Raw genomic sequence first — 42,128 nt, 5'->3', positions numbered from 1 at the left:
GAGGTCGGTGGTTCGATTCCACTCGTGCCCATATTGGAGAATTACTCAAGAGGCTGAAGAGGACGGTTTGCTAAATCGTTAGGTCGGGTAACTGGCGCGGGGGTTCGAATCCCCCATTCTCCGTAGTATTATGACGAATTATCTTATAGATAATTCGTTTTCTTTTTTTCGAGGTGACAAAATGAAAAATAGTTTTTATCGTTTTCTTCTTTATGGGTTTATTATTCTTCTATTTTTTGTAATGCTTTTTTCTTTTGTCTTTACTAATAAAAAATTAACCAAGGGTATCTCGTCTAATGTTTCGGGTTTCGTTACCAAAGTAGACTCAGTGGTTTCAGTTCCATTTACTGCTTTATCAAAATCTCATAATGTTATTTCTGATCTCTTATCAACTTATAATGAGAATCGAGATTTAAAAAAATCTTTATCGAATTTAGAAAATCAATCATCTATTATTTCTAACTTGCAAGAAGAGAATGATTCTTTAAGAGCTTCGCTTAATCTTTCGGACAAGCTAAGTCGTGATAATGTTCTCACTGCTGAAGTTTCTATGCGACCTTCTGTTACTTGGTTAAGAGAGTTAACGATTAATGTCGGTAAGTCTAAGAATGTTAGTAAGTCCATGCTAGCAACTTCTAATGGTGGAGTAATCGGTTTTGTAACTAAGGTATATGATGATACTACTACTATTTCTTTACTTTCTAGTAGTTCTAGTGATAGCTACCTTGCTTCTAGCGTCAAATCAGACGATGATAACCAGATTTTCGGGATTATATCTCGTTATGATAATAAAAAGAAGCTGTTAGAGATGACACAACTCAATTCATCTTCTAACGTTAAGGTTGGTACTGAAGTAGTTACAAGTGGTCTTGATGATGTATCAGTAAAGGATGTTCCAATTGGTACTGTAGACTCTGTGAGTGATTATGAAGGAAATCGTACGATTTGGGTAAAACCTTATGCTGATTTTGATAAAATTTCTTATGTTACTTTAGTTGGAGATGGTAAATAATATGAAATTATCCAAGTATTCTATTATTCCTTTCTTACTGAGTATTGTTCCTTTTCTATGGGATGGTCATATTTCGATGATACTTAATCATTATTTATCTCCTGAATTTTTTCTATCATCTCATCTTTTCATTATTTATATTTTTATCTTAACCCTTGATTTTCCAAATAAGTATTCCTTTCTTTACCTTGTTTGTTTTGGATTTCTTTATGATACCTATTATTTCAAAACAGTTGGTATAGTAATTCTAACTCTGCCGCTGTTATGTTATCTGTTAACTCAGCTAGGTCGAATTGTTAAGAGAAATACCTATGTTGATTTTTTGTTAATGTTTTTATTCCTCTTTCTCTTTGATACTATAAATTTTGGCTTTGCCTTATTTTATGGTTTCTCCAATGAGTCTGTGACGGATTTTATTATTTATCAACTAAGTCCTAGTATAGTGTTTAATCTTTTGACCTTTATCTTTATTAAACCTATTCTTGAAAAATTATTTTTGTATCTGTCAGTTGATAGATTTAAATAGAACTGTAATATTGGCGTAACAAAGTTTGCGCCATTTTTTGATACAATTAAAAGGTCTTATCGAAAAGGAGTAGTATTTTATATTATGAAAAAACGTATTCTTTCAGCAGTGTTGGTAAGTGGTGTAACCTTATCAGCAGCTGCATCAGTACATGCAGAGGATTATGATTCGCAAATCGCTGCTGCAGATAACGCAATTAGTAACCTTGCTTCTCAACAAGAGACTGCACAAGCGCAAGTTGCTACAATCCAATCTCAAGTATCTACACTTAGAACACAAAAATCAGAATTGGAAACTAAAAATGCTGAACTTGAAAAAGTATCAGCAGATTTGGAATCTGAAATTCAAGAATTATCAAGTAAAATTGTAGCTCGTCAAGATTCTTTGGCGAAACAAGCTCGTAGTGCTCAACAAAATAATACTGCGACTAGCTACATCAACTCTATCTTGAACTCTAAGTCAATCTCTGAAGCTATTACTCGTATCACAGCTATTTCAAAAGTTGTTACAGCTAATAATGACATGTTGACAAAACAAGAGTCTGATCAAAAAGAGCTTGCTGCAAAACAAGAACAAAACCAAGCTGCTATCAATGAGATTGCAACTAATAAAGCAGAACTTGAAACAACAGAAGCTGGTTTGACAACTCAACAAGCAGAACTAGAAGCAGCACAAGTTACTTTGGCTGCAGAATTGGCTACAGCTCAAGATGAAAAAACATCACTTGTTTCTGCTAAATCAACTGCAGAAGCAGTGGCAGCTTCAACTGCAGCATCAGTTGCTCAGTCTCAAGCAATTGCAGAATCAGAGGCAGCAGCACAAGCAGTAGCATCTTCAGAAGCGGCAGCATTTGTAGCTCAATCAGAGGCGGCAGCAACTTCAGAAGCAGTAGCTCAACCTTCAGAAGCTACTGTTTCAGAAACAGCAACAGCCTCAGAAGCAGCACAAGAACCTGTTTCATCAGAAACTTCAGAAACTACTCAAGAGCCAACTGTTGCAACTTCAGAAGCAACACAAGAGCCTGAAGCACAGCCAGAATCAGCTGCCTCAGAGGCACAACAAGAGCCTGCTGCTCCAGCAACATCTGAAGCACAACCAGAATCAGCTGCTCCTGCAGCTTCAGAAGCACCAGCTCCTGCTAGCGAAGCACCTGCAGCAACTTCAGAAGCACCAGCAAGTCAAGCACCTACAGCTTCAGAAGCACCAGCTCCAGCAGCTGAAACACCTAAGGTATCAGCTGCCTCAACTCCTAATACATATCCTGTTGGTCAATGTACTTGGGGTGCTAAATCATTAGCTTCATGGGTTGGTAACTACTGGGGTAATGCTAAAAACTGGATTGCTAGCGCACAAGCAGCTGGCCACTCAGTTGGTACAACTCCTGTAGCCGGAGCAATTGCGGTTTGGCCAAATGATGGTGGTGGTTATGGTCACGTAGCTTACGTAACATCAGCATCAGGTGCAAATTCAATTCAAGTTATGGAATCAAACTATGCTGGTAACATGTCAATCGGTAACTACCGTGGTACATTTGATCCAACATCTTCAGCTCATGGTGGTTCTGTATACTATATTTACCCATAATGACTACAAGAAGGCGATTCGAATTTTCTCGAATCGTTTTTATTTTATAGCAAAATGTCTTTACTTTCTGGAATTACTTTTAGCCGGGAAAATGTCGAGGTTAAGGTTAAATCTTTTTAGTCTTATTAAGTTACTGTGACACCATTTATTTTGCATTGAAAATCAATCTAAAAAAAGGTAGAATGGTTTAGTAGATATTTTGGAGGAAATCATGTCTTATACGAATTTGAAGTTGTTTGCTTTATCGTCTAACCAGGAATTAGCAGCAAAAGTTGCTGATAAAATGGGTATTGAACTCGGAAAATCAAGTGTTCGTGAATTTTCAGATGGTGAGATTCAAGTTAATATTGAAGAATCTATCCGTGGTCATCACGTTTTTATTCTTCAATCTACAAGCTCTCCTGTAAATGATAATTTGATGGAAATCTTGATTATGGTTGATGCGCTAAAACGTGCAAGTGCAGAAACAATCAGTGTTGTTATGCCTTATTATGGTTATGCACGTCAAGACCGTAAGGCACGTTCACGTGAGCCAATCACATCTAAATTGGTTGCTAATATGCTTGAGGTTGCAGGTGTTGATCGACTTTTGACAGTTGACCTCCATGCTTCTCAAATTCAAGGATTCTTTGATATTCCTGTAGATCATTTGATGGGTGCACCACTTATTGCAGATTACTTTGATCGTGCTGGTCTTACTGGAGATGATGTTGTTGTTGTTTCTCCAGACCATGGTGGTGTGACTCGTGCACGAAAACTTGCTCAATGTTTGAAAACACCAATCGCAATCATTGATAAACGTCGTAGTGTTGATAAAATGAACACTTCTGAGGTTATGAATATCATTGGTAACGTTGAAGGTAAAACATGTATCTTGATTGATGATATGATTGATACTGCAGGTACAATCTGTCATGCGGCGGATGCGCTTGCTGAAGCTGGTGCAACTCATGTCTATGCCTCATGTACTCACCCTGTATTGTCAGGTCCAGCACTTGATAATATTCAAAAATCTGCTATTGAGAAGCTTGTTGTATTGGACACGATTTATCTTCCAGAAGAACGTTTGATTGATAAGATTGAACAAATTTCAATTGCTGATTTGATTTCAGAGGCAATTATTCGTATTCATGAAAAACGTCCATTGTCACCTTTGTTTGAAATGGGCCATAAATAGACTAAAGCTAGCTTGGGCTAGCTTTTTTTGGTGTTTAAATGCGTTTGAGTTTTTGATATAATGTAAGGCATAATTGCAAAGAGGTGACAGTGATGGATTTAACACAACGTTTTAATAAAAATTTAGATAAGATTGAAGTTTCGATGATTCGTCAGTTTGACCAATCAATTTCAGATGTACCAGGTATCAAAAAGTTGACACTTGGTGAACCTGATTTTACGACTCCAGATCATGTGAAAGAAGCAGCTAAAGCTGCTATCGATGCTAACCAGTCTCACTATACAGGTATGGCAGGACTTCCTGCTTTGCGTCAAGCTGCGGCAGATTTTGTTAAGGAAAAATATAATCTTACTTATAACCCAGATAATGAAATCTTGGTGACTATTGGAGCTACAGAAGCCCTTTCTGCAACATTGACTGCTATTTTGGAGCCAGGAGATACGATTCTTTTACCTGCACCAGCCTATCCTGGATATGAGCCGATTGCAAATCTAGTTGGTGCTGAAATTGTTGAAATTGATACAACAGCTAATGATTTTGTTTTGACTCCGGAGATGTTAGAAAAGGCAATTTTGGAGCAGGGAGATAAGCTTAAAGCTGTTTTGCTTAACTACCCAACTAACCCAACAGGTGTGACTTACTCACGTCAACAGATTAAAGATTTGGCTGAAGTTCTGAAAAAATACGATATTTTTGTTGTTAGCGATGAAGTTTACTCTGAGCTAACTTATGTGGACCAACATGTATCTATTGCTGAGTATTTGCCAGAACAAACGATTTTGATTAATGGTTTGTCTAAATCTCATGCGATGACGGGCTGGCGTATTGGTTTGATTTTTGCACCTGCAGTCTTGACGGCTCAGTTGATTAAGAGTCACCAGTATTTGGTAACAGCTGCAGCTACTATGGCACAATTTGCAGCTATTGAAGCCTTATCTGCTGGTAAAGATGATGCCCAACCAATGAAAGTTGAGTATTTGAAGCGTCGTGATTATATTCTTGAAAAAATGACTGAACTTGGTTTCAAAATTATTAAACCTGATGGTGCTTTCTATATCTTTGCTAAGATTCCAGAAGGCTATACTCAAGATTCCTTTAAGTTCTGTCAAGACTTTGCTCGTGAAAAAGCTATTGCGATTATCCCAGGGGTTGCTTTTGGGAAGTATGGCGAAGGCTATGTTCGTTTGTCGTATGCAGCTAGCATGGATACTATTGAAACAGCTATGGCTCGTTTGAAAGTGTTTATGGAAGAACATGCAGAAGCTTGAGAGTAGAGGACTTGTCCTCTTCAATCGTAATTATCGTGAGAATGATAAGCTAGTTAAGATTTTTACCGAGCAAGCTGGGAAACGGATGTTTTTTGTTAGAGGTGGTGGGTCAGGTAAATTAAGTGCTGTGATTCAACCTTTAACCATCGCTGAATTCATGATGACTGTAAATGATGAGGGCTTATCTTTCATAGAGGATTATAGCCAAGCAGAATCCTTTAAGGAAATTACAAGCGATATTTTCAAGCTGTCTTATGCGACTTATTTAGCTGCTCTGACGGATGCTGCTATTGCTGACGGTGTGGTAGATGCACAATTATTTGCATTCTTAGAGAAGACGCTTGAATTAATGGAAGAAGGCTTGGATTATGAAATCTTGACTAATATCTTTGAGATTCAGGTTTTAGACCGTTTCGGGGTAAGATTGAATTTTCACGAGTGTGTCTTTTGTCATCGTGTTGGCCTTCCTTTTGATTTTTCATATAGATTTTCGGGGTTACTTTGTCCCAACCACTATTCAGAGGATGAAAGGCGTAGTCATCTGGATCCTAATGTACCCTATCTTTTAGATCGCTTCCAGGGGCTTTCCTTTGAAGAATTGAGAAGTATATCTGTTAAGGATGATATGAAACGAAAGCTACGACAATTTATCGATGAACTCTATGATAATTATGTCGGAATACATCTAAAGAGTAAGAAATTTATTGATAATCTAAATTCTTGGGGCCATATTATGAATAAAGAAGATAGTGCTGACTAGACATTATCTTCTTTTTGTTTCACGTGAAACAGGAAAGTAATGGTTTTCAGTCTCAGGGGTTAAAATGCAGGTCAGTTCGTGCTATAATAGGAAGATAATAAGCTGAAAGACTCTGCTAGGAATAGTGAACTAGTCTATTTTAGTTACTTAATATTTATTGATAGAAATCTAATCCTATTTTTTAAAGCAGAGGACGAGAGGGAGAAAGCTATGCATGTAATTGCAGTGGATGCTATGGGTGGCGATAATGCGCCACAAGCAATTGTAGAGGGAGTCAACCAAGCTATAGCAGATTTCAAAGATATTGAAATCCAGCTTTATGGTGATGAAGCTAAAATTAAGACTTATTTGACAGCGTCTGAACGTGTGAGTATTGTGCATACCGACGAAAAGATTAACTCAGATGATGAGCCCGCTAAAGCTATTCGCAAGAAGAAAAAAGCTTCAATGGTCTTGGGTGCACAGGCTGTTAAGGAGAAAAAAGCAGATGCTGTGATTTCTGCGGGAAATACAGGTGCTCTTTTGGCTGCAGGTCTCTTCGTAGTCGGACGTATTAAGGGAGTTGAGCGTCCAGGTCTTATGTCCACAATGCCAAGTTTTACTGGTCAACCTTTTGACATGCTTGATCTAGGGGCTAATGCTGAAAATACAGCTAATCATCTACATCAATATGCTATTTTAGGTTCTTTCTATGCTAAAAATGTGCGTGGAATTGCCAATCCTCGTGTAGGTCTCCTTAATAATGGGACTGAGGAAACAAAGGGTGATAGTCTCCGGAAAGAGGCTTTTGAGCTTTTATCTAAAGAGCCAAGTATTAACTTTGTTGGTAATGTTGAGGCGCGTGAACTCATGTCTGGTGCTGCTGACGTGGTAGTTGCTGATGGTTTCACAGGAAATGCGGTTCTTAAGGCAATTGAAGGAACGGGACTTGGTGCCATGAAGACTCTTAAGTCAGCTATCATGAATGGTGGTCTTAAAGCTAAGCTAGGTGCTTTCCTATTGAAAGACAGCTTAAAAGGTATGAAAGAGACTATGGATTACTCTAGTGCTGGAGGTGCTGTTCTCTTTGGTCTTAAAGCTCCTGTAGTAAAATGTCACGGATCTAGTGATGCTAAGGCGGTTTACTACACCATTAAGCAGGTTCGTACGATGCTTGATACTAAGGTTGTTGAGCAGCTAGTTGAAGCCTTTAGTCCAAAAGAGGAGGCTAACTGATGAGTAGAGTAGAAATTCTTCAGAAAATGCAGCTCGTAATTCAAGAGCAGATGGGTAAAGAGGAGATTGTTTTAACCGAAGACACCAAATTAGATGACTTGGGTGTGGATTCAATAGAGCTTATGGAATTCATTATTAATTTGGAGGATGAGTTCGACCTTGAGATTTCCGATGATACTATTGACCATATGGTTAAGGTAGCTGATTTGTTGGACTATTTGTCTGAGGAATTGAATAAAGGATAAGAAATCTAGCAGGAAGGAGCTAGATTCTAAATGAATATCATAATATGGTGACTGAGTATTATAGGGTTACCATTTTATTGGAGTGAGGCAAGAAACTAAATATTATATGGATTTAGTTCTGTCACACTCCTTTTTTCTATACATTATTTATTAAGAAACTCTAAAAAAGAACTAAAACACGAACGTTGTTTTTTTACCCAAGTAATAAAGTTTGCTATATGTTGGTTTTTGGATTCTGGTGTGGTATAATTAAGACGAATAAACTTGAAAGGCGAACAATTCCATGTCAAACCAACTGATTTATACTGGGAAAGCTAAAGATATTTATAGTACAGAAGACGAAAATGTGATTAAGTCGGTCTATAAGGACCAGGCAACCATGCTTAATGGTGCTCGTAAGGAGACTATTAAGGGAAAAGGTGTGCTAAATAATCAGATTTCGTCTCTTATTTTTGAAAAATTGAATGCTGCGGGTGTAGCTACTCACTTTATCGAACGTATTTCTGATACCGAACAACTTAACAAGAAAGTTACTATCATTCCTTTGGAGGTTGTTCTTCGTAATGTGACTGCGGGTTCTTTCTCTAAACGTTTTGGCGTTGAAGAAGGTTTGGACTTGAAAACTCCAATCGTTGAATTTTACTACAAGAACGATGATTTGGATGACCCATTCATCAATGATGAGCATGTAAAGTTCTTGGATATTGCTAATGATGAACAAATTGCTTATATCAAGGAAGAAACGCGTCGTATCAATGAATTACTAAAAGATTGGTTTGCACAAATTGGTCTTCGCTTGATTGACTTCAAATTGGAATTTGGTTTTGATAAGGATGGCAAGATTATCTTGGCAGATGAATTCTCACCAGATAACTGCCGCCTTTGGGATGCTGAAGGGCACCATATGGACAAGGATGTCTTCCGTCGTGATCTTGGTAGCTTGACAGATGTTTATGAAGTTGTATTGGAAAAATTGCAAGGATTGAAGTAGCCTTTTACAAATAGAATACTTGGTCTTCACTACAATCTTTAAGTAGAAATAGATAAAGGAAATAAAATGGATAAACGTATTTTCGTTGAGAAAAAAGCTGATTTTCGCGTGAAATCTCACTCTTTAGTAAAAGAATTAAAGCATAATCTTCAGTTGAAAACTTTGAATGATCTTCGTATTGTTCAAGTTTACGATGTCTTTAATTTGGCAGAGGACTTGTTTGCGCGTGCGGAAAAACACATCTTCTCTGAGCAAGTGACCGATACTGTTTTGGATGAAGCTGCGGTTAAGGCTGATCTTGAGAAGTATGCTTTCTTTGCTATCGAAAGTTTGCCTGGTCAATTTGACCAACGTGCGGCATCTTCACAGGAAGCTTTGCTTTTGCTTGGTAGTTCAAATGATGTAACGGTGAACACAGCGCAACTTTACTTGGTCAATAAGGATATTGATGCGAATGAGTTGGAAGCTGTCAAAAACTACCTTTTGAATCCAGTGGATTCTCGTTTCAAAGATATCACTGTTGGTATTGCTAAACAGGATTTCTCTGAGTCTGACAAGACCATTCCAAGCTTGGATTTCTTTGAAACTTATACGGCAGAAGATTTTGCTAAGTATAAAGCTGAGCAAGGATTGGCCATGGAAGTGGATGACCTTCTCTTCATTCAAGATTACTTCAAATCTATTGGACGTGTGCCAACTGAGACTGAGTTGAAGGTTTTGGATACTTACTGGTCTGACCACTGCCGTCACACAACTTTCGAGACTGAGTTGAAAAACATTGACTTCTCAGCTTCTAAATTTGAAAAACAATTGCAAGCGACTTATGACAAGTATATTGCCATGCGTGATGAGTTGGGACGTACAGAAAAACCTCAAACCTTGATGGATATGGCGACTATTTTTGGTCGCTATGAGCGTGCTAATGGTCGTTTGGATGACATGGAAGTGTCTGATGAAATCAATGCTTGCTCAGTTGAAATTGAAGTGGATGTCAATGGCGTGAAAGAACCATGGCTTCTCATGTTCAAGAACGAAACTCACAACCACCCAACTGAGATTGAACCATTTGGTGGAGCGGCTACTTGTATCGGTGGTGCCATTCGTGATCCATTGTCAGGTCGTTCATACGTTTACCAAGCCATGCGTATCTCAGGTGCTGGTGATATTACAACACCAATTGCTGAAACTCGTGCTGGTAAATTGCCACAACAAGTGATTTCTAAAACAGCGGCACACGGTTATTCTTCATACGGTAACCAAATTGGTCTTGCAACAACTTACGTTCGTGAATACTTCCACCCAGGTTTCGTTGCTAAGCGTATGGAGCTAGGTGCAGTTGTCGGTGCGGCTCCTAAGGAAAATGTGGTCCGTGAAAAACCTGAAGCAGGTGATGTGATTATCTTGCTCGGTGGTAAGACTGGACGTGACGGTGTCGGTGGTGCGACAGGTTCTTCTAAAGTTCAAACGGTCGAATCTGTTGAAACAGCTGGTGCTGAGGTTCAAAAAGGGAATGCCATCGAAGAACGTAAGATTCAACGTCTTTTCCGTAATGGGGATGTGACACGTCTAATCAAGAAATCAAATGACTTTGGTGCTGGTGGTGTCTGTGTGGCTATCGGTGAATTGGCAGATGGTCTTGAAATTGATCTAGACAAAGTACCATTGAAATACCAAGGTTTGAACGGTACAGAAATTGCCATCTCTGAATCTCAAGAACGTATGGCCGTAGTGGTTCGTCCAGAAGATGTAGGTGCCTTCGTTGCTGAATGTAACAAAGAAAATATTGATGCTGTTGTCGTTGCGACAGTGACTGAAAAACCAAATCTTGTTATGCACTGGAATGGTGAAACCATCGTTGATTTGGAACGTCGTTTCCTTGATACAAATGGTGTGCGTGTAGTTGTAGATGCTAAGGTAGTTGACAAGGATGTCAAGCTTCCAGAAGAACGTCAAACATCTGCTGAAACCCTTGAAGCTGATACTCTTGAAGTCTTGGCTGACCTTAACCATGCCAGTCAAAAAGGTTTACAAACCATCTTCGATAGCTCAGTTGGTCGTTCAACAGTCAATCACCCACTTGGTGGTCGCTACCAAATCACACCAACTGAAGCTTCTGTACAGAAATTGCCAGTCCAACATGGTGTGACAACAACTGCTTCTGTCATGGCGCAAGGGTTCAACCCTTATGTAGCAGAATGGTCTCCATATCATGGTGCGGCTTATGCGGTCATCGAAGCAACCGCTCGCTTGGTTGCTGCTGGTGCAAACTGGTCTAAGGCTCGTTTCTCTTATCAAGAATATTTCGAGCGTATGGATAAACAAGCAGAGCGCTTTGGTCAACCAGTATCAGCTCTCCTTGGATCAATCGAAGCTCAGATTCAACTTGGTTTGCCATCTATCGGTGGTAAAGACTCTATGTCTGGTACCTTTGAAGAATTGACAGTACCACCAACCTTGGTTGCTTTTGGGGTAACAACTGCAGATAGCCGTAAGGTTCTTTCTCCAGAATTCAAAGCTGCGGGTGAAAATATTTACTACATTCCTGGTCAAGCTTTGGCACAAGAAATTAACTTCGATCTCATCAAGTCTAACTTTGCTAAGTTTGAAGCCATCCAAGCTGACCATAAAGTGACATCTGCATCAGCTGTCAAATATGGTGGTGTCGTTGAAGCACTTGCCCTTGCAACATTTGGTAACCATATTGGTGCCACTGTAACCCTTGAAAATCTTGAGACTGCCTTGACAGCTCAATTGGGTGGATTCGTCTTCACATCTCCGGAAGAGATTTCAGGTGTTGCCAAGATTGGACAAACAGCAGCTGACTTTACACTTACTGTCAATGGTGTAACGCTTGATGGACACAAACTTGACAGTGCTTTCCAAGGTAAATTGGAAGAAGTTTACCCAACGGAATTTGCACAAGCAACTGAGTTGGAAGAAGTACCTGCAGTGGCATCAGACGCTGTTATCAAAGCTAAAGAAACAGTTGAGACACCAGTGGTTTACATCCCAGTATTCCCAGGTACTAACTCTGAGTACGATTCAGCTAAGGCCTTTGAAAAAGAAGGTGCAAAAGTCAACTTGGTACCATTTGTAACACTTAATGAAGAAGCTATTGTCAAGTCTGTTGACACTATGGTTGACAATATCGAAAAAGCTAATATTATCTTCTTTGCAGGTGGCTTCTCAGCAGCGGATGAACCAGATGGATCAGCTAAATTTATCGTTAACATCTTGCTCAATGAAAAAGTACGTGCAGCCATTGATAGCTTCATCGAACGTGGTGGTTTGATTATTGGTATCTGTAACGGATTCCAAGCTCTTGTCAAATCAGGTCTTCTTCCATACGGTAACTTTGAAGATGCAAGCAGCACGAGTCCAACACTCTTCTACAATGATGCCAACCAACACGTGGCTAAGATGGTTGAAACACGTATTGCCAACACTAACTCACCATGGCTTGCTGGAGTAGAAGTTGGTGACATCCATGCCATCCCAGTATCACACGGTGAAGGTAAATTTGTCGTGACAGCTGAGGAATTTGCAGAGCTTCGTGACAATGGTCAAATCTTTACCCAATATGTTGACTTCGAAGGTAAACCAAGCATGGATTCTAAATACAATCCTAACGGATCTGTGAATGCTATCGAAGGTATCACAAGTAAGAACGGTCAAATTATTGGTAAGATGGGTCACTCAGAACGTTTCGAAGACGGTCTCTTCCAAAATATTCCAGGAAATAAAGACCAACACCTCTTTGCGTCAGCGGTTAAATACTTTACTGGAAAATAATAGAGTGCCAAGTGCACTCAGTAATGATATTTTTCAATGTAGCAGTAGTTCTAAAGAGCTTGAAAACTTGAGTTCACATTAGTGAAATGAGAGGCTAGGAACAGTTTTTCGTTTGCATAACATTAGGAAAATATCAAAAATAAAAGGTATAAAAAATGACATACGAAGTTAAATCTCTTAATGAAGAATGTGGTGTTTTTGGTATCTGGGGTCACCCGGATGCTGCCAAATTAACTTATTTCGGACTTCACAGTCTCCAACACCGTGGTCAAGAGGGAGCAGGAATTCTCTCAAATGATGCGGGTCAATTGAAGCGTCATCGTGATATGGGGCTTCTCTCAGAAGTTTTCCGTGATCCAGCCAACTTGGATAAGCTAACTGGAACGGCTGCTATCGGTCATGTTCGTTATGCGACTGCTGGTGAAGCTTCTGTAGATAATATTCAACCTTTCTTGTTTAAGTTTTATGATAATCAGTTTGGACTTGCCCACAACGGGAACTTGACCAATGCAGAGTCACTTAGACGTGAATTGGAAAAAAATGGGGCAATCTTTAGCTCAACTTCTGACTCAGAAATTTTGGCTCACTTGATTCGTCGTAGCCACAACCCATCCTTTATGGGGAAGGTGAAAGAAGCCTTGGACACTGTTAAAGGTGGATTTGCTTACCTCCTCATGCTTGAGGACAAGCTAATTGCAGCTTTGGATCCAAATGGTTTCCGTCCCCTTTCTATTGGTAAGATGGCCAATGGAGCTATTGTGGTTTCATCTGAAACCTGTGCCTTTGAAGTGGTTGGAGCAGAGTGGATTCGCGATGTAAATCCAGGTGAAGTTGTTATCATCGATGATAACGGCATCACTTACGATAACTATACAACGGACACACAATTAGCTGTTTGTTCAATGGAGTATATCTACTTTGCCCGTCCTGATTCAAATATCCAAGGGGTCAATGTCCATACAGCTCGTAAACGTATGGGTGCTCAATTGGCACGTGAATTCAAACATGAAGCAGATATTGTCGTTGGTGTGCCTAATTCATCACTTAGTGCAGCCATGGGATTTGCGGAAGAATCAGGCTTGCCAAATGAAATGGGCTTGATTAAAAACCAATATACCCAACGTACCTTTATCCAACCAACACAAGAATTACGTGAGCAAGGGGTTCGTATGAAGCTCTCTGCAGTATCAGGTGTTGTTAAAGGCAAACGTGTGGTTATGATTGACGACTCTATTGTACGTGGGACAACATCACGTCGTATCGTTAATTTGCTAAAAGAAGCAGGAGCAACAGAGGTCCACGTAGCAATCGGTAGCCCAGCCCTTGCCTACCCATGTTTCTACGGTATCGATATTCAAACACGTAAGGAATTGATTGCGGCCAATCATACAGTTGAGGAAACACGCGAAATCATTGGTGCGGATAGCTTGACTTACTTGTCTATTGATGGCTTGATTGATTCTATTGGAATTGACACAGATGCACCAAACGGTGGCCTTTGTGTGGCTTACTTTGATGGTAAATATCCAACACCATTGTATGACTACGAAGAACGCTATTTGGAAAGTTTGAAAGAACACACTTCTTTCTATTAAGAGCAGTGCAGAAGAAAAAAGAGGAAAAAATTATGTCTAAAAATGCTTACGCTCCACGTCTCACTACTGACTAAAAGCTAAAGCATTTGTCAGTAGACACTTTGCCCTATGGGGTCAAAGCTAGAGACCTGACTAGTATTTTTAGATAAAAAGATGGTTCATCTAAAAATACGTCGCACTCTTTCTCGAAAAAAGAAAAGGAATAAATAAAATGACAAATAAAAATGCTTACGCGCAGTCTGGCGTAGACGTTGAAGCAGGTTATGAAGTTGTTGAACGTATCAAAAAACACGTTGCCCGTACAGAGCGTGCAGGTGTCATGGGAGCTCTCGGTGGCTTCGGTGGTATGTTCGACCTTTCAAAAACAGGTGTCAAAGAGCCTGTTTTGATCTCAGGTACAGATGGTGTCGGTACTAAACTCATGCTTGCTATTAAGTACGACAAACACGATACTATCGGTCAAGACTGTGTTGCTATGTGTGTTAACGATATCATCGCCGCAGGTGCTGAGCCCCTTTACTTCCTTGACTACGTAGCAACTGGTAAAAATGAACCAGCTAAATTGGAGCAGGTCGTTGCTGGTGTTGCTGAAGGTTGTGTGCAAGCTGGTGCAGCCCTTATTGGTGGTGAAACTGCTGAAATGCCTGGTATGTATGGTGAAGACGACTATGATTTGGCAGGTTTCGCGGTAGGTATCGCAGAAAAATCTCAAATCATCGACGGCTCAAAAGTAGCTGAAGGTGACGTGCTTCTTGGACTTTCTTCAAGTGGTATCCACTCAAATGGTTACTCACTCGTGCGTCGTGTCTTTTCTGATTACACAGGTGAAGAAGTTCTTCCAGAACTTGAAGGCAAAAAACTTAAAGACGTTCTTCTTGAACCAACTCGTATCTACGTCAAAGCAGCTTTGCCACTCATCAAAGAAGAATTGGTTAACGGTATTGCTCACATCACAGGTGGTGGTTTCATCGAAAATGTACCACGTATGTTCTCAGATGACTTGGCTGCTGAAATTGATGAAAGCAAAGTGCCAGTTCTTCCAATTTTCAAAGCCCTTGAAAAATATGGCCAAATCAAACATGAAGAAATGTTTGAAATCTTCAACATGGGTATTGGTCTCATGCTTGCGGTTAAACCAGAAAATGTTGAACGTGTTAAAGAACTTCTTGACGAACCTGTTTATGAAATCGGTCGTATTGTGAAGAAAGATGGCGCAAGTGTGGTGATTAAATAATGGCTAAAAGGATTGCTGTTTTTGCCTCTGGCAACGGCTCAAACTTCCAGGTGATTGCGGAACAATTTCCAGTAGAATTTGTTTTTTCAGACCATCGGGATGCCTATGTCTTAGAACGTGCCAAAAACCTTGGTGTGGCTAGCCATGCTTTTGAACTCAAAGAATTTGACAATAAAGCGTCTTATGAAGAAGCTATCGTCAAACTCTTGGATGAGCACCAGATTGATTTGGTTTGTTTGGCCGGTTATATGAAAATCGTCGGCCCAACCTTGCTAGCAGCTTATGAAGGCCGTATCATCAATATTCACCCGGCTTATCTTCCTGAATTTCCAGGTGCTCATGGTATTGAGGATGCTTGGAATGCAGGTGTTGACCAGTCTGGTGTGACTATTCATTGGGTGGATTCTGGCGTTGATACCGGTAAGGTCATCAAACAAGTACGTGTACCACGATTAGCTAATGATACCATTGAAAGCTTTGAAGCCCGCATTCATGAAGCGGAGTACAAGTTGTATCCAGAGGTGTTGGATAGTTTGGGAGTGGAGAGGAAATGATGAATTATAACGAATTGGATGGTTATAAACTTTTTTTTGAAAAAGTCTTTCCAAGTATGTCTGATACAGATATCTTAAATGAGCTGTGGAATTTTGCAAATACTTCGCTTTATAAAATTGAGTATCCAGAGGCAGGGGAAGCTTGGAAAGATTTAAAACAGTCAATTGATGAAAGAAGTAAAGGCATAAACAAGCGAGGCAATACTGTTTATGTTCGTACATTTGGTAATAAGAAAGATAGAGAATCTGAGGAATTGCTGAGGTGTTTTTATAAGCACGTTTATGGTATTGACTTTATTAAAATAGATAAAAGCAATAACCAAAAGCCAACTTCTGTTTTACAAAAATACACGGACTATAGTAAAAAGAACAGTAATAAGAAAAAGAAATTAGTAAATTACCAAATATCACATATATTTGGTAAAACACTTAATTGCTACGCATTTGCTGCCCCATGGAATGTAGTATATTTACCTAAAATTTTAGACCCATTTACTGGTCATGAAAGCAAAGGTTTTTTAACTAGAGAATTCACAAAAAAACTGCAAAAAATGATGCTCGAAAATTATAAGGATATGATTGTAGAATATAATGAAAAAATGGAATCTATTTTTACGGACAAAATTAAGAGTTTTAAGTTTCAAAAGGAAGCTTTAATCACTAAATTTGGCAAAGATAGGGTGGAAAAATTTTTTGACGAAATAGATAAAAATTTTTCAAAAATTGAATTACCAAAGGAGGAATTATGACTAAACGCGCCTTAATCAGCGTCTCAGACAAAGCGGGCATTGTTGAATTTGCCCAAGAACTCAAAAAACTTGGTTGGGATATTATCTCAACAGGTGGGACAAAGGTTGCCCTTGACAATGCTGGGGTAGACACTATCGCCATCGACGATGTAACTGGTTTCCCAGAAATGATGGACGGTCGTGTGAAGACTCTCCACCCAAATATCCACGGTGGTCTCCTCGCTCGTCGTGACCTCGATAGCCACCTTCAAGCGGCTAAGGACAATAATATCGAACTTATCGACCTTGTTGTGGTAAACCTTTATCCATTCAAGGAAACCATCCTCAAACCAGATGTGACTTACGCTGATGCGGTTGAAAACATTGATATCGGTGGTCCATCAATGCTTCGTTCAGCAGCTAAAAATCACGCTAGCGTAACAGTTGTGGTAGATCCTGCTGATTATGCTGTTGTTCTTGACGAATTGTCAGCGAACGGCGAAACAAGCTACGAAACTCGCCAACGTTTGGCAGCAAAAGTATACCGTCATACAGCTTCATACGACGCTTTGATTGCAGAATACTTCACAGCTCAAGTGGGTGAAACAAAACCTGAAAAACTCACTTTGACTTATGACCTTAAGCAACCAATGCGTTACGGTGAAAACCCTCAACAAGACGCAGACTTCTACCAAAAAGGTTTGCCAACAGCTTACTCAATTGCTTCAGCTAAACAGCTTAACGGTAAAGAATTGTCATTCAACAATATCCGTGACGCTGATGCCGCTATCCGTATCATCCGTGATTTCAAAGACCGTCCAACAGTTGTGGCTCTCAAACACATGAACCCATGTGGTATCGGTCAAGCTGACGACATCGAAACAGCTTGGGACTATGCTTATGAAGCTGACCCAGTATCAATCTTTGGTGGAATCGTAGTCCTCAACCGTGAAGTGGACGCTGCGACAGCTAAGAAAATGCACGGTGTCTTCCTTGAAATCATCATTGCACCAAGCTACACAGACGAAGCGCTTGAAATCTTGACAACCAAGAAGAAAAACTTGCGTATCCTTGAGTTGCCATTTGACGCTCAAGATGCTAGCGAAGTGGAAGCAGAATACACCGGTGTTGTTGGTGGTCTCCTCGTTCAAAACCAAGACGTGGTGAAAGAAATCCCAGCTGACTGGCAAGTGGTGACGAAACGCCAACCAACTGAGACAGAAGCAACAGCTCTTGAGTTTGCTTGGAAAGCTATCAAGTACGTCAAATCAAACGGCATTATTGTAACTAATGACCACATGACACTTGGTGTTGGCCCAGGTCAAACCAATCGAGTGGCTTCAGTCCGTATTGCTATTGACCAAGCTAAAAACCGTCTTGACGGCGCTGTTCTTGCTTCAGATGCTTTCTTCCCATTTGCGGATAACGTGGAAGAAATCGCCAAAGCAGGTATTAAAGCGATCATCCAACCGGGTGGATCAGTCCGTGACCAAGAGTCAATCGAAGCTGCGGATAAACATGGTTTGACCATGATCTTTACAGGCGTTCGTCACTTCCGTCATTAAGAATTTACAAAGCATCCAAGAAATTGGATGTTTTTTAGATTCCTTAAGTTTCCTTTAAGCTCTCCAAGTTATACTAATACCATCCTAAAAAACTTTTCTTTTTCATAAATCTCCTAAAAGCTCAGCATCTGCTGGGCTTTTTTATTTCAGAGTATCAAAAAAACAACCGTTCTCACGATTGTTCAATAGATTTAAACCTTTTCAAGGACAGACTGAGTTACCCAAGTCTTGCGATTTCCGATTTGGACGAGGATGCCATCGCTAGGTGGGTCAATGGCTAGCACTTTGAAGTTACCTGGAATAGTAAAGGTTTCGCCAGGATTGAGGTACTGGTCTGATGTTGGATTGCCTTGTCCATCAACTTCAAGAACGGGTCCAGGATCAACGATATTGTGTTTGGTTGGTGTGCCTCCTGCTAAATCCTGGCTAGTGATGGTATTTCCTGACACAGACGTGACACGGAAGGTTCCTGTGAAGCGGACCGTATCGCCAACTTTGATAGAAGAGTTAGTAGGATTCCCATTTTGAGCCCCTGGTTCAAGGTCTTTAAAATGGATATAGCCAGACACTTGACTCTTATGAAAGCTACGTTTGTGATATTTCTCAGGTCCTTGCCCCGCATCGTAATTGTACTCCTCAATAGTGACTTGATCACCATGAACTTCCGCAACCCAAGCGACATGCCCCATGTGACCAGCCCCGTTGACACCAGCTGAGAACCAGGCAATGCTCCCTACGGCAGGATTCATGTCAACACGGTGACCATTGGCACGTGCAATACTGCCCCAAGTGATGGCATTTCCATAACCTACAGGTAGAGTGAAACCGTTGGTGTTACTGAGACGATAGGCTGCGAAGGACGTACATTGACGCCAGTACATGGTCCATGGATCCACGCCAAAGCCCCCGTATTTCCAAGAGGAAGGATAGTCATCTCCGAGGACAGCCGCTTGAGCAGAGCTGCCACACGAAACCGAAACAGTTGCTAGACAAGCTAGCGGTAAGAGACAATTTAGTAATTTTTTCTTCATTTTAACCTCCACCTACCTATTCGTAGTTTTTCTGGAAAATGAAGATATTTTTGCGTTTAAGCCTCCCTTAAGCTGTTCAGTCTATACTATCATCAATCCTAAATAACTTTTTTCATTTTCATAATTTCCCAAGAGGTGGTCCAAGTGGCTGCCTTTTTTGTGTCCAAATTTGGATGCACACCCATATCTCCGAACAAATATGTTATAATAGTTATGTATAATTCGTGAAAAATGCTAATTTTTCCGAATGATTGTCGTTAACGGGCATTTGCCCCTAGTCTTATTTGATATTGAGGTATCTTTCAAATGAAACTTTTGGTTGTTGGTTCTGGTGGTCGTGAACATGCGATTGCCAAGAAAATATTGGAGTCTAAGGACGTTGAGCAAGTTTTCGTGGCTCCTGGTAATGACGGGATGACATTGGACGGTCTTGATTTGATCAATATCGGAATTTCCGAACATTCTAAGCTGATTGACTTCGCAAAAGCGAACGATATTGCTTGGACCTTTATCGGTCCAGATGATGCTCTTGCAGCTGGTATCGTGGATGATTTCAATGCAGCTGGACTCAAAGCCTTTGGTCCGACAAAGGCTGCGGCTGAGCTTGAGTGGTCTAAGGATTTTGCTAAGGAAATCATGGTCAAGTACGACGTTCCGACAGCAGCCTATGGCACATTTTCAGATTTCGAGGAAGCTAAGGCCTACATCGAGGAAAAAGGCGCTCCAATCGTTATCAAGGCAGACGGCTTGGCCCTTGGGAAAGGTGTCGTCGTTGCTGAAACGGTTGAGCAAGCCGTCGAAGCTGCTCACGAGATGCTTTTGGACAATAAATTCGGTGATTCAGGTGCGCGTGTGGTCATCGAGGAATTCCTTGACGGAGAAGAGTTCTCTCTCTTTGCCTTTGTCAATGGGGACAAGTTCTACATCATGCCAACGGCTCAGGACCACAAACGTGCTTATGATGGCGACAAGGGTCCTAACACTGGTGGGATGGGGGCTTATGCGCCAGTTCCTCACTTGCCACAGAGCGTGGTTGACACAGCGGTTGACACCATTGTCAAGCCAGTCCTCGAAGGCATGATTAAAGAAGGTCGTCCTTACACTGGTGTCCTTTACGCGGGACTTATCTTGACAGCTGACGGTCCTAAAGTCATCGAGTTCAACTCTCGTTTTGGTGATCCTGAAACACAAATCATCTTGCCTCGTTTGACATCTGACTTTGCACAAAACATCACTGACATTTTGGAAGGCAAAGAGCCAGCCATCACTTGGACGGACAAGGGTGTGACACTTGGTGTGGTTGTAGCCTCAAACGGCTACCCACTCGCTTATGAGAAGGGTGTCAAACTTCCAGCCAAGACAGAGGGTGACATCATCACTTACTATGCTGGTGCTAAATTCGCTGAAAATGGCCAAGACCTCCTCTCAAACGGAGGACGTGTCTACATGCTTGTCACAACAGCAGATACCGTCAAAGATGGCCAAAACATTATCTACAACGAACTCAACAAACAAAACACAGAAGGCCTCTTCTATCGAAATGATATCGGTAGCAAGGCTAACAAATAATTAGCGACCGTAGGTCGTAAAAGGCGAGCGAAAGCGAGCTAATGAGCGATAATCACCACTGTTGTGAAAAAACGATTGGCTAACAAAGCCAATCGTTTAGGGAAATCGGAAGACTTAAGGCTTCCGATTTAGGCATGAGACGCCTTTGGTGGCTGCTGCCGTCCCTCACAACTTAAGGTGATTGTCAAAAAAAGGAAGAAAAAGGATATTAACTATGAAACCAGTAATTTCCATTATCATGGGCTCAAAATCCGACTGGGCAACCATGCAAAAAGCCGCTGAAGTCCTCGACAACTTCGGTGTCGCTTACGAAAAGAAAGTTGTTTCCGCACACCGTACACCGGACCTCATGTTCAAACATGCCGAAGAAGCACGTAGCCGTGGCATCAAGGTCATCATCGCGGGTGCAGGTGGCGCTGCTCACTTGCCAGGGATGGTTGCTGCCAAAACAACCCTTCCAGTCATCGGTGTACCAGTCAAATCACGTGCTCTTAGCGGTGTAGATTCGCTCTATTCTATCGTCCAGATGCCAGGTGGTGTACCTGTTGCAACTATGGCTATCGGTGAAGCTGGTGCGACTAATGCGGCCCTCTTTGCCCTTCGTCTCCTCTCAGTAGAAGACAAGGACATTGCGGATGCGCTTGCTAACTTTGCTGAAGAGCAAGGAAAAATTGCAGAGGAGTCTACAAATGAGCTCAACTAAAACCATTGGTATCATCGGTGGTGGCCAGCTCGGTCAGATGATGGCTATCTCAGCTATCTACATGGGCCACAAGGTTATCACCCTTGATCCTGCAGCAGATTGCCCATCTTCTCGTGTGTCTGAGGTTATCGTGGCTCCTTACGACGACGTGGATGCTCTTCGTCAGTTGGCAGATCGCTGTGATGTTCTCACTTATGAATTTGAAAATGTCGATGCTGACGGTTTGGATGCTGTTATCAAAGATGGTCAGCTTCCTCAAGGGACAGACCTGCTTCGCATTTCACAAAACCGTATTTTTGAGAAGGATTTCCTCTCAAATAAGGCTAAAGTAACAGTTGCCCCTTACAAGGTCGTGACATCTAGCCTTGATTTGGAAGATATTGACCTTTCTAAAAAATATGTCCTCAAGACAGCGACAGGCGGTTACGATGGCCACGGTCAAAAAGTCATCACATCAGCTGATGATTTGGAAGAGGCAAATGCTCTTGCTAACTCAGCTGAGTGTGTCTTGGAAGAGTTTGTTAACTTCGACCTTGAAATTTCGGTCATCGTGTCTGGTAATGGCAAGGATGTGACGGTTTTCCCAGTTCAGGAAAATATCCACCGCAACAACATCCTCTCTAAAACCATCGTACCTGCTCGTATTTCTGACAGTCTAGCTGAGAAAGCTAAAGCTATGGCAGTGAAGATTGCTGAGCAACTTAACCTCTCGGGTACTCTATGCGTGGAAATGTTTGCGACAGCTGATGACATCATCGTCAACGAAATCGCGCCACGCCCACACAACTCAGGCCACTACTCAATCGAAGCCTGTGACTTTTCACAGTTTGACACACATATCTTGGGTGTTCTCGGATTACCACTTCCAGCAATCCATCTCCATGCACCAGCTGTCATGCTCAACGTCCTCGGCCAACATGTCGAAGCAGCTGAGCGTTATGTCACAGAAAATCCAAGCGCCCACCTCCACATGTATGGTAAACTAGAAGCGAAGCACAACCGCAAAATGGGTCATGTGACTTTGTTTAGTGATGAACCAGACAATGTGGTTGAGTTTGGGAAAGGAATTGATTTTTAGGTGAAAATAGCAATCCTAGGACTCGGAGTTATCGGGACCACTTATGCCTATGCTTTTCAAAAAGCAGGTCATCAAGTAGAACATGTCCTTAGAGACAGTAAGCGGAACAATGCTCCCAAATCCCTCTCGGTTGATTTGCTAGATGGTCGCTATCATTCCAAAGGTGAGAACAAGCATGATACCTATGAGGTTCATGTGGCGGAAGCTGATTCGGAATATGATTTTATTTTTCTCAGTGTGCGTCATGGTTTTGTCAAAGAAGCCGTGGAAACCTTGCAAAGAAATAATATCAAAGGTACCCTTGTTTTCTTCTGTAATTTCTGGGATACTCGAAAAGAGGTCCAAGAGTGGGCAGGAGATTACGACTATATTCTGGCCTTTCCGACAGCGGGTGGTCACATGCAGGAAGACCATTTGGATGGTGTCTTGTTTGACCATTTAATGCTCGAAGGTGAGCAAAAAGCACACATTTCTAACTATTCTGATTTGACGACTTTGCTGAGTTCTGCAGATTTGAAGTGGGAAGTTCCTCATGATATGGTCGAGTGGATTTGGATTCATATGGCTATTAATGCGGGTGTTACTTCGACAGCTGCACGTTCAGGAAATTTGGAAAATCCAGAAGAATTGGCTTTGAACTTGATGAATAGTTCTTCGGAATTATCATTGGCCATTAAGGCCATTCGAGAAGCTTTGAAAGTCGTAGAAGCGCGTGGTGTGAATTTGAAGCTTTACAAAGCCGAACTCTTGCCATACAAACTTCCCGCTTGGATAGCAGGAAAAGCCATGAAAGTCATGTTTGCGAAAAATGAGCTGACCCGAAAAATTATGACCTTGCACAATGATAAACAGGACATCTTCTATTGTTGTCAAAGTGTTTATCAGACTGGTCAGGAGTTAGGTATTGAGATGCCCATTCTGGAAGCAAATATGAAGGGAATTTCGATTTAGGAGGTTTTATGATTAAACTCATCGTCAACGCATTTGTTGAAAAAGATAAGACTGGAGCAGTCGTCGAAGTCTTGTATGCTAGTAGCAATCACGAAAAAGTGAGAGCTAAGTATGAAGAGTTGGTTACTCAATATCCTGAAAACTATTTAGCTATCTATGATTTGCCGATGGATACTGATTTGAATACACTAGATCACTATCCGTCAGTGTGGATTGGGAAAGAGGAATTTGAGGAGTGAACTGATTATGAGACTTAAGCAATTAAAAATCAAAAATTTTCGTGGCTATAAAGATGAAACAATTATTGATTTTGATAATTTGACAGCTTTTATAGGTAAGAATGATGCTGGAAAATCAACAATTTTAGAAGCATTAGAAATCTTTTTTAATAACAAATTAGTTGCTTGTGAGAGGGATGATCTATCTGTTGGAGTTGATTCAGATTCTATTTTTATAACATGTATTTTTGATGAATTACCTGACGAGATAGTAGTTGATGCTTCTTCTAAAACTAGTTTGAAAGATGAAAATCTTTTGAATTCGAACGGTGATTTGGAAATAAAAAAAACTTTCAAATGTTCGTCAGCAAAACCAAAACCTGAGACGAAAATTATTTGTAATCATCCTATAGATGATAACTACAATGATTTATTATTGTTAAAACAAGCTGATTTAAAAAAGCGTGCGGTTGATTTAGAAATAGATGAAGATAAATACGATAAAAGAAGTAATGTCTCTATTCGACGGGCGATTTTATCTTCTAAAAGAGATTTAACAATTAAAGAGGTTGAATTAGAAGTTACGAAAGAGGATGCAAAAAAAGTATATGGGGTAATTGAGACTTTTTTACCAATATATGCTTTATTTCAATCGGATAGAAGTAGTTCTGATTCGGATAAAGAAATTGCAGATCCTATGTCAATTGCGGTATCTCAAGCATTACAAGATTTGCAAACTGAGATTAATAAAATAAAAAGTGAAGTTCAACAGAAAGCAATTGAAACTGCAGGACGTACGTTAGCTAAGTTGCAAGAGATGGATGAGAACTTGGCTGCCTCGCTAGTTCCAGAGTTTAAATCAGAACCTAAGTTTGATTCGCTTTTTAAATTATCAATAAAATCGGATGATGATATATCTATCAATAAAAGAGGAAGTGGAGTTCGTCGCTTAATTCTCCTAAATTTCTTTCGGGCAGAGGCAGAAAGAAAGTTATCAGAAGCAGAGAGGAATAAGAGTATAATTTATGCTTTTGAAGAACCGGAGACATCTCAACACCCATCGCATCAAAAATTACTCATAGAAGCTTTTCTAGAGTTAGCATCCAAGGAAAATACTCAAATAATTTTAACCACCCATACTCCAGCTCTAGGTGGACTATTACCTACTGCTAGTCTTCGATTAGTAGAAAAATCGGATAAGTCACAAGTTAGTAGTGGAGGTGATGAGGTTTTGCAAAAAATCACAGAAACTTTAGGTGTTTTACCGGATCCAATTTCAAAAGAAACAAAGGCATTAATTTTAATAGAAGGTAAAACAGATATAATTTTCTTTAATCATTTATGCAAGGTTTTAAAAGAAAGTGGAGAAATAGATAGGACTTTTCAAGAGGCACATATCGCACTAGTACCTACTGGTGGTTGTGATAATTTAAAATCTTGGATTACAATGAGAACTGTAGATCAGTTTGGTCTTCCTTTTGGAATATTTTTAGATTCAGATAGAATTTCTCCCACCAATCGAACAAAAAATACTTCTACCGTTGAAAAGAATAGAAGACATGGCAGAACTGCATATTGTACTCGAAAACGTGAGGCTGAAAATTATCTTCATCCAGATATCTTTGATGGGCATGTAAATATAACTGATTATAACGATGTGAAAGAGGAGGTTAAGAATTTTAATCAAACTAATGAAAATAAGGTTTTACAAAATAACTGGCCAAAGATGACAGTAGACCAAATTCATGAACAAGAAAAATATATAGATGAAGACGGTATAGAACATTTTGAATTAACAGAAATTGTCAAAGTGTTTTTATCTTTAGTCGAATAATAAGGGGAAAAGTTTATAAATTTATGGTTAATACAGGAAAATCATTAGAGGATTATGCCCAGTTTGTATATTCTCGCTTACTAAAATTGAATGATTATGAAAATACATTAGTATCAACAAAAGTAACCATTAAAGGTAAGAGTGGAGCAACTAATGAATTTGATGTTTACTATCAATTCACACATTTAAATATAGAGTGTAGAGTAGCTATAGAATGTAAAGATTGGAAAAATAAAGTGTCAATAAAGGAAATACGTGATTTTTCTACAAAGCTACAAGATGTTGGATTGGGTAATATAATTGGAATAATGATTTCAAAGGTTGGTTTTCAAGAAGGAACAAAAATTTTTGCAGAATCAAACGGTATTAAATTGATGACGGTTAACGAATTGCCATCAATAGTAGATATAGTATCTGGAACAATTAAAAAAGGATTTTTACCTGATGGGAAAATTCAAGGTGAGCCTTTTTGGACATTGATGGAAATACAAGATGGAGAGGTGACAGGAAGTTATTGTACAATTGCACAGAATCAAATTCCTTTGTTTTATTCTCAAAATATGGCAAACTATTACCTCGATTTAAGGGATGATAAAGATAAGTTTGTTGTTAGGGGGATTTCTCAATATCATTTGAGTGGACTTCTAGACTTAGCTAGCTTACATAGTCAAAAGTTTGTTCTTTTTCCTATTCCGTTTGCTACAAATCCTAATCTAAGTTCTTACAATGCAGTAATTGTGGAACCCAATGTGATAAAGAAAGATTTTTTAAAGGAGAAACAATAAAATGATCGAACGTTATTCACGCCCTGAGATGGCGAACATTTGGACTGAAGAAAATAAATACCGTGCTTGGCTTGAGGTGGAAATCTTGGCTGACGAAGCCTGGGCTGAGTTGGGAGAAATCCCTAAGGAAGATGTGGCTTTGATTCGTGAAAAAGCGGACTTTGACATCGACCGTATTCTTGAAATCGAGCAGCAAACTCGTCACGATGTGGTGGCCTTCACACGTGCGGTTTCTGAGACACTTGGTGAAGAGCGCAAGTGGGTTCACTATGGTTTGACTTCTACTGACGTAGTAGATACTGCCTATGGTTACCTCTACAAACAAGCCAACGACATCATCCGCAAGGACCTTGAAAACTTCCTTAACATCATCGCTGACAAAGCGAAAGAACACAAGTTTACTATCATGATGGGTCGTACGCACGGTGTGCACGCTGAGCCTACAACTTTTGGTCTTAAATTGGCAACTTGGTACAGCGAAATGAAACGTAACATTGAGCGTTTCGAGCATGCGGCTGCTGGTGTGGAAGCTGGTAAGATTTCTGGTGCGGTTGGTAACTTTGCCAACATCCCACCATTCGTTGAAAAATACGTCTGCGACAAACTCGGTATCCGTGCTCAAGAAATCTCTACACAGGTCCTTCCTCGTGACCTTCACGCTGAGTACTTTGCAGTTCTTGCTAGCATCGCAACATCTATCGAGCGTATGGCGACTGAAATCCGTGGTCTTCAAAAATCAGAACAACGTGAAGTGGAAGAGTTCTTTGCCAAAGGTCAAAAAGGGTCTTCAGCTATGCCTCACAAACGTAACCCAATCGGTTCTGAAAACATGACAGGTCTTGCGCGTGTTATCCGTGGTCACATGGTGACAGCTTATGAAAACGTAGCCCTTTGGCATGAACGTGATATCTCTCACTCATCAGCTGAGCGTATCATCGCACCAGACACAACCATCTTGATTGACTACATGCTCAACCGTTTCGGAAACATCGTTAAGAACTTGACAGTCTTCCCAGAAAACATGATCCGCAACATGAACTCTACATTTGGTCTTATCTTCAGCCAACGTGCGATGCTTACTTTGATTGAAAAAGGCATGACGCGTGAGCAAGCTTACGACCTTGTTCAACCTAAGACAGCCCAATCATGGGATAACCAAGTAGACTTCAAGCCACTTCTTGAATCAGATCCAGAAGTAACATCACGCCTCACTCAAGAAGAAATTGACGAAATCTTCAACCCAGTTTACTACACTAAACGTGTTGATGAAATCTTCGAACGCATCGGTTTAGGTGACTAATCTAAACAAAATAGCAAAAAAGCAGGTTTGACCTGCTTTTTTTGATGGTGACATTTATGTCACTAGTTTTGTTTCCTTTTCAGCCTTATAATAGGGTCATCGCAAGAAAACTATCAGAAAGGAGAAGTTAGCCATCTTAAAAGGACGACTCAACTATTTACCGGAACTTAGCCTCTTAATAGTAAGCATTGCTTATAATATCATCCGCATCATGAATGATCTAGGAAGTATCAAAGCCCCCTCTTGGTTTTTAGATATGGATATTTCTAGTGGTTCCTTACTATTACTTATTTTGCTTATCATTTTAAAAAGCGATAAAAAATAATAATCTCTTAAGCTACTTTTAAGTTTATTAAGATATATTATAACCATCCTAGTAAGGCAGCTAGCTTTTGTAAGCTAGAGGTAACATAATTTTTTCATAACAAATCTCCCCGAAGAAAGTCTAGAAATCTAGGCTTTTTTCTTCTTTTTGAGGTTTTATTAGGGTATTTTAAGAAAACACTTGAAAACCCTTCCAAAACAAGGTAATATAGTTATATAAAGATTCTATTGGACAAGCGGTCACCTTGGAGGATTAGGAAGAAGAGGTTGGGAAGCCTGTACAATCGTATCTTTTCAGCGGTCTTTGGACTGTTGTGAAAATCCCTTAGGGGATTTTTTTCTGCGATTTAAGGTTTCTTTAAGGAAGGCGGGTTATACTTTAAGTCTCCTAAATAACTTTTACTGAACGCCGTTCAGTAAGTCTCGTTGGCTTACACTTTTTGTAGAACAACGAACTTTTCTTTTTCATAATCTCCAAAAGAGCTCAACACCATGTGTTGGGTTCTTTTTTTTTTGGCAATTAAAAAAACGCCCTTAGGCGTTTTAAATATGTTTTACATCTCGTCTGGAGCTTCAACACCGAGAAGGCGAAGGGCTTCCTTGAGGACTGTTGCTGTTGCGTAGCAAAGAGCCAAACGACTATCACGTTCTGGGCTTTCGTCCAAGATGCGTGTGTGCGCATAGTATTTGTTAAAGGCTTGAGCTAAGCTGATAGCAAATTTAGCAACGATAGATGGTTCAAAGTTGTCTGATGCACGGTTGATGATACGTGGGAAGTCTTGGATGAGTTTGATGATTTCCCAGCTTTCAACGTCGTTTAGGCTATATGTAGCATCTGTAGATGGCGTGAAGTCAGCCTTGCGCAAGATAGATTGGATACGAGCGTGTGCATACTGTACGTAAGGTCCAGTTTCTCCCTCGAAAGATACCATGGCATCAAGGTCGAAGTCGTAACCATTCATACGATCTGTTTTAAGGTCGTAGAATTTGATAGCACCAACACCTACAGCATGAGCAACAGCTTCCTTGTTAGGCAAGTTTGGATTCTTAGCTTCGATTTGAGCTTGGGCACGGTTAACAGCTTCAGCGATAGTTGGCTCAAGCAAGATAACGTTACCTTTACGAGTTGACAATTTCTTACCGTTCTTAGTTACAAGCCCAAAGGCAACGTGAGTCATGTCGTCAGACCAGTCGTAGCCCATTTCTTTAAGAACAGCTTTCAACTGTTTGAAGTGAGCAGATTGTTCATTACCAACCACATAGATGGCTTTGGCAAAGTCGTAAGTACGTTTACGGTAGAGGGCAGCAGCCAAGTCACGTGTGATGTAAAGTGTCGCACCATCTGATTTTTTGATGAGGGCTGGGTGTTCGATACCGTATTTTTCAAGGTTAACCACTTGGGCACCTTGAGATTCTTGGAGAAGTCCTTTTTCTGTCAAGATGTCAACGACTTCATCCATCTTATCATTGTAGAAGGCTTCACCATTGTAGCTATCAAAAGAAACACCGAGTTCATCATAAAGACGGTTGAATTCCACCAAGCTTTCGTCACGGAACCATTGCCAGAGGGCAGTTGCTTCCTCGTCACCAGCTTCCAATTTACGGAACCATTCACGAGCTTCTTCGTCTACAGATGGGTCTTCTTCAGCTTCGGCATTGATGCGCACATAAAGTTGAAGGAGTTCATTGATAGGGTTGGCTTTGACAGCTTCCTCGCTACCCCATTTCTTATAGGCAACAATCAGCATACCAAACTGTTTACCCCAGTCACCCAAGTGGTTGATGCGGACTGGTTTGTAGCCTTGTTTAGCTACGATGTTGGCAAGAGCATCAGCGATAACCGTTGAACGCAAGTGACCGATAGAGAAAGGTTTAGCGATGTTAGGACTAGACATATCAAAGGCGATGTTACGTCCGTGACCGATGTTTTGGTCAGCGTAGTGGCTGCCTTGAGCGATGACTTGTCCAAGAACATCCGCTGAGATTTTTGATTTATCAAGGAAGAAGTTGATGTAAGGACCAACAGCTTCAACTTTTTCAAAGTTTGAGGCATCGATTTTTTCAGCGATGTCTGCTGCAATCATTTGAGGAGCCTTGCGCAAGACTTTAGCCAATGAGAAGGCAGGAAAGGCGAGGTCCCCCATGTCAGCATTTTTAGGGGTTTCAAGCAGATTTTGAATGTTTTCTTGTTCCAATTCGGGAACAACTTTGGCAATTTCTGCTGCAATGAGTTCTTTAGTATTCATAGGTACTCCATTTCAAATCTTGTCATTCATACCTATTTTACCATTATTTTAGTTAATAGGGTAGGGACAAGAAAGCATCTATTAGGAAGTATTGCATGAAAAAATACAAAAATTCTGTTATAATATGCAAAGAATATACATAAAAAGAGGAAAGATAATGAAGAGAGATCGTCAAGCTGTTATCAAACAGATGATTTCAAGAGATAAGATTGGGACACAAGAGGAAATTAAGCAACGCCTAGAGGCGGAAGGTATCACGGTTACTCAGGCTACCTTGTCACGTGACTTGCGTGAGATTGGCCTCTTGAAGCTTCGTGATGAAGAAGGTAGACTATACTATAGTTTGTCTGAGCATGTGCTTCCAAGTTTGGATCCTACGGTTAAGGACTATGTTAAATCAGTTTCCCGTGCTCAGTTTATGCTGGTCCTCCACACAGAGTTGGGTGAAGCTGATGTTTTGGCCAACCTAATTGATAGTGATGGTAACCCTGAAATTTTAGGAACCGTTGCTGGCGCAGATACCCTCTTGGTAATCTGTAAGGATGCTGTGGTTGCTGAAAAACTGGAAAGCGAGTTTCACTGATGAACACTCCTCATCAGGATCTCCAAAAAGCCAAAGAAGAGTTAATCGACTTCCTCAAACACCATGAGGCGGTTCTTGCTTTTCAAGAGGCTGAGAAGGCCATTGGACAGGTACCTCAAATCAGTCATCTAGCTGGACAGATGAAGGCTTATCAACAAGAAGCAGTGCTTTTTCAAAAAATTGAGAAACAACGTGCCTATGAGGAGGCAGGTGAGCAAGCAGATTTGATTCAGCATGAGCTGGAAAATTTGCCTATTGTTCAGGACTACCGTCAAAAAATGCAGGATGCCAGTGACTTGATCCAATATGTGACCAAGTCTATCGAAGAAAGGATTAACGAGGAGTTAAGACATGGCTAAGGAAAAAATATCTCCAGGAATGCAGCAGTATTTGGATATCAAGGAAAATTATCCAGATGCTTTTTTGCTCTTTCGTATGGGTGATTTTTACGAATTATTTTATGAGGATGCCGTTAAGGCTGCCCAGATTTTGGAAATTAGCCTAACCAGTCGTAATAAGAACGCCGATAATCCCATTCCTATGGCTGGTGTTCCTTATCATTCAGCTCAAGCCTATATTGATGTCTTAGTTGAGATGGGCTACAAGGTAGCTATTGCTGAGCAGATGGAGGATCCTAAACAGGCTGTTGGTGTGGTTAAGCGTGAGGTGGTTCAGGTTATCACGCCAGGTACAGTGGTTGACAGCTCTAAACCTGATAATGCCAATAATTTCTTGGTAGCCATTGACAAGGCTGGAAGTCGATTCGGTCTGTCCTATATGGATGTGTCAACGGGTGAATTTTTTGCGACAGAGTTGGACGATTTCAGTTCAGTTTGTAGTGAAATTCAGAACCTTAAGGCACGTGAAGTAGTGGTTGGTTATGATTTACCTGAAGCTGATGAACAAGTTTTGGTGAAGCAACTCAACCTTCTACTTTCCAAGGAAACAGAGGTTTACGATGATGTCCACTTGATTGACACTAGCTTGACAGACTTGGAAAGTAGTGTAGCGGGTAAACTTCTCCAGTATGTGCACCGTACTCAGATGCGTGAGTTAAGCCATTTACAAAAGGCTCAGCACTATGAGATTAAGGATTACTTGCAGATGTCCTATGCGACCAAGTCGAGTTTGGATTTGCTGGAAAATGCTAGAACAGGTAAGAAACACGGTTCTCTTTTCTGGCTCCTGGATGAAACCAAGACAGCTATGGGAATGCGTCTCTTGCGTACTTGGATTGACCGTCCTTTAGTGAATCAGGCTGCTATCATGGAGCGCCAGAATATTATCCAAGTTTTCTTGGACAATTTCTTCGAGCGTAGTGACCTGACTGAGAGTCTTAAAGGGGTTTACGACATTGAGCGCTTGGCTAGTCGTGTTTCCTTCGGAAAGGCTAACCCTAAAGATTTGATTCAGCTAGGTCATACCCTAGCTCAGGTTCCAGTTATTAAGGCGATTTTGGAGTCTTTTGATGACGAGGCCTTGTCACGTCTTTTACAAGAGCTAGATGCTCTGCCAGAATTAGAAAGTCTGATTCGGTCGGCTATTGATCCCGATGCTCCAGCAACCATTACAGAAGGTGGCATTATCCGTGCTGGTTTTGATGAGACCTTGGACAAGTATCGCAAGGTGATGAGCGAGGGGACGTCATGGATTGCAGACATCGAAGCCAAGGAACGTGAAGCGTCTGGTATTACAACACTAAAAATTGATTATAACCGTAAAGATGGTTATTACTTCCATGTGACCAACTCTAATCTTAGCTTGGTTCCTGACCATTTCTTCCGCAAGGCAACCCTGAAAAATTCAGAGCGGTTTGGAACTGCTGAGTTGGCTAAAATTGAAGGTGAAATGCTCGAGGCACGTGAAAAGTCATCAACGCTAGAGTATGATATTTTCATGCGTGTTCGTGAGCAGGTGGAACGCTATATTGATCGTTTGCAATCTTTGGCTAAGGCTATTGCGACAGTCGATGTGCTTCAGAGTTTGGCTGTTACAGCAGAGACTAATCATTATGTTCGTCCTGTGTTTAATGATGAACATCGTATCGTTATTGATCAAGGTCGTCATGCGGTGGTTGAGAAGGTTATGGGTGTTCAGGAATACATTCCAAACACGATTACCTTTGACAGTCAGACCAATGTTCAGCTCATCACAGGACCAAATATGAGTGGTAAATCTACCTATATGCGTCAGTTGGCCTTGTCAGTCGTTATGGCTCAGATGGGGTCTTACGTACCAGCAGATAGTATTGATTTGCCAGTTTTTGACGCCATCTATACACGTATTGGTGCTGCAGATGACTTGATTTCAGGTCAGTCGACCTTCATGGTTGAGATGATGGAGGCTAATCAGGCCATTAAGCGGGCGACACCTAATTCCTTGATTATTTTTGATGAGTTGGGGCGTGGGACAGCCACCTATGACGGTATGGCTCTGGCCCAGTCTATCATTGAGTTTATTCATGACAAGGTGGGGGCTAAAACCATGTTTGCTACCCATTATCATGAGTTGACAGCCCTGTCAAATACTTTGACACACCTTGTCAACGTTCATGTGGCGACACTTGAAAAGGACGGAGAGGTGACTTTCCTTCACAAGATTGTCAATGGCCCAGCCGATAAATCTTATGGTATTCATGTAGCTAAGATTGCAGGTTTACCAGCAGATTTACTGGAACGTGCCGACACCATCTTGACACAACTAGAGGGCGAGACAGTCACCATCCAACCTCAGGAAAAGGTATCGCCTCAAGAGAAGCCAGCCACTGAAACACATGTCAACGAGCAAATCTCTCTCTTTGATGATTTTACTGAAAATCCAGTTCTTCAAGAGTTACGAGACTTGGACATTTACAATATGACACCGATGCAGGTCATGATGGCTGTAGCAGATTTAAAACAGAAACTATAAAAGAAGCTTGTCAATTGACAGGCTTCTTGTCTTTTACAGATGTTTCAATTCTTGGTTGAGTTCTTCAATATCCTTTTTCATTTTCCAATAAGAGAAGACCCAAACGAGCAGATAGATAAGGCTGAATTCAATGACTAGCTCCAAGTAGAAAGTCAAACGTAGAGGGAACCATCCGCTGAGGGTAGCTAGTGGAATGAAACCTAGACAGGTCAAGGCGTAGTGAGTGAGGGTTGCACGAAGTAAACTCCACTCAGCTTTACGGAAAATATAACTAGCGACTTCAAAGAGGATACCGATAGCAAACCAAGTGATGAGGCAGTAGGCTAATACCATAGATCCGTGAACCTGATGTGACGTCATCCATTGTCCAATGGCTGAGTGAGGATTTAGAGGCATGTAGCTTGGTGCCCAGATAAGAGACATAATCATGGATACGACAAGTCCGATAAGGATGCCTTTTGTGCCTGATTTAAAAAGTTGCTTTTTCATTGTAATTTCTCCTTTATTGCTTTGAGGTAACGGCGTGATGAGTAGGTGGTTTCCTTGTTTTTAAGGTAAATTTCAACGAGGCCGTTAGGGGTAATGTTGAAGCGTTCAATTTCTTTGAGGTTGACAATCTCTGATTGTGAGATTTTGATAAAGTAAGATGGCAGTTTTTCTAAAACTTGATAGAGACGTAAGCCTAAGTGGTACTCTCCTTGAATAGTTTCAGCTAGAACTTGACGATTTTCGATGTAAATTCTGGAAATAGCATTAGGCTCGATGAGATAAGTTTCGCCATCTTTTTTTCCTTTGAGTCGTTGGTTATCATCCAAAGATTCGACAAACTCGACAACTTGCTGAATCTTGGGCGTTCGACTAGGTGCTTGAATCTGCAACATTTCTTCTTGGAATACCGAGTCAATCTGAACTTTTATTTTCATAACTATCCTTTCTTATTGGTAATTGAGGAGACCTCCTCCCTTTCACACCTTTATTAAACACTATTTACTAGTCCACAGCAATAGCGTTTGTCTATGTGGTCCTATGTGGTGTCTAAGTGGTTGAAAATATTTTCGAAAACCCCTATACTTAATGAAAACGTACTGACGAGGTAATCACATGAAATCTATAATGAAATGGCTAGCAGGAATTTTTCTTGCCTGCAGTCTGATTTTGAGCTTTTTTACACCTTTTGAAAAGGCACTAACACTGAACTTGCTTTTGCTTTATTTCTTTGTTAAGCAGTTTATGGATTCGACAAGTTCACCCAAAACCTACCAATGGATTTTCCAAGTCATCTACCTCTTGATTTTTTCTGGACTCATTTGGTTCAATCTTCGTCATGGGGATATGATTGTTATAGCCACAGCCTTATCTTGGCTAACAGTTGTGTGTGAGTTATGGCTTTATAGGAAGCATCAGTAACAGTTAGAACCAATGATCTCTCAACCTTTTAGAAGGGAAAATAATAATTATGCCAAAAATCATCGAATTGCCTGAGGTGTTAGCCAACCAGATTGCTGCTGGTGAGGTCGTAGAGCGCCCAGCCAGTGTTGTTAAAGAGTTGGTGGAAAATGCTATTGATGCAGGCAGCACCCAGATTACCATTGAAGTTGAAGAATCAGGCCTCTCAAAAATTCAAATCACAGATAATGGCGAAGGAATGGCTCAAGCTGATGTGGCCATGAGTTTGCGCCGTCATGCAACAAGTAAAATCAAAAATCAAGGAGATCTCTTTCGTATTCGAACCCTTGGTTTTCGAGGTGAGGCCCTACCATCAATAGCTTCTATCAGCTACCTAACTATTGTGACAGCAGCGGATGGAGAAGCCTATGGGACTAAACTGGTTGCTAAAGGTGGAGAAATTGAGAGTCAGGATCCTATTTCAACACCAGTTGGAACAAAGATTACCGTTGAAAACCTATTTTATAATACCCCAGCTCGTCTCAAGTATATGAAAAGTTTACAGGCTGAGTTGGCCCATATTGTTGATGTTGTCAATCGTCTGAGTCTAGCTCATCCCGAGGTTGCCTTTACCTTGCTTAATGATGGTCGTCAGTTGACACAGACATCAGGTACTGGAGACCTCCGTCAAGCTATTGCTGGTATTTATGGTTTGACAACGGCTAAAAAAATGGTGGAGATTTCAAATTCTGACCTTGATTTTGAAGTTTCTGGATATGTTAGTCTCCCTGAGTTGACCCGTGCGAATCGTAACTACATCACGATTCTCATTAACGGACGTTATATTAAAAACTTCCTGCTTAACCGTGCTATTTTTGATGGTTATGGTTCTAAACTCATGGTAGGACGCTTCCCTATTGCGGTTATTGATATTCAGATTGATCCTTATTTGGCTGATGTCAATGTTCACCCAACCAAGCAGGAAGTACGTATTTCTAAAGAAAAAGAGCTTATGGCCCTTATCAGCTCTGCCATTGCTCAAAGCCTTAGAGAGCAGGATTTGATTCCTGATGCCCTTGAAAATCTAGCCAAGTCTAGTACCAGAGGTGCAGCTAAGCCAGTTCAAACCAGTCTTCCACTCAAACAAACCAATCTTTACTATGATAGCAGTCGTAATGATTTCTTTGTCAAACCAGAGACAGTCCAAGAAGATATCAAACCTCTTGTATCAGAGTCAGAGTCTCCAGTTTCATCGGTAGAAAATAAACCGCAACCTTCTGTTAAACAGGCACAACGTTCAGTAGATGAAGGTGATAGCGAACACGAAAAACTTGATTATAAAAACAAGTCGAAAATGAAGCGCATGCTTGAAAATCTGGATAATGAGGAAACATCAACCTTCCCTGAATTGGAGTTTTTTGGTCAAATGCATGGAACCTATCTCTTTGCGCAAGGACAAGGTGGACTTTACATCATTGACCAACATGCTGCTCAAGAACGTGTCAAGTATGAGTACTATCGTGAAAAGATCGGTGAGGTTGACAGCAGTTTACAACAGCTCTTGGTTCCTTATCTCTTTGAATTTTCAGGTTCAGACTACATTAGTTTACAAGAAAAAATGCCCCTTCTGAATCAGGTTGGTATCTATTTAGAGCCTTATGGGAATAATACCTTCATTCTTCGTGAACATCCTATCTGGATGAAGGAAGAAGAGATTGAATCAGCAGTCTATGAAATGTGTGACATGCTTCTTTTGACGAATGAAGTGTCTGTTAAGACCTACCGTGCTGAGTTGGCCATCATGATGAGTTGTAAACGTTCAATCAAGGCTAATCATGCACTTGATGATTACTCTGCGCGTGACCTCCTAGTACAGCTTGCACAGTGTAAAAATCCCTACAATTGCCCTCACGGACGTCCAGTACTTGTCAACTTTACCAAGTCTGATATGGAAAAAATGTTCCGTCGTATTCAAGAAAATCATACAAGTCTACGTGACCTAGGGAAGTATTGAAACTTTTTTTGGTCTTGCTTTACGAATAGGAATGTTAGATTTATAATAGTGGTGAAGATGAAGAATCTTCTAATGTTTTAGCGGATCATTGTAGGATGATTGCCTGATTTTTAAGTTAGGAGGTATAGTGATGAGACACCTAACAAAAACTAATAAACACTTTTTACTTGTTGGCTTAACATTTTTAGCGACTAGCTTGATTTTCTATATTTTGGCCTGGTTAGGTCAACCAAGTTTGGAGAATACTCTCGTAAATGTTTCTAGCATTGCCTTTACTTTAGGCGTTGTAACATATATTCTATTAGGTCTAAAGATGATTACAGATACTTTAAAGACGAGTAGTCATCCTTAAAATAGAGCAAACAGAATCCACTTTCGAGTGGATTTTTTGTTACAATAGTACAGCAGTGCTTGAGATGACAAAATAAACACTCAAGACAATTATCTTACGAGTATAAAATGATAAAGCAAACCATTGAAGAAACGAACGAGAAAGGAAATCACACGCTATGTATGATTACATCAAGGGAACTCTAGTGAAAATTACCGCCAAGTATATTGTTATAGAAGCAAACGGCTTAGGTTATATTGTCACTGTGGCGAATCCATATAGTTTTTCTGACCAAATGAATCAGACTATCCAAGTCTATCTTCATCAAGTTATTAGAGATGATGCCCACCTTCTTTTTGGTTTCCATACTGAAGATGAAAAAGAGGTCTTCCTTAAGCTTATTTCAGTTTCTGGAATAGGTCCGACGACTGCCCTAGCCATTGTTGCTGTAGATGATAATCAAGGCTTGGTTGCTGCTGTTGATAATAGTGACATCAAATACTTGATGAAGTTTCCAAAGATTGGTAAAAAGACAGCTCAACAAATGGTTCTGGATTTGGCAGGGAAATTTGCAGAGTTACCAACAGAAACGACCAAGACGACACCAAGTCAACCTGAAGGGAATCATCAATTGGATGAGGCTATGGAAGCCTTGCTTGCTCTTGGTTATAAAGCCGCAGAACTTAAGAAAATCAAATCCTTCTTCGAAGGTACTAATGAAACGGCAGAGCAATACATTAAATCAGCTCTTAAGATGTTGATGAAATGAGGTAAGCAATGGTCAATCGTTGTCGTTGGGTTCCAACAAACAATAAATTATATTGTGATTATCATGACAAGGAGTGGGGAAAGCCTATTGGTGACGATCAAAAACTTTTTGAGCTTCTATGCTTAGAAAGTTATCAGTCAGGGCTTTCTTGGTTAACCGTTTTAAATAAAAGACAGGCCTTTAATCGTGTTTTTCATGACTATAATATTGAGCGTGTTGCCCAGTTTAGCCTAAGTGAACTTGAAGATGCGCTTCAAAATCCAGACATCATTAGGCACAAACTTAAGCTAGAAGCAACCGTAAATAATGCCAAACAAGTACTAAAAATCCAAGATGAATTTGGCTCTTTGTCCCATTACTTTTGGCATTACTTTGACGGAAAGCCCTTGATAAATAATGTACCCACATATAAGGATGTCCCATCATCAACTGACCTATCCCAACAGATTGCCAAAAATCTAAAAAAGAGAGGGTTCAAATTTTTAGGACCGACTACTATATATTCATTTTTACAAGCCGCAGGATTTGTGAATGATCATGAAAACAACTGTGACTTCAAATAAATGAGTAGATTTGATTGACAAGACGAGAAAAACATGTTAGTTTATAAACGAACATGTTTTTGAGATTATTTTACGAATAGTAATACAGGTGAACCAATGAAAGCTGAATTGATTGCAGTAGGAACTGAAATCCTAACCGGGCAAATCACCAATACCAATGCCCAATTTTTATCTGAGAAACTAGCTGAACTAGGAATTGACGTGTATTTTCACACAGCAGTAGGAGATAATGAAAACCGCCTACTTTCAGTTCTTGATCAAGCCAGTCAGCGTAGTGATTTAGTCATACTTTGTGGTGGACTTGGCCCTACTGAGGACGACTTAACCAAGCAAACACTGGCTAAGTTCTTAGGAAAAGAACTCGTTTTTGATGAGGAAGCTAGTAAAAAACTGGATAGTTTCTTTGCTACTCGTCCTAAACACACACGAACGCCTAATAATGAACGTCAAGCACAAATTGTTGAGGGGGCTATTCCCTTGCAAAACCCGACAGGTCTTGCAGTTGGAGGGATTATTACTGCTCAAGGTGTGACCTATGTAGTCTTACCTGGTCCACCAAGTGAACTCAAACCTATGGTGAATCAAGAACTTATTCCAGCTCTTACAGAGAATCACTCAAGTCTTTATTCGAGAGTCCTAAGATTCTTCGGCGTTGGAGAAAGTCAATTAGTGACTGTTCTGAAGGATTTTATTGTTAACCAAACAGATCCAACCATAGCTCCATATGCTAAAGTGGGGGAAGTAACACTTCGTTTGTCAACAAAGGCTTCTTCGCAAGAAGAAGCAGATCAAAAACTAGATGTTTTAGAGAAACAAATTCGTTCGACTAAAACTCTAGATGGAAAATCCTTATCTGATTTCATTTATGGATATGGAGAGTCTAATAGTTTAGCTTTTGAAGCTTTTCGTTTGCTTAAGCACCATGGCAAGACTATCACTGCAGCTGAAAGCCTAACAGCAGGTTTATTCCAGGCTAGTATTGCTGATTTTTCAGGAGCCTCACAAGTATTTAAAGGTGGCTTTGTTACTTATAGCATTGAAGAAAAAGCTAAAATGTTGGATATTCCCTTGTCGCAACTAGAAGAACATGGTGTTGTCAGTTATTTTACTGCAGAAAAAATGGCTGAAGGTGCTCGAACTAAAACAGATAGCGATTACGGAATTGCACTTACCGGTGTAGCTGGACCAGATTCCTTAGAAGGACACCCAGCGGGTACAGTATTTATTGGTATTGCTGATAGGAATCAAGTAAGGTCAATCAAGGTTGTTATAGGTGGAAGAAGTCGTTCTGATGTTAGATATATTAGTACCCTCTATGCCTTTAACCTAGTTCGCCAAGTTTTATTACAAGAGACAACTTGATTTAAGTTTGTCTTTAACTATAAGAAAGAAGAGGAAAATAAGTGGCTAAGAAAACAAAGAAAACAGAAGAAATTACAAAGAAATTTGGAGATGAGCGTCGTAAAGCACTTGACGATGCTTTGAAGAATATTGAAAAAGATTTTGGTAAGGGTGCGGTTATGCGTCTTGGTGAGCGTGCAGAGCAGAAAGTTCAAGTTATGAGCTCAGGCTCGCTAGCTTTGGATATTGCTCTTGGTGCAGGTGGTTATCCTAAAGGTCGTATTATCGAAATTTACGGACCAGAATCATCAGGTAAAACAACTGTAGCCCTCCATGCTGTTGCTCAGACACAAAAAGAAGGCGGAATTGCTGCCTTTATCGATGCAGAGCATGCCCTTGACCCTGCTTATGCGGCAGCCCTAGGTGTTAATATCGATGAACTTCTTTTGTCACAACCTGATTCAGGTGAACAAGGTCTCGAAATTGCTGGTAAGCTGATTGACTCAGGTGCAGTTGATTTGGTTGTTGTTGACTCAGTTGCAGCCTTGGTACCTCGTGCAGAAATTGATGGAGATATTGGTGATAGCCATGTCGGACTTCAAGCGCGTATGATGAGTCAAGCCATGCGAAAACTTTCTGCTTCAATCAATAAAACAAAAACAATTGCTATCTTCATTAACCAATTGCGTGAAAAAGTTGGTATTATGTTTGGTAATCCAGAAACAACTCCTGGTGGACGTGCTCTAAAATTCTATGCATCAGTACGTCTTGATGTACGTGGAAATACGCAAATCAAAGGGACTGGTGATAAAAAAGACCAAAATGTTGGTAAGGAAACTAAAATTAAGGTTGTCAAAAACAAGGTTGCTCCACCATTTAAAGAAGCCTTTGTTGAAATTATGTATGGTGAAGGGATTTCCCAAACAGGTGAGCTTGTAAAAATCGCTAGTGACTTAGGCATTATTCAAAAAGCTGGAGCGTGGTTCTCATACAATGGAGAGAAGATTGGTCAAGGATCTGAAAATGCTAAAAAATATTTGGCAGATCATCCAGAAATTTTTGAAGAAATTGATCATAAAGTACGTGTACACTATGGTTTGATTGAACCAGATGAAGAGGATATTGTTGAAGAAATACAAGTTGAAGAAACATCTGATGAACTTGTTTTAGACCTTGATTCAACCATTGAAATTGAGGAATAAGTGTATAAGAGCCGACGAGCTCTTTTTTCTTTGTTTTAATCTAAATAAAAAGTGTCTATGGTAATTGAAAAAGTTCCCCTTGATTCAAAATAGGTCGCTAGACCGATTTCTTAAATCAAGGACAATGATAAGATAATAGTATCATGTGACAGAAAGAGAGAATTAACATGATTAAGATTTATACAATCTCAAGTTGTACAAGTTGTAAAAAAGCAAAGACATGGTTGAACAACCATCAACTTCCTTATAAAGAACAAAACCTTGGTAAAGAACCACTTACAAAAGAAGAAATCTTAAACATCCTGTCAAAAACAGAGAATGGTGTTGAGAGTATTGTTTCATCAAAAAATCGCTATGCTAAAGCTCTAAATTGTGATATCGACGAGCTCAGTGTCAGTGAAGTGATTGATTTGATTCAAGAAAATCCAAGAATCTTGAAGAGCCCAATCTTAATTGATGATAAGAGATTGCAAGTGGGTTATAAAGAAGATGATATCCGTGCTTTCTTGCCACGCTCAATACGAAATGTCGAAAATTCACAAGCACGCATGCGCGCAGCTCTATAAAAACGTAAAAAAGGAGATACTTGCGATCTTCTTTTTACGTTTACTCTAGCATAGAAAATAAGTATTGACATTAGTTCTCAAACTTGATAGACTAATAAAGTCTTAAGGAAATTGTCCAGTAACAAAAAGTTTGAAAAAACTTTAAAAAAGTTATTGACAAGACAAGTGAGGGATGATA

General features: G+C 40.3%; 38 protein-coding genes, 1 tRNA gene and 1 pseudogene. 36 read left to right on the top strand and 4 right to left on the bottom strand.

Translation table 11 applies throughout. From position 1 onward, the window contains the following. Positions 1–35 precede the first annotated feature (35 nt). The 16 genes from HMPREF2979_RS00755 to purH all read left to right on the top strand — a co-directional run bounded on the left by HMPREF2979_RS00755 (position 36) and on the right by purH (position 18,246). Positions 36–123: transfer RNA gene (locus HMPREF2979_RS00755), tRNA-Ser, on the top strand. 58 nt (positions 124–181) lie between these two features. Continuing rightward, positions 182–1,012: a rod shape-determining protein MreC gene (gene mreC, locus HMPREF2979_RS00750; protein WP_070654656.1), complete on the top strand. Its 831-nt coding sequence runs from the start codon at positions 182–184 to the stop codon at positions 1,010–1,012. Position 1,013: 1 nt separating this feature from the next. Further along, on the top strand, positions 1,014–1,538 hold the full coding sequence (gene mreD, locus HMPREF2979_RS00745; RefSeq protein ID WP_022495821.1) for a rod shape-determining protein MreD: 525 nt from the start codon (positions 1,014–1,016) through the stop codon (positions 1,536–1,538). An 84-nt stretch (positions 1,539–1,622) separates the two neighbouring features. Beyond that, positions 1,623–3,122: a PcsB-like coiled-coil domain-containing protein gene (locus HMPREF2979_RS00740; protein WP_070654654.1), complete on the top strand. Its 1,500-nt coding sequence runs from the start codon at positions 1,623–1,625 to the stop codon at positions 3,120–3,122. A 211-nt stretch (positions 3,123–3,333) separates the two neighbouring features. Next, on the top strand, positions 3,334–4,299 hold the full coding sequence (locus HMPREF2979_RS00735; RefSeq protein ID WP_002886286.1) for a ribose-phosphate diphosphokinase: 966 nt from the start codon (positions 3,334–3,336) through the stop codon (positions 4,297–4,299). Between the two features lie 92 nt (positions 4,300–4,391). Beyond that, complete coding sequence (locus HMPREF2979_RS00730) at positions 4,392–5,567, top strand: pyridoxal phosphate-dependent aminotransferase (protein WP_070654652.1); 1,176 nt, start codon at positions 4,392–4,394, stop codon at positions 5,565–5,567. After that, positions 5,554–6,327, top strand: coding sequence for a DNA repair protein RecO (recO, locus tag HMPREF2979_RS00725; RefSeq protein WP_070654650.1), 774 nt, complete (start codon positions 5,554–5,556; stop codon positions 6,325–6,327). Before HMPREF2979_RS00730 ends, recO begins: the two co-directional genes overlap by 14 nt. Before the next feature lie 210 nt (positions 6,328–6,537). Then, positions 6,538–7,542, top strand: coding sequence for a phosphate acyltransferase PlsX (gene plsX, locus HMPREF2979_RS00720; RefSeq protein WP_070654648.1), 1,005 nt, complete (start codon positions 6,538–6,540; stop codon positions 7,540–7,542). Then, on the top strand, positions 7,542–7,787 hold the full coding sequence (locus HMPREF2979_RS00715; protein ID WP_070654646.1) for a phosphopantetheine-binding protein: 246 nt from the start codon (positions 7,542–7,544) through the stop codon (positions 7,785–7,787). The genes plsX and HMPREF2979_RS00715 overlap by 1 nt, the downstream gene beginning before the upstream one ends. Before the next feature lie 283 nt (positions 7,788–8,070). After that, complete coding sequence (purC, locus tag HMPREF2979_RS00710; protein WP_002886293.1) at positions 8,071–8,778, top strand: phosphoribosylaminoimidazolesuccinocarboxamide synthase; 708 nt, start codon at positions 8,071–8,073, stop codon at positions 8,776–8,778. 66 nt (positions 8,779–8,844) lie between these two features. Next, positions 8,845–12,570, top strand: a complete 3,726-nt coding sequence (locus HMPREF2979_RS00705; protein WP_070654644.1) for a phosphoribosylformylglycinamidine synthase — start codon at positions 8,845–8,847, stop codon at positions 12,568–12,570. A gap of 155 nt (positions 12,571–12,725) precedes the next feature. Then, positions 12,726–14,165, top strand: a complete 1,440-nt coding sequence (gene purF / locus HMPREF2979_RS00700) for an amidophosphoribosyltransferase (RefSeq protein WP_070654642.1) — start codon at positions 12,726–12,728, stop codon at positions 14,163–14,165. 211 nt (positions 14,166–14,376) lie between these two features. Further along, on the top strand, positions 14,377–15,399 hold the full coding sequence (gene purM, locus HMPREF2979_RS00695) for a phosphoribosylformylglycinamidine cyclo-ligase (RefSeq protein ID WP_070654640.1): 1,023 nt from the start codon (positions 14,377–14,379) through the stop codon (positions 15,397–15,399). Beyond that, positions 15,399–15,953: a phosphoribosylglycinamide formyltransferase gene (purN, locus tag HMPREF2979_RS00690; protein ID WP_070654638.1), complete on the top strand. Its 555-nt coding sequence runs from the start codon at positions 15,399–15,401 to the stop codon at positions 15,951–15,953. The genes purM and purN overlap by 1 nt, the downstream gene beginning before the upstream one ends. Then, positions 15,950–16,702: a hypothetical protein gene (locus tag HMPREF2979_RS10540; RefSeq protein WP_315968253.1), complete on the top strand. Its 753-nt coding sequence runs from the start codon at positions 15,950–15,952 to the stop codon at positions 16,700–16,702. The genes purN and HMPREF2979_RS10540 overlap by 4 nt, the downstream gene beginning before the upstream one ends. Then, positions 16,699–18,246, top strand: coding sequence for a bifunctional phosphoribosylaminoimidazolecarboxamide formyltransferase/IMP cyclohydrolase (purH, locus tag HMPREF2979_RS00680; RefSeq protein ID WP_070654636.1), 1,548 nt, complete (start codon positions 16,699–16,701; stop codon positions 18,244–18,246). The genes HMPREF2979_RS10540 and purH overlap by 4 nt, the downstream gene beginning before the upstream one ends. Positions 18,247–18,437: 191 nt before the next feature. Here purH and HMPREF2979_RS00675 read toward each other — a convergent pair whose 3' ends face one another. Continuing rightward, on the bottom strand, positions 18,438–19,277 hold the full coding sequence (locus HMPREF2979_RS00675) for a CHAP domain-containing protein (RefSeq protein WP_070654634.1): 840 nt from the start codon (positions 19,275–19,277) through the stop codon (positions 18,438–18,440). Positions 19,278–19,583: 306 nt separating this feature from the next. Between HMPREF2979_RS00675 and purD the strand changes: the two genes are divergently transcribed. The 9 genes and pseudogenes from purD (at position 19,584) to purB (ending at position 27,715) form a co-directional block, all read left to right on the top strand. Next, positions 19,584–20,846, top strand: coding sequence for a phosphoribosylamine--glycine ligase (gene purD, locus HMPREF2979_RS00670; protein ID WP_070654632.1), 1,263 nt, complete (start codon positions 19,584–19,586; stop codon positions 20,844–20,846). Positions 20,847–20,964: 118 nt separating this feature from the next. After that, positions 20,965–21,027 (top strand): annotated as a pseudogene (locus HMPREF2979_RS10535) (phosphoribosylaminoimidazole carboxylase); the annotation flags it as partial. 33 nt (positions 21,028–21,060) lie between these two features. Further along, positions 21,061–21,549, top strand: a complete 489-nt coding sequence (purE, locus tag HMPREF2979_RS00665) for a 5-(carboxyamino)imidazole ribonucleotide mutase (RefSeq protein WP_070654630.1) — start codon at positions 21,061–21,063, stop codon at positions 21,547–21,549. Next, on the top strand, positions 21,536–22,627 hold the full coding sequence (gene purK, locus HMPREF2979_RS00660; RefSeq protein ID WP_070654628.1) for a 5-(carboxyamino)imidazole ribonucleotide synthase: 1,092 nt from the start codon (positions 21,536–21,538) through the stop codon (positions 22,625–22,627). Before purE ends, purK begins: the two co-directional genes overlap by 14 nt. Then, positions 22,628–23,578 (top strand): ketopantoate reductase family protein, encoded by a 951-nt coding sequence (locus HMPREF2979_RS00655; protein ID WP_070654626.1) that lies wholly within the window; start codon positions 22,628–22,630, stop codon positions 23,576–23,578. Positions 23,579–23,586: 8 nt separating this feature from the next. Further along, positions 23,587–23,817, top strand: coding sequence for a phosphoribosylaminoimidazole carboxylase (locus HMPREF2979_RS00650; RefSeq protein WP_070654624.1), 231 nt, complete (start codon positions 23,587–23,589; stop codon positions 23,815–23,817). 7 nt (positions 23,818–23,824) lie between these two features. Further along, positions 23,825–25,630 (top strand): AAA family ATPase, encoded by a 1,806-nt coding sequence (locus HMPREF2979_RS00645; protein ID WP_070654622.1) that lies wholly within the window; start codon positions 23,825–23,827, stop codon positions 25,628–25,630. 23 nt (positions 25,631–25,653) lie between these two features. Then, the gene (locus HMPREF2979_RS00640; protein WP_070654620.1) at positions 25,654–26,415 is read left to right on the top strand and encodes a restriction endonuclease; all 762 of its coding nucleotides are present in this window, start codon (positions 25,654–25,656) and stop codon (positions 26,413–26,415) included. Position 26,416: 1 nt separating this feature from the next. Continuing rightward, positions 26,417–27,715 (top strand): adenylosuccinate lyase, encoded by a 1,299-nt coding sequence (gene purB, locus HMPREF2979_RS00635; protein WP_002886310.1) that lies wholly within the window; start codon positions 26,417–26,419, stop codon positions 27,713–27,715. Between the two features lie 878 nt (positions 27,716–28,593). Here the strand turns inward: purB and argS are convergent. Next, positions 28,594–30,285, bottom strand: a complete 1,692-nt coding sequence (argS, locus tag HMPREF2979_RS00630) for an arginine--tRNA ligase (protein ID WP_070654618.1) — start codon at positions 30,283–30,285, stop codon at positions 28,594–28,596. Positions 30,286–30,439: 154 nt separating this feature from the next. Between argS and argR the strand changes: the two genes are divergently transcribed. The 3 genes from argR to mutS are packed head-to-tail and all read left to right on the top strand — an operon-like array spanning position 30,440 to position 33,778. After that, positions 30,440–30,868, top strand: a complete 429-nt coding sequence (argR, locus tag HMPREF2979_RS00625) for an arginine repressor (RefSeq protein WP_170314548.1) — start codon at positions 30,440–30,442, stop codon at positions 30,866–30,868. Next, the gene (locus HMPREF2979_RS00620) at positions 30,868–31,227 is read left to right on the top strand and encodes a YlbF family regulator (protein WP_070654616.1); all 360 of its coding nucleotides are present in this window, start codon (positions 30,868–30,870) and stop codon (positions 31,225–31,227) included. The genes argR and HMPREF2979_RS00620 overlap by 1 nt, the downstream gene beginning before the upstream one ends. Next, positions 31,220–33,778, top strand: coding sequence for a DNA mismatch repair protein MutS (gene mutS / locus HMPREF2979_RS00615; protein WP_021143430.1), 2,559 nt, complete (start codon positions 31,220–31,222; stop codon positions 33,776–33,778). The genes HMPREF2979_RS00620 and mutS overlap by 8 nt, the downstream gene beginning before the upstream one ends. A 33-nt stretch (positions 33,779–33,811) precedes the next feature. On the opposite strand, the gene HMPREF2979_RS00610 is transcribed toward mutS, so the two are convergent. Next, positions 33,812–34,267: a DUF3021 domain-containing protein gene (locus HMPREF2979_RS00610; protein ID WP_070654614.1), complete on the bottom strand. Its 456-nt coding sequence runs from the start codon at positions 34,265–34,267 to the stop codon at positions 33,812–33,814. Continuing rightward, positions 34,264–34,701, bottom strand: a complete 438-nt coding sequence (locus HMPREF2979_RS00605; protein WP_070654612.1) for a LytTR family DNA-binding domain-containing protein — start codon at positions 34,699–34,701, stop codon at positions 34,264–34,266. Before HMPREF2979_RS00605 ends, HMPREF2979_RS00610 begins: the two co-directional genes overlap by 4 nt. 178 nt (positions 34,702–34,879) lie before the next feature. Here HMPREF2979_RS00605 and HMPREF2979_RS00600 point away from each other — a divergent pair, with 178 nt between their 5' ends. The 8 genes from HMPREF2979_RS00600 to spx all read left to right on the top strand — a co-directional run bounded on the left by HMPREF2979_RS00600 (position 34,880) and on the right by spx (position 41,950). Then, entirely contained in the window at positions 34,880–35,185 is a 306-nt protein-coding gene (locus HMPREF2979_RS00600) for a hypothetical protein (protein WP_002886319.1), read from the top strand. 49 nt (positions 35,186–35,234) lie between these two features. Continuing rightward, on the top strand, positions 35,235–37,178 hold the full coding sequence (gene mutL / locus HMPREF2979_RS00595; RefSeq protein WP_070654610.1) for a DNA mismatch repair endonuclease MutL: 1,944 nt from the start codon (positions 35,235–35,237) through the stop codon (positions 37,176–37,178). 130 nt (positions 37,179–37,308) lie between these two features. Continuing rightward, positions 37,309–37,530: a hypothetical protein gene (locus tag HMPREF2979_RS00590; RefSeq protein WP_002886321.1), complete on the top strand. Its 222-nt coding sequence runs from the start codon at positions 37,309–37,311 to the stop codon at positions 37,528–37,530. A gap of 157 nt (positions 37,531–37,687) precedes the next feature. Then, on the top strand, positions 37,688–38,278 hold the full coding sequence (gene ruvA / locus HMPREF2979_RS00585) for a Holliday junction branch migration protein RuvA (protein ID WP_070654608.1): 591 nt from the start codon (positions 37,688–37,690) through the stop codon (positions 38,276–38,278). Positions 38,279–38,286: 8 nt separating this feature from the next. After that, on the top strand, positions 38,287–38,841 hold the full coding sequence (locus HMPREF2979_RS00580) for a DNA-3-methyladenine glycosylase I (protein ID WP_070654606.1): 555 nt from the start codon (positions 38,287–38,289) through the stop codon (positions 38,839–38,841). 96 nt (positions 38,842–38,937) lie between these two features. Further along, on the top strand, positions 38,938–40,203 hold the full coding sequence (locus HMPREF2979_RS00575; RefSeq protein WP_070654604.1) for a competence/damage-inducible protein A: 1,266 nt from the start codon (positions 38,938–38,940) through the stop codon (positions 40,201–40,203). 41 nt (positions 40,204–40,244) lie between these two features. Continuing rightward, positions 40,245–41,384, top strand: a complete 1,140-nt coding sequence (gene recA, locus HMPREF2979_RS00570; protein ID WP_070654602.1) for a recombinase RecA — start codon at positions 40,245–40,247, stop codon at positions 41,382–41,384. A 167-nt stretch (positions 41,385–41,551) separates the two neighbouring features. Then, on the top strand, positions 41,552–41,950 hold the full coding sequence (spx, locus tag HMPREF2979_RS00565) for a transcriptional regulator Spx (protein WP_002886328.1): 399 nt from the start codon (positions 41,552–41,554) through the stop codon (positions 41,948–41,950). Positions 41,951–42,128: the final 178 nt, after the last annotated feature.

Origin of the sequence: Streptococcus sp. HMSC078H12 (assembly GCF_001814615.1) — a bacterium.
GTDB lineage: Bacteria > Bacillota > Bacilli > Lactobacillales > Streptococcaceae > Streptococcus > Streptococcus salivarius_F.
The sequence above is the reverse complement of the archived record's forward strand: the minus strand, read 5'-3'. Positions and strand labels throughout refer to the sequence as shown.

Excerpts from the sequence above, each read along its gene's own strand:
- HMPREF2979_RS00605 (WP_070654612.1), bottom strand. The coding sequence starts at position 34,701 with ATGAAAATAAAAGTTCAGATTGACTCGGTATTCCAAGAAGAAATGTTG.
- purK (WP_070654628.1), top strand. The coding sequence starts at position 21,536 with ATGAGCTCAACTAAAACCATTGGTATCATCGGTGGTGGCCAGCTCGGT.
- HMPREF2979_RS00650 (WP_070654624.1), top strand. The coding sequence starts at position 23,587 with ATGATTAAACTCATCGTCAACGCATTTGTTGAAAAAGATAAGACTGGA.
- purB (WP_002886310.1), top strand. The coding sequence starts at position 26,417 with ATGATCGAACGTTATTCACGCCCTGAGATGGCGAACATTTGGACTGAA.
- HMPREF2979_RS00705 (WP_070654644.1), top strand. The coding sequence starts at position 8,845 with ATGGATAAACGTATTTTCGTTGAGAAAAAAGCTGATTTTCGCGTGAAA.
- purH (WP_070654636.1), top strand. The coding sequence starts at position 16,699 with ATGACTAAACGCGCCTTAATCAGCGTCTCAGACAAAGCGGGCATTGTT.
- HMPREF2979_RS10540 (WP_315968253.1), top strand. The coding sequence starts at position 15,950 with ATGATGAATTATAACGAATTGGATGGTTATAAACTTTTTTTTGAAAAA.
- HMPREF2979_RS00580 (WP_070654606.1), top strand. The coding sequence starts at position 38,287 with ATGGTCAATCGTTGTCGTTGGGTTCCAACAAACAATAAATTATATTGT.
- HMPREF2979_RS00575 (WP_070654604.1), top strand. The coding sequence starts at position 38,938 with ATGAAAGCTGAATTGATTGCAGTAGGAACTGAAATCCTAACCGGGCAA.
- HMPREF2979_RS00740 (WP_070654654.1), top strand. The coding sequence starts at position 1,623 with ATGAAAAAACGTATTCTTTCAGCAGTGTTGGTAAGTGGTGTAACCTTA.
- purM (WP_070654640.1), top strand. The coding sequence starts at position 14,377 with ATGACAAATAAAAATGCTTACGCGCAGTCTGGCGTAGACGTTGAAGCA.
- mutL (WP_070654610.1), top strand. The coding sequence starts at position 35,235 with ATGCCAAAAATCATCGAATTGCCTGAGGTGTTAGCCAACCAGATTGCT.
- HMPREF2979_RS00640 (WP_070654620.1), top strand. The coding sequence starts at position 25,654 with ATGGTTAATACAGGAAAATCATTAGAGGATTATGCCCAGTTTGTATAT.
- purN (WP_070654638.1), top strand. The coding sequence starts at position 15,399 with ATGGCTAAAAGGATTGCTGTTTTTGCCTCTGGCAACGGCTCAAACTTC.
- HMPREF2979_RS00645 (WP_070654622.1), top strand. The coding sequence starts at position 23,825 with ATGAGACTTAAGCAATTAAAAATCAAAAATTTTCGTGGCTATAAAGAT.
- recO (WP_070654650.1), top strand. The coding sequence starts at position 5,554 with ATGCAGAAGCTTGAGAGTAGAGGACTTGTCCTCTTCAATCGTAATTAT.
- HMPREF2979_RS00590 (WP_002886321.1), top strand. The coding sequence starts at position 37,309 with ATGAGACACCTAACAAAAACTAATAAACACTTTTTACTTGTTGGCTTA.
- argS (WP_070654618.1), bottom strand. The coding sequence starts at position 30,285 with ATGAATACTAAAGAACTCATTGCAGCAGAAATTGCCAAAGTTGTTCCC.
- HMPREF2979_RS00675 (WP_070654634.1), bottom strand. The coding sequence starts at position 19,277 with ATGAAGAAAAAATTACTAAATTGTCTCTTACCGCTAGCTTGTCTAGCA.
- ruvA (WP_070654608.1), top strand. The coding sequence starts at position 37,688 with ATGTATGATTACATCAAGGGAACTCTAGTGAAAATTACCGCCAAGTAT.
- HMPREF2979_RS00715 (WP_070654646.1), top strand. The coding sequence starts at position 7,542 with ATGAGTAGAGTAGAAATTCTTCAGAAAATGCAGCTCGTAATTCAAGAG.
- purF (WP_070654642.1), top strand. The coding sequence starts at position 12,726 with ATGACATACGAAGTTAAATCTCTTAATGAAGAATGTGGTGTTTTTGGT.
- mreD (WP_022495821.1), top strand. The coding sequence starts at position 1,014 with ATGAAATTATCCAAGTATTCTATTATTCCTTTCTTACTGAGTATTGTT.
- plsX (WP_070654648.1), top strand. The coding sequence starts at position 6,538 with ATGCATGTAATTGCAGTGGATGCTATGGGTGGCGATAATGCGCCACAA.
- HMPREF2979_RS00730 (WP_070654652.1), top strand. The coding sequence starts at position 4,392 with ATGGATTTAACACAACGTTTTAATAAAAATTTAGATAAGATTGAAGTT.
- HMPREF2979_RS00620 (WP_070654616.1), top strand. The coding sequence starts at position 30,868 with ATGAACACTCCTCATCAGGATCTCCAAAAAGCCAAAGAAGAGTTAATC.
- mutS (WP_021143430.1), top strand. The coding sequence starts at position 31,220 with ATGGCTAAGGAAAAAATATCTCCAGGAATGCAGCAGTATTTGGATATC.
- mreC (WP_070654656.1), top strand. The coding sequence starts at position 182 with ATGAAAAATAGTTTTTATCGTTTTCTTCTTTATGGGTTTATTATTCTT.
- purD (WP_070654632.1), top strand. The coding sequence starts at position 19,584 with ATGAAACTTTTGGTTGTTGGTTCTGGTGGTCGTGAACATGCGATTGCC.
- HMPREF2979_RS00610 (WP_070654614.1), bottom strand. The coding sequence starts at position 34,267 with ATGAAAAAGCAACTTTTTAAATCAGGCACAAAAGGCATCCTTATCGGA.
- purE (WP_070654630.1), top strand. The coding sequence starts at position 21,061 with ATGAAACCAGTAATTTCCATTATCATGGGCTCAAAATCCGACTGGGCA.
- spx (WP_002886328.1), top strand. The coding sequence starts at position 41,552 with ATGATTAAGATTTATACAATCTCAAGTTGTACAAGTTGTAAAAAAGCA.
- HMPREF2979_RS00735 (WP_002886286.1), top strand. The coding sequence starts at position 3,334 with ATGTCTTATACGAATTTGAAGTTGTTTGCTTTATCGTCTAACCAGGAA.
- purC (WP_002886293.1), top strand. The coding sequence starts at position 8,071 with ATGTCAAACCAACTGATTTATACTGGGAAAGCTAAAGATATTTATAGT.
- HMPREF2979_RS00600 (WP_002886319.1), top strand. The coding sequence starts at position 34,880 with ATGAAATCTATAATGAAATGGCTAGCAGGAATTTTTCTTGCCTGCAGT.